General features: G+C 67.6%; 39 protein-coding genes. 12 read left to right on the forward strand and 27 right to left on the reverse strand.

Annotated features, from left to right (window positions below; all coding sequences use genetic code 11):
• From glyA to C9E82_RS19910, 6 genes are all read right to left on the reverse strand, one after another.
• Positions 1-1,096, reverse strand: a 1,096-nt coding sequence (gene glyA, locus C9E82_RS19885) for a serine hydroxymethyltransferase (protein WP_147482378.1), incomplete at its 3' end; no start/stop codon positions are given.
• Positions 1,097-1,116: 20 nt separating this feature from the next.
• Entirely contained in the window at positions 1,117-3,780 is a 2,664-nt protein-coding gene (locus C9E82_RS19890; RefSeq protein ID WP_119897081.1) for a phosphoenolpyruvate carboxylase, read from the reverse strand.
• A complete protein-coding gene (locus tag C9E82_RS19895) occupies positions 3,781-4,752 on the reverse strand; it encodes a 2-hydroxyacid dehydrogenase (RefSeq protein WP_119897082.1) in 972 nt (323 codons plus the stop codon). It lies immediately after the preceding gene.
• A gap of 11 nt (positions 4,753-4,763) precedes the next feature.
• Positions 4,764-5,645 carry a succinate--CoA ligase subunit alpha gene (gene sucD / locus C9E82_RS19900; RefSeq protein ID WP_119897083.1) on the reverse strand — a complete coding sequence of 294 codons (882 nt, stop codon included), beginning with the start codon at positions 5,643-5,645 and terminating at the stop codon, positions 4,764-4,766.
• Positions 5,645-6,841, reverse strand: coding sequence for a malate--CoA ligase subunit beta (locus C9E82_RS19905; RefSeq protein ID WP_119897084.1), 1,197 nt, complete (start codon positions 6,839-6,841; stop codon positions 5,645-5,647). Before C9E82_RS19905 ends, sucD begins: the two co-directional genes overlap by 1 nt.
• Positions 6,842-6,865: 24 nt before the next feature.
• Entirely contained in the window at positions 6,866-8,113 is a 1,248-nt protein-coding gene (locus C9E82_RS19910; protein ID WP_170162011.1) for an aminotransferase class V-fold PLP-dependent enzyme, read from the reverse strand.
• Positions 8,114-8,299: 186 nt separating this feature from the next.
• Here C9E82_RS19910 and C9E82_RS19915 point away from each other — a divergent pair, with 186 nt between their 5' ends.
• The 3 genes from C9E82_RS19915 to C9E82_RS19925 all read left to right on the forward strand — a co-directional run bounded on the left by C9E82_RS19915 (position 8,300) and on the right by C9E82_RS19925 (position 11,288).
• The gene (locus tag C9E82_RS19915) at positions 8,300-8,953 is read left to right on the forward strand and encodes a response regulator transcription factor (protein ID WP_240643446.1); all 654 of its coding nucleotides are present in this window, start codon (positions 8,300-8,302) and stop codon (positions 8,951-8,953) included.
• A 104-nt stretch (positions 8,954-9,057) separates the two neighbouring features.
• A complete protein-coding gene (locus C9E82_RS19920; protein ID WP_119897085.1) occupies positions 9,058-10,032 on the forward strand; it encodes an HpcH/HpaI aldolase/citrate lyase family protein in 975 nt (324 codons plus the stop codon).
• A complete protein-coding gene (locus C9E82_RS19925; protein WP_119897086.1) occupies positions 10,029-11,288 on the forward strand; it encodes a glycerate kinase type-2 family protein in 1,260 nt (419 codons plus the stop codon). The genes C9E82_RS19920 and C9E82_RS19925 overlap by 4 nt, the downstream gene beginning before the upstream one ends.
• 67 nt (positions 11,289-11,355) lie before the next feature.
• Here the strand turns inward: C9E82_RS19925 and C9E82_RS19930 are convergent, their stop codons facing one another.
• The 7 genes from C9E82_RS19930 to folD form a co-directional block, all read right to left on the reverse strand.
• Entirely contained in the window at positions 11,356-13,146 is a 1,791-nt protein-coding gene (locus C9E82_RS19930; RefSeq protein WP_119897087.1) for an APC family permease, read from the reverse strand.
• Between the two features lie 183 nt (positions 13,147-13,329).
• Positions 13,330-14,376, reverse strand: coding sequence for a heme-dependent oxidative N-demethylase family protein (locus tag C9E82_RS19935; protein WP_119897088.1), 1,047 nt, complete (start codon positions 14,374-14,376; stop codon positions 13,330-13,332).
• Between the two features lie 10 nt (positions 14,377-14,386).
• Positions 14,387-15,334 (reverse strand): PDR/VanB family oxidoreductase, encoded by a 948-nt coding sequence (locus C9E82_RS19940; protein WP_119897089.1) that lies wholly within the window; start codon positions 15,332-15,334, stop codon positions 14,387-14,389.
• Positions 15,331-15,939 carry a dimethylamine monooxygenase subunit DmmA family protein gene (locus C9E82_RS19945; protein WP_119897090.1) on the reverse strand — a complete coding sequence of 203 codons (609 nt, stop codon included), beginning with the start codon at positions 15,937-15,939 and terminating at the stop codon, positions 15,331-15,333. Before C9E82_RS19945 ends, C9E82_RS19940 begins: the two co-directional genes overlap by 4 nt.
• Before the next feature lie 67 nt (positions 15,940-16,006).
• Positions 16,007-17,140: an aminomethyltransferase family protein gene (locus C9E82_RS19950; protein WP_119897091.1), complete on the reverse strand. Its 1,134-nt coding sequence runs from the start codon at positions 17,138-17,140 to the stop codon at positions 16,007-16,009.
• Positions 17,141-17,804: 664 nt separating this feature from the next.
• Positions 17,805-18,689 (reverse strand): formyltetrahydrofolate deformylase, encoded by an 885-nt coding sequence (gene purU / locus C9E82_RS19955; RefSeq protein ID WP_119897092.1) that lies wholly within the window; start codon positions 18,687-18,689, stop codon positions 17,805-17,807.
• Positions 18,690-18,773: 84 nt separating this feature from the next.
• A complete protein-coding gene (folD, locus tag C9E82_RS19960; RefSeq protein ID WP_119897093.1) occupies positions 18,774-19,682 on the reverse strand; it encodes a bifunctional methylenetetrahydrofolate dehydrogenase/methenyltetrahydrofolate cyclohydrolase FolD in 909 nt (302 codons plus the stop codon).
• 200 nt (positions 19,683-19,882) lie between these two features.
• Here folD and C9E82_RS19965 point away from each other — a divergent pair, with 200 nt between their 5' ends.
• A complete protein-coding gene (locus C9E82_RS19965; protein WP_119897094.1) occupies positions 19,883-20,866 on the forward strand; it encodes a GlxA family transcriptional regulator in 984 nt (327 codons plus the stop codon).
• A gap of 40 nt (positions 20,867-20,906) precedes the next feature.
• Here C9E82_RS19965 and glnT read toward each other — a convergent pair whose 3' ends face one another.
• The 5 genes from glnT to C9E82_RS19990 all read right to left on the reverse strand — a co-directional run bounded on the left by glnT (position 20,907) and on the right by C9E82_RS19990 (position 26,132).
• Complete coding sequence (glnT, locus tag C9E82_RS19970) at positions 20,907-22,310, reverse strand: type III glutamate--ammonia ligase (protein WP_276312074.1); 1,404 nt, start codon at positions 22,308-22,310, stop codon at positions 20,907-20,909.
• A gap of 72 nt (positions 22,311-22,382) precedes the next feature.
• Positions 22,383-23,708, reverse strand: a complete 1,326-nt coding sequence (locus C9E82_RS19975; RefSeq protein WP_119897095.1) for an FMN-binding glutamate synthase family protein — start codon at positions 23,706-23,708, stop codon at positions 22,383-22,385.
• A 10-nt stretch (positions 23,709-23,718) separates the two neighbouring features.
• Positions 23,719-24,375 (reverse strand): GltB/FmdC/FwdC-like GXGXG domain-containing protein, encoded by a 657-nt coding sequence (locus C9E82_RS19980; protein ID WP_119897119.1) that lies wholly within the window; start codon positions 24,373-24,375, stop codon positions 23,719-23,721.
• Positions 24,376-24,445: 70 nt separating this feature from the next.
• Entirely contained in the window at positions 24,446-25,333 is an 888-nt protein-coding gene (locus C9E82_RS19985) for a class II glutamine amidotransferase (protein ID WP_119897096.1), read from the reverse strand.
• Positions 25,334-25,484: 151 nt separating this feature from the next.
• Positions 25,485-26,132 (reverse strand): helix-turn-helix domain-containing protein, encoded by a 648-nt coding sequence (locus C9E82_RS19990; RefSeq protein WP_119897097.1) that lies wholly within the window; start codon positions 26,130-26,132, stop codon positions 25,485-25,487.
• Between the two features lie 243 nt (positions 26,133-26,375).
• Here C9E82_RS19990 and C9E82_RS19995 point away from each other — a divergent pair, with 243 nt between their 5' ends.
• The gene (locus tag C9E82_RS19995; RefSeq protein ID WP_119897098.1) at positions 26,376-26,780 is read left to right on the forward strand and encodes a group II truncated hemoglobin; all 405 of its coding nucleotides are present in this window, start codon (positions 26,376-26,378) and stop codon (positions 26,778-26,780) included.
• 43 nt (positions 26,781-26,823) lie between these two features.
• Positions 26,824-27,180, forward strand: coding sequence for a cupin domain-containing protein (locus C9E82_RS20000; RefSeq protein WP_119897099.1), 357 nt, complete (start codon positions 26,824-26,826; stop codon positions 27,178-27,180).
• 100 nt (positions 27,181-27,280) lie between these two features.
• Here the strand turns inward: C9E82_RS20000 and C9E82_RS20005 are convergent, their stop codons facing one another.
• From C9E82_RS20005 to C9E82_RS20015, 3 genes are all read right to left on the reverse strand, one after another.
• A complete protein-coding gene (locus C9E82_RS20005) occupies positions 27,281-28,648 on the reverse strand; it encodes an ammonium transporter (protein WP_119897100.1) in 1,368 nt (455 codons plus the stop codon).
• 686 nt (positions 28,649-29,334) lie between these two features.
• Positions 29,335-31,707 carry a DUF1989 domain-containing protein gene (locus tag C9E82_RS20010; RefSeq protein WP_119897101.1) on the reverse strand — a complete coding sequence of 791 codons (2,373 nt, stop codon included), beginning with the start codon at positions 31,705-31,707 and terminating at the stop codon, positions 29,335-29,337.
• 60 nt (positions 31,708-31,767) lie between these two features.
• Positions 31,768-33,111, reverse strand: a complete 1,344-nt coding sequence (locus tag C9E82_RS20015) for an NAD(P)-binding domain-containing protein (RefSeq protein WP_119897102.1) — start codon at positions 33,109-33,111, stop codon at positions 31,768-31,770.
• A 170-nt stretch (positions 33,112-33,281) separates the two neighbouring features.
• Here C9E82_RS20015 and C9E82_RS20020 point away from each other — a divergent pair, with 170 nt between their 5' ends.
• A complete protein-coding gene (locus C9E82_RS20020) occupies positions 33,282-34,601 on the forward strand; it encodes an ABC transporter substrate-binding protein (protein WP_119897120.1) in 1,320 nt (439 codons plus the stop codon).
• Here the strand turns inward: C9E82_RS20020 and C9E82_RS20025 are convergent.
• Genes C9E82_RS20025 through C9E82_RS20030 form a run of 3 tightly spaced genes read right to left on the reverse strand, consistent with a single transcriptional unit; the run spans position 34,549 to position 36,321 of the window.
• Positions 34,549-35,211, reverse strand: a complete 663-nt coding sequence (locus C9E82_RS20025) for a FadR/GntR family transcriptional regulator (protein ID WP_244936047.1) — start codon at positions 35,209-35,211, stop codon at positions 34,549-34,551. The two genes, C9E82_RS20020 and C9E82_RS20025, sit on opposite strands and share 53 nt — an antisense overlap.
• Positions 35,135-35,839, reverse strand: a complete 705-nt coding sequence (locus C9E82_RS25130; RefSeq protein ID WP_244936046.1) for a cytochrome c — start codon at positions 35,837-35,839, stop codon at positions 35,135-35,137. Before C9E82_RS25130 ends, C9E82_RS20025 begins: the two co-directional genes overlap by 77 nt.
• An 8-nt stretch (positions 35,840-35,847) precedes the next feature.
• The gene (locus C9E82_RS20030; protein ID WP_170162012.1) at positions 35,848-36,321 is read right to left on the reverse strand and encodes an SCO family protein; all 474 of its coding nucleotides are present in this window, start codon (positions 36,319-36,321) and stop codon (positions 35,848-35,850) included.
• A gap of 126 nt (positions 36,322-36,447) precedes the next feature.
• On the opposite strand from C9E82_RS20030, the gene C9E82_RS20035 reads away from it, so the two are divergent.
• From C9E82_RS20035 to C9E82_RS20045, 3 genes are all read left to right on the forward strand, one after another.
• Positions 36,448-37,683: an efflux RND transporter periplasmic adaptor subunit gene (locus tag C9E82_RS20035; RefSeq protein WP_119897104.1), complete on the forward strand. Its 1,236-nt coding sequence runs from the start codon at positions 36,448-36,450 to the stop codon at positions 37,681-37,683.
• Positions 37,683-40,952, forward strand: coding sequence for an efflux RND transporter permease subunit (locus tag C9E82_RS20040; RefSeq protein WP_119897105.1), 3,270 nt, complete (start codon positions 37,683-37,685; stop codon positions 40,950-40,952). Before C9E82_RS20035 ends, C9E82_RS20040 begins: the two co-directional genes overlap by 1 nt.
• Before the next feature lie 171 nt (positions 40,953-41,123).
• Complete coding sequence (locus tag C9E82_RS20045; protein ID WP_119897106.1) at positions 41,124-41,810, forward strand: helix-turn-helix transcriptional regulator; 687 nt, start codon at positions 41,124-41,126, stop codon at positions 41,808-41,810.
• Here C9E82_RS20045 and C9E82_RS20050 read toward each other — a convergent pair.
• The 3 genes from C9E82_RS20050 to C9E82_RS20060 form a co-directional block, all read right to left on the reverse strand.
• Positions 41,795-42,334, reverse strand: a complete 540-nt coding sequence (locus tag C9E82_RS20050) for a hypothetical protein (protein WP_119897107.1) — start codon at positions 42,332-42,334, stop codon at positions 41,795-41,797. The genes C9E82_RS20045 and C9E82_RS20050 overlap by 16 nt on opposite strands.
• A gap of 10 nt (positions 42,335-42,344) precedes the next feature.
• Positions 42,345-43,034 (reverse strand): acyl-homoserine-lactone synthase, encoded by a 690-nt coding sequence (locus tag C9E82_RS20055; protein WP_119897108.1) that lies wholly within the window; start codon positions 43,032-43,034, stop codon positions 42,345-42,347.
• Between the two features lie 116 nt (positions 43,035-43,150).
• Positions 43,151-43,828, reverse strand: a complete 678-nt coding sequence (locus tag C9E82_RS20060) for a hypothetical protein (protein WP_119897109.1) — start codon at positions 43,826-43,828, stop codon at positions 43,151-43,153.
• 233 nt (positions 43,829-44,061) lie between these two features.
• Here C9E82_RS20060 and C9E82_RS20065 point away from each other — a divergent pair, with 233 nt between their 5' ends.
• Together C9E82_RS20065 and C9E82_RS20070 are read left to right on the forward strand one after the other, a co-directional pair.
• Positions 44,062-45,837: an ABC transporter ATP-binding protein gene (locus tag C9E82_RS20065; protein ID WP_119897110.1), complete on the forward strand. Its 1,776-nt coding sequence runs from the start codon at positions 44,062-44,064 to the stop codon at positions 45,835-45,837.
• A gap of 27 nt (positions 45,838-45,864) precedes the next feature.
• A partial coding sequence (locus C9E82_RS20070) for a non-ribosomal peptide synthetase (protein ID WP_122449376.1) occupies positions 45,865-48,840 on the forward strand: 2,976 nt, incomplete at its 3' end.

Consider the following 48,840-nt stretch of genomic DNA (forward strand, 5'->3'; position numbering starts at 1 on the left):
AGGTCACGAAGGGCTTTTCCGGGTCGAAGGGCACGCCGTTCTTGTTGCAGGTGATATGGGCGCGGCCAAGCGCCGCCTCGGTCGCCTTGCCGGTCACGCCCTTGGGCCGCAGGTCCGCCAGGCACAGATGGTTGTCGGTCCCGCCCGAGACGATGTCGATGCCGCCGCGCATCAATTCATCGGCCATGGCGCGGGCATTGGCCACGACCTGCGCGGCATAGTCCCTGAACTCGGGGCGCAGCGCCTCGCCGAAGGCCACCGCCTTGGCGGCGATCACATGCATCAGCGGGCCGCCCTGCAACCCGGGGAAGACCGCCGAATTGATCTTCTTCGCGATCTCGGCGTCATTGGTCAGCACCATGCCGCCGCGCGGGCCGCGCAGGGATTTGTGGGTCGTCGTGGTCACCACATGGGCGTGCGGCAGCGGCGAGGGATGCTGGCCGCCCGCGACCAGCCCGGCGATATGGGCCATGTCGACCATCAGCCAGGCGCCCACCTCGTCGGCGATCTTGCGGAAGGCGGCCCAGTCCCAGACGCGGCTGTAGGCGGTGCCGCCGGCGACGATCAGCTTCGGCTTGTTTTCCAGGGCCTTCTGGCGGACCTCCTCCATGTCCAGCAGCTGGTCCTGCTGGCGCACGCCGTAGCTGACCACGTTGAACCACTTGCCCGACATGTTGACCGGCGAGCCATGGGTCAGGTGGCCGCCCGAATTGAGGTCCAGCCCCATGAAGGTGTCGCCGGGCTGCAGCAGCGCCAGGAACACCGCCTGGTTCATCTGGCTGCCGCTGTTCGGCTGGACATTGGCGAATTCGCAGTCGAAGAGCTGCCTGGCGCGTTCGATGGCCAGGTTCTCGGCGATGTCGACGAACTGGCAGCCGCCGTAATAGCGTTTGCCCGGATAGCCCTCGGCATATTTGTTGGTCAGGACCGAGCCCTGCGCCTCCAGCACCGCGCGCGAAACGATGTTCTCGGACGCGATCAGCTCGATCTCCTCGCGCTGACGGCCAAGCTCCCGGCCGATCGCATCGGAAATCGAAGGGTCGCGGGTGGCAAGCCCGTCCGCGAAAAAGCGCGCCTGGGATGGGTGTTCGTTCATGAGGTCTCTCCTTTGGTCAGCTATCCGGTCCAGCCAAGCGCGGTGGAAATGCAGTTCATCGTCTGCATCAGCGCGATGGAAATCCTGGGCCCCGGTTCGTGGCGATTGTGGTCGAGCAGCCGGACCTGCAATCCGTGCACCCGTTCCAGATCGGCGCGGGTGCGGTCGAAGCGGGCGGCCATGTTGGGAAACCGCTCGCCGATGCCGGGCTGGCCGGTCAGGAACACCACCGCCGCGCGGCTGCGCCGGTATTCCTGGCCGATCCGGCCGAAGATGTCCTGCCGCACCGCCGGATCCCGGACCAGCGCCGCATAGGTCTCGGCGATCCGCATATCCGCGTGGAACAGCGATTTCTCGACCTCGTCCACGATCAGCCGGAAGATGCGCGAGTCGCGAAACATCCGCCGCAGCAGCGCGTCGCCATCGTCGCGGTGGAAGCGCCGGAAGGTCTCGATGGCCGAGCCGAAGCCGTACCAGCCGGTGATCAGGTGGCGGTTCTGCGACCAGGCAAAGACCCAGGGGATGGCCCGCAGATCCTCCAGCCCGCCGGCACCGAAGCGCCGGGCGGGGCGCGAGCCCATCTTCAGCAGCGCCAGTTCCTCGACCGGGCTGGCCTGGCAGAAATAGTCGATGAAGCCGGGCCGGTGCAGAAGCGCGCGATAGGCGGTGCAGGACATGTCCGACAGCGCCTCGAGCGTGTCGTTGAACTCGGGGCGGACCGGCTCGGGCGCGGCGGGCAGCGACTGCGCCATGACCGAGGACAGCAGCAGCTCCAGCTCGTATTCGGCGGTGCCGCGATTGGCGAATTTCGACGACACGACCTCGCCCTGTTCGGTGATGCGCAGCTGGCCGTTGATGGTGCCGCGCGGCAGGGCGGCGATGGCGCGGCCGGTCGGCGCCCCGCCCCGGCTGACCGAGCCGCCGCGGCCGTGGAAGAAGACCGGCAGCAGCCCGTGCCGCGCCAGAACGGCCGCGATGCTGCGCTGCGCCTTTTCCAGCTCCCACGTCGAACAGAGGAAGCCGCCGTCCTTGTTGCTGTCGGAATAGCCCAGCATGACCTCGACCCGGTTGTCCCCGGTCGCCAGGCTGCGGCGGGCCAGCGGCACCCGCAGCAGCTCGTCCAGGATCCGCGGCGCGGCGCGCAGGTCGTCGATGGTCTCGAACAGCGGCACGACGCGCAGGTCCAGCCGCTCGGCCCCGAAGCCGGCATGGCGGGCCAGCAGGAACACCGCCAGCAGATCGTCGCAGGAACGCGTCATCGACAGGATGAAGGTGCCGATGGCCAGCGGATCGGCCCCGAAGCGGGCGCGATGCAGCAGTGCCAGCAGCTCCAGCAATTCCCGCGCCTCGCCGCCAAGGGCGTCGCGGTCCAGCCGGGGCAGCGCCTCTTGGCCCAGTTCGCCGCGCAGCCGCCGAGACCATTCCGCGCTGCCATATTCCGGCGCCGGGCCGGACTGCGCCCAGATCCCGGCCAGCACCCGCGTGGTGACCGAGGAATTCTGCCGCACGTCCAGCGTCACGGTGCGAAAGCCGAAGACCTCGGCCTGCCAGCGCAGCGGTCGCACCAGCCGATGCGCCAGCGTCGCGGCGCCAATGTCGTGCAGCGCCGTCTCGACCCGGCGCAGGTCGGCGATGAAGTCGCGCAGATGCGGATAGGCCGGCCCCGGCCCGCCGGCAATGGCCCCCAGACGGCGCTGCATCGCGCTTGCCGCCTGGCGGAACAGCTCGCCCGGATTGCGCTGCCGGTCGGCCTCGGGCAATTCCGCCGCGTCGATCACCGCGGCCAGCCGGGCGCGCGTCTCGGGCCGCAGGCCGGCGATCTCGCTGCTGATGCTCAGGTGCCGGGCGGCAAGGGTCAGCCCCTGCCGGTAGCGGTCGAGGATCGCGTCGCGCCCCAGTTCCAGGGCGGCGCGGGTCGTCTCGACCGTGACATGCGGATTGCCGTCCCGGTCGCCGCCGATCCAGGAATGGAAGCGCAGGGGGGCGCCGGTTTCCTGGCCGGGGCCATAGCGGCCGTCAACCGCGTCGTGGAATTGCCGCACCACGTTCGGCACCGCGTCGAACAGGCTGTCGCGAAAGAACTGCAGCCCCCATTCGATCTCGTTCAGGGGCGAGGGCCGTTGCCGGCGCAGCTCTCCGGTCAGCCAGAGCAGGTCGATCTCGCTCTCGATCTCGGCCATCAGCGCCGCGCGCTCGTGCCGCGTCCAGCGCTGGCTCTCCAGCCGGGCCAGGGCGCGATAGATGCGGCGGTGGATCTCCAGCACGGTGACGCGCTTGGCCTCGGTCGGATGGGCGGTCAGGGTCGGGCCCACGCGCAGCTGGCACAGGCTGCGCGCGACGCTTTCGCGCGGCATGTCGGGGGCGGATTGCAGGGTCCGGGCCAGGCTGCCCTCGATCGCCGCCGGGCCCGAGCGGGTCTCGGCCTCGCGGCGCAGCCGCATGGCGGCATGTTCGTCGATGATCCGCAAGAGCTGGAACCAGATGTCGAGCCCCTGGAGATAGGCGCTCATGTCCGCTTCCCGCAGCCCGGCCGCCTCGCCGGTCAGCAGCGGCACCACCTGCGGCGCGTGGCGGCCGATGACCCGCTGCCAGAGGCCGCGCAACTCGCCGCGCAGCCGGTCGGCGTGACAGCGCCCCTGCCCTGCCGATGGCTCGGCGCCGATATCCGCCGCCCCGGCCTGCATTCAGTTCACCCGGTCGCGGGGCTCTCGGCCCGCAAAGAAATCCTCGAGGTTCTGGATGACGCGGAAGCCCATGGCCTCGCGCGCCTCGCGGGTGGCGCTGCCCAGATGCGGCAGCATCACCAGCCGATCCGAATCCCTTAGCTGCGGGTTGATGTTCGGCTCTCCGTCGAAGACATCCAGCGCCGCGCCGCCGATCGAGTCGAACCACAGCGCATGGGACAGCGCCGTCTCGTCGATCACCTCGCCGCGGGCGGTGTTGATGAGGAAGGCATCCGGCCGCATCAGGTTCAACCTGTGCGCATTGATCAGGTGGCGGTTCGACGCGCCCCCCGGACAATGCAGCGAGATGAAGTCGCATCTCGGCATCAGCTCGTCCAGGCTGTCCACCTGCACGGCATTGCATTGCGCCAGAACCTCGGGCGCGACCGGGCTGCGGTTGTAGACCAGGATGGTCATGCCGAAGCCGTGATGGGCGCGGCGGGCCATTTCCTGGCCGATGCGGCCATAGCCGACGATCCCCAGCGTCTTGCCGGACACCTTGGTGCCGACCAGATGCGTCGGCCGCCAGCCGGTCCATTGCCCGGCGCGCAGCTCGCGCTCGCCCTCGCCGGCGCGGCGGGCGACCATCAGCAGCAGGGTCATCGCCAGATCGGCCGTGCATTCGCTCAGCACGTCGGGGGTGTTGGTCACGACGATGCCATGCCGGCTGACGCGGTTCAGGTCGATATGGCTGTAGCCGACGCCGTAATTGGCCAGGATCCGGGTCTGGGGCCTGTGCAGTTCCAGCGCCGGGGCGCCGATCCTGTCGGTCACCGTCGGCAGGATCGCGTCATATTCCCGCATCGCCGCCAGGAAATCATCGGGCGCCAGGGGTTTGTCCGCAAGGTTCAGCTGCACGTCGAAGATCTGGGACAGCCGCGCCTCGACCGCTGCGGGCCAGCGGCGGGTGACAAGGACTCGGGGTTTCGCCATCGTCCTTCCCCCTACTGCATCACGCGGGCGATGGTTTCGCCGATCACGGCCGGATTCTCGGCCATGGTGACGCCCGCCGCCGCCAGGATCTCGACCTTCTCGCTGGCGCTTTCGCCGAAGGCCGAGATGATCGCCCCGGCATGGCCCATGGTGCGGCCCTTGGGCGCGGTCAGGCCGGCGACATAGGCGACCACCGGCTTGCTGACATGGTCGCGGATGTATTCCGCCGCCTCGGCCTCCTGCGGGCCGCCGATCTCGCCGATCATGCAGATCACATGGGTCTCGTCGTCCTGTTCGAAATGCTCCAGCACGTCGCGGAAGGACGAGCCGTTGATCGGATCGCCGCCGATGCCGACGCTGGTCGAGACGCCCAGCCCGTGCTCTTTCAGCTGGGCCGCCGCCTCGTAACCCAGCGTGCCGGAACGGCCGATGATGCCCACGTTGCCGGGCAGGTAGATATGGCCCGGCATGATGCCCAGCATGGCCTTGCCGGGGCTGATGGTGCCGGCGCAGTTCGGCCCGGTCAGGATCATCCGCCGTTCCTTGGGATAGCGGTACATGTAGCGCTTGACGCGGATCATGTCCTGGGCGGGGATGCCGTCGGTGATGCAGACGCAGTAACGGATGCCGGCATCGGCGGCCTCCATGATGCTGTCGGCCGCGGCGGGCGGCGGCACGAAGACCAGCGTGGCCTCGGCCCCGGTCTCGGCCACCGCCTGCTTGACGGTGTCGAAGACCGGCACGCCCTCGACGGTTTCGCCGCCCTTGCCGGGCACGACGCCGCCGACGACATTGGTGCCGTAGTCGATCATCTCGCGGGCATGGAAGCGGGCCATCTTGCCGGTGATGCCCTGAACGATGACGCGGGTTTCGCGATCCAGAAAAATGCTCATCAGACGGCCCTCAGGTTGGCGTTGCGCTGGGTATCGGCGCGCCATGCGGCGACGGCGCGTTCGGCGGCTTCCATCAGGGTGGTGGCGCGGATCAGCGGCAGGCCGCTTTGCGCCAGGATCTTCTGGCCTTCCTCGACATTGGTGCCGGCCAGCCGCACCACGACGGGCACGTCCACCGGTTCTTCGCGCAGGGCGCGGACCACGCCCTCGGCCACCCAGTCGCAGCGGTTGATGCCGGCGAAGATGTTGACCAGGATCGCCTGCACGTTCTTGTCCGACATGACCAGGCGGAAGGCGCGCGCGACCCGCTCGGGCGTGGCGCCGCCGCCGATGTCGAGGAAGTTCGCGGGCTCGCCCCCGGCCAGCTTGATCGTGTCCATGGTCGCCATGGCAAGGCCGGCGCCGTTGACGATGCAGCCGATATTGCCCTCCAGCCCGACATAGGACAGGCCGTGATCGGCGGCGCGGGATTCGCGCGGATCCTCCTGCGACTTGTCGCGCAGCTCCAGGATCTGCGAATGGCGGAACAGCGCGTTGTTGTCGAAGGTCATCTTGGCGTCCAGCGCCAGGATGCGGTCGTCGCTGGTCACGACAAGCGGGTTGACCTCGACCATCGTCGCGTCGAGTTCGCGGAAGGCGCGATAGCAGCCGCGCAGGGTGCGCATCATCTGCTGGACCATGGCGGGCTTGATGCCAAGCGCGAAGGCGATCTCGCGGCACTGGAATTCCTGCAATCCGACGGCCGGCTCGACCGTGGCGCGCACGATGCTGTCGGGCTTCTGGGCCGAGATCTCCTCGATCTCCATGCCGCCCTCGCCGCTGGCGACGATCATCACCCGCTGGCTGGCGCGGTCCAGCACGAAGCCCAGATAGATCTCGCGCGCGATGGGCACGGCGGCCTCGACATAGACGCGGTAGATGCCCTTGCCCTCGGGTCCCGTCTGGTGCGTGACCAGCTTCTGGCCGAACATGGCCTCGGTCGCCGCCTGGATCTCCAGGTCGCTGTCGCAGAGCTTGACGCCGCCGGCCTTGCCGCGGCCGCCGGCATGGACCTGCGCCTTGACGACCCAGCGGTCGCCGCCCATCTCGCGGGCGCGATAGGCCGCCTGTTCGGGGCTGTAGGCCAGCGCGCCCTGCGGGATGCCGACCCCGAAGCGGTCGAGTATTTCCTTGGCCTGGTATTCGTGAATGTCCATTTTCGCCTCCTCCCTGGGGCGCCGTTATTCGGCCGCGACCGTCGCCTGGTAATGCTCCTCAAGCCGTTCGGTGATCCGGGCCGTGTCGATATCCGCGCCCATCGCGGTCATCGCCGCGGCAAAGCGGGTGACGATGTCGGTGATCGCCTTCCGGTCCAGCAGGTTCAGGATGCCGATGCGGATCTGCACCGGCTCGGACAGCGTCGGCCAGATGCCGAAGCCCTGGGCGCGGCAGGACTGGACCAGCTCCATCTCGCGGCCCTTCAGCGTGTCGGGCAGGTTCAGCACCACCAGCGAGGTCATGTCCGAAGTCACCTTGCAGCCCATCGCGGCCACCGCGTCGCGCAGCGCCGCCTCGTGGAAGGCATAGGCCCTGGCGCGGCCGGCCACCGTCTGTTGCAGCAGGATGCGCAGCGCCTCGTGGAAGGCGGCGACGGCATAGGCGCTGTGGGTGCGGTGATAGCTGCCCTTTTCCACATCCTTGCCGTCGATGATGCCCCAATGCCGCGCCTCGAGGATCGGGTGATGCACGAAGGTCCGGCAGCCGGTCCTGCGCAGTTCCGCGACATAGCGGTCCGAGAAGGACACCGGCGCATAGGTCAGCGGCAGGCAGCAGATGCCCTTCTGCGGGCAGGAGGCCCAGCCATGCACGCCGGGATAGTCGTCGATGCGGAAATCCGCGACACCCAGCGAGGAGACCGCATCGACCAGCCCCATCGCGCCGTGCCGCTGGCAGGCGTCCGAGAAGCCGCGCAGGTCGTTGGTCCGGCCCGAGCCGGTTTCCCAATGCGCCATGGCGGCCCATTTCGGCTTGTGCTCGGCCAGCGCCGCCTCGACGGTCTCGCCGGTGACGGACTGGCCGTGCGGGACGGTCACGATCCTGACCGAGGCCGGCTGCGGGTCCATCGGGTTGGCGGCCAGTTCCTCGGCCGTGGCGGCCTTCATGCGCAGGGTCAGCCCGTCGATGCCCGAGAAGGTGCCGTTGACGAAGACCACCACGCTGTCGCCGGGCAGGACCGCGCTGAACAGGCAATCAAGCCCGCTCCAGCCGGTGCCGGCGACGCCGAAGGTATGGATGTTCGCGGTGCCCATCACCTCGCGCAGCATCAGCTTGCACTCGATCATGCCGCGCAGGACATCGGCCTGCATGTGATCGGCCACCCCGGCGCTGGCAAAGCGTTGCAGCACCCGCAGGTCGGTATTGCCCGGTCCGGGCCCGGCCGCGAGGGTGTCGGGAATTTCAAGCTGCGGGAAGATCGCCACTTCAGCCATGACATTTCCTTCTGATGAACTTTGTTTAATTGTAAGAAAGCTTCTCTCGACAGATGCCGCAACGTAAGATTATGCTGCCTGGTGGTATCCCTTTGGGTGGCTGTTTCCCCACCCGAAGGAGTGGGAGGACAAGATGCCGACAGATTTCCCTGGTTTTCCGGCCTGTTATCGGGCGGGGGCTGGCTGATGCGCACGGTCAGCAGCGTCGAAAGGGCGGTTACGATCATGCTGGGCGACAGCAATCCGCTGGTCCTGTCGGCCATGTCCGAGGTTTTCCAGCGCGACACGCGCTTCTCGCTGCTGGCCACATCGGCCACGGCCGAGGGATTCCTGGCCACCGTCATGCGAATCCCCGCCCAGGTGGGAATCATAGACTGGGGACTGCCGGCGATGGGCGGGGCCAAGCTGCTTGAGCAGCTGCGCGAGCAGGAGGGCGCGCCGCGCGTCGTGGTCTATGGCGACCAGGCCAGCGAGGCGCATCTGGGCGCGCTGGGGGCGGGCGCTGCCGGCTTCGTCGCCCGCAGCGACCCGGCCGAGACGCTGCTGGAGACCTGCATGGCCGTGGCCGCGGGCAAGATGGTCTTTCCCTATCTGGACGTGCGCGCGCTGCAACGAAATCCGCTGCAAAGCCTGTCCCCGCGCGAGATGGACATGCTCGAGGCGCTGTCCAAGGGCCTGACCAATCGCGAGCTGTCGCGCGAGCTGGGCATCTCGGGCAATACGGTCAAGTTCCACCTCTCGAACCTCTATGAAAAGCTCTCGGTGCGCAGCCGCGCGCAGGCCATCGCCTTCTATTATTCCAGCCGCCACGGCCCCCCGCCCGGCAGCGGCAGCGACTGAATCTGTGGCAGATCGGAACCAAAAAGAAATTTTATTTCTTGACTGGAAACAGCAATCCGCCTTCTCTTGTTGCATCCCCCCACATGTTGCAGGAGCATCCCGCCATGAGCTTTCATCCCATCGAACAAGCCCCCGCCCGTCTGAACCGCAGCGAGCTTGCGGTGCCCGGCAGCCAGCCGCAAATGTTTCAAAAGGCGGCAGATTCCGACGTCGACGTGATCTTCCTCGACCTCGAGGACGCGGTCGCCCCGGACGAGAAGCCGCAGGCGCGCAAGAACATCATCAAGGCCCTGAACGAGGTCGACTGGGGCAAGAAGACCATGTCGATCCGAATCAACGGGCTCGACACGCATTACATGTATCGCGACGTGGTGGACATCGTGGAACAGGCCGGCGAGCGGCTGGACCTGATCATGATCCCCAAGGTCGGCACCGCCGCCGACGTCTATGCGGTGGACATGCTGGTCACGCAGATCGAGGACGCCAAGGGCCTGAAGAAGCGCATCGGCTTCGAGCATATCATCGAGACGGCGCTGGGGATGCAGAACATCAACGAGATCGCCGCGGCGTCCAAGCGCAATGAAAGCCTGCATTTCGGCGTCGCCGACTATGCCGCCTCGACCCGCGCCCGCACCACCGTGATCGGCGGCGTGAACGAGCATTATTCGGTGCTGACCGATGCCGATGCCGAAGGCGGCCGCCACGTTCATTGGGGCGACATGTGGCATTATGCGCTGTCGCGCATGGTCGTCGCGGCGCGCGCCAACGGCTTGCGGCCGATCGACGGCCCCTTCGGCGATTTCTCGGACCCCGAGGGCTACAAGGCAGCCGCCTATCGCGCCGCCGTGCTGGGCTGCGAGGGGAAATGGGCGATCCATCCCAGCCAGATCGCGCTGGCCAACGAGGTGATGAGCCCTTCGGCCGCCGAGGTCGAGCGCGCGCAGAAGATCCTCGACGCCATGGCCAAGGCCGAGGCCGAGGGCAAGGGCGCCGTCTCGCTGGACGGCCGGCTGATCGACTATGCCTCGATCCGGCAGGCCGAGGTGCTGGTCCAGAAAGCCCGCCAGATCGCGGCATGACGGCACGGATCGCCGATATGCGGGCCCTGGCGCGGAAGCTCTATGACGCGGCCGTGCGCGCGGCCGATCCTGCCCTGGCCGTGCGCCGGCATTTCCAGGGCCACCCCCCTGCCGCACCCGCGGCGGCGGGGCAGACCATCCTGATCGCCATCGGCAAGGCCGCGCCCGCCATGCTGGCCGAGGCGATGGCCCATGTCCCCGGCCCGGTGACGGCGCTGGCGGTGACGCATGACGGCAATGGCCGCGACATCCCCGGCGCCCGCGTCCTGACCGCCGGCCATCCCGAGCCCGACGAGGCCGGGCTGGCTGCCGGGCAGGAGATCATCGCGCTGCTGGACCGGGCGGGGCCGCAGGACCGGGTGATCGCGCTGATCTCGGGCGGCGGCTCGGCGCTGGTTCCAGCGCCGCGGCCGCCGCTGACCCTGGCCGACAAGCAGCAGGTGAACCGGCTGCTCTTGGCCAGCGGGCTGGAGATCGGCCAGGTCAACCTGGTCCGCCAGCAGCTTTCCGACCTGAAGGGCGGCGGCTTCCTGCGCCATGCCGCCCCTGCCCCGGTGACGGCGCTGATCCTCTCGGACGTCATCGGCAACGACCTGGGCGCCATCGCCAGCGGCCCGACCGTCGCGCCGCTCGGCAGCCCGCGCGAGGCGCTGGAGCTGCTGGCCGGGCGGGGGCTGCTGGAGAAGCTACCCGCGAAGGTGCGCGAGTTGCTGGAAACCGGCGCGCCCCCTGCCCCGCTGCCCGAGGCCGAGAACCACCTGATCGGCAGCAACGAGATCTCGCTTGCCGCGATGCTTGCCGCGGTGCCCGAGGGCTGGGCTGGCCGGATCGTCAGCGACCGGCTGACCGGCGACGTGGCCGAGGCCGCCGCCCGCATCGCCGAGGCGGCCGGCAGCCGGCGCGACCGGCCCGAGGCGCTGATCTTCGGCGGCGAAACCACCGTCGCCCTGCGCGGTACCGGCAAGGGCGGGCGCAACCAGGAACTGGCGCTGCGCATCGCCCTGACGGGCGGGGACTGGCCGGGCCACTGGGTCTTTCTCAGCGGCGGGACGGACGGGCGCGACGGCCCGACCGACGCGGCGGGCGGCATCGTGGACGCCGGCACCGCCGACCGCATCCGCGCCGCCGGCCGCGACGGCCCGGCGCTGCTGGCCAACAACGACAGCCACGCGGCGCTGCAGGCGGCGGGCGATCTGCTGCTGACCGGCGCGACCGGCACGAATGTCGCCGATGTCCAGGTGCTGCTGCTGGCCTGACCCATCCGCGCAGCGCAAACGGAAACGGCCGCCCGTGGGGGCGGCCGTCGCGTTTCAGGATCCGGCCTCAGCCCGGCAGCTGGAAGACCATGTTCGCCACCACGACCACCGCCAGGCCCCCCGCCAGCGCCAGATAGGGCAGGATGCCCGCCCGCCTCGGCCCGAAGCTGGTCGCATCATTGGCCAGGCCCAGATCCTCCAGCGCCTCAGGCGGGAAGCGGCCCTTGTCGGTGACATAGTGGCGCCACAGGAAGATCGGCACGATCAGCGCCGCGAAGATCGCGCCCGAGACCAGCGCATTGGAATAGCCCCAGACCTTGGCCCCGGCACCCAGGAACAGCGCATTGACGAAGGCCAGCAGGGTGTTCAGCCCGATCAGCCAGGTCGGCGCGCGCCAGGGCCGCTCCAGATGCGGCGAGTCGATGCGATGGATCCAGCCGGCATTGAGGTTCAGGAAGTTGAAGGTCAGATAGCCCACGTTCGAGATGGCCAGCACGTAGAAATAGCCGTTCGCATCCGAGGCCAGCGCCAGCAGGAACAGGTTCACCACGAAATTCGTCCACATCGCGTTGACCGGGGCGCCCTGCTCGTTCACATGGCCCAGGTATTTCGGCAGCAACCCGTCCCGCGACCCCTGGTAGAGCGTCCGGGCCGAGCCGGCGCAGGCCGTCATGATCGCCATGAACAGCGCCAGCAGCATCAGGACGGTGAACAGCTGCGCCACCACCGGCCCGGCGCCGATCATGCCGCCCAGGGCCTGGGCGATGCCGGTGCCGTCGACGATCTCGGGCGCCAGCATCCCCTCGATGCCCAGAACCCCCTGGAACGAGAACGGGATCAGGCAGAAGAACGCCATGCAGAGCAGGCCGGTGAAGAAGATCGCGCGGAAGGTGTCGCGCTTGGGGTCCTTCAGCTCGCGCGTGTAGCAGACGGCGGTCTCGAAGGCATAGGTGGACCAGGCCGCGATATAGAGCCCGCCCAGTACCAGCGTCCAGCCGCCCAGGTTCCAGCTGCCCGGCTCGGCCGAATAGGCGCTCGCGGGCGGCAGGATGTTGGTGATGTTGGAATATTCGATCGAGCCGGTGAAGATCGGCACCAGCCCGACCAGCATCAGCGGCACCAGCACGATGATCGCCATCCATTTCTGCGCCGTCGCGGTCGAGGCGACGCCGCGATACTGGATCGCGATCAGGATCAGCATCAGCAGCGCGCCGATCACGAAGGTGGTGTTGAAGTAAAGCGTGAACAGGCCCGGAATTTCCAGGTTGAAGGCCGTCCAGCTGCGGATCGCCGGGGTCAGCGCCGCCACCGCGTCGCTGGTCAGCAGCGCCCGGATCGCCTCGGCGCTGCCAAGGCCGGGATGGGTGGCCAGGTATTCGGCCACGCGCGGGTTGTCGGCGGTGATCGCGCCGGCATGGGCGGCGACCCAGTCCAGCACCGGCTGCGATGTGGCCAGCGGCACCGGGAACAGCGCGTTCAGGATATAGCCCGCCGCGATGGCGCAACCCAGCGACAGGACCGGCGACCAGGCGAACCAGTTGCACCAGATCGACAGCGGCGCAACGGGCTTGGCATAGCGCAGCCAGGCCATGGCGCCGTAGACCGAGGCGCCACCGGACTTGTTGCCGAACATGCCGGCCATCTCGGCATAGGTGAAGGACTGCACGAAGCCCATCATCATCGAGACGATCCAGACGACGAAGGCGACCTTGCCGGTCGTGCCGGCGATGCCGCCCAACGAAAACAGCACCAGCGGCGGCACGCCCGCGGCGATCCAGAACGCGCCCGTCCAGTTCAGCGAACGGACCATGTGGCCGTTCTCTTGCGGCGTCTCCGCCGTCGTGGTCGTGTATGTCATTGAAAGACTCCCCTGCCGGCTTTTCTGTTCCGGCCGCTCCCGCCGGCGGGAACGCGGCTTGTGCTTCTCGAATACCCGCCATTCGGGGAACGGCGGCATGACGATGCCCTTCCGGCGGCCACATGGCCGGCCGGCTCGGCCCCGCAGCGGGGGCGGCTGTTGCCCGGTCGGGTTGTCCCGGCCCTAGTCGTCGGCGAAGATTCCGGGCGAGGTCGGTTTTCCGTCGTCGAACTGCGCGAGATAGTCGATGATGATCTGGCGGTTGACGGCGAAGCCCTTGTAGTCGGCCAGCTCGTCGGGCAGGTCGCGGATCACCCGGTGCAGCCGGCGCGCCCATTTCGGCACCGTCACCAGGTCCTCAAGCGCGATCAGGTAGCAGCGGATCGGAAAGGCCAGCGCGTTCGAGCGCGGCAGCCGCCAGAAGCTTTGCAGCTCCACCCGCAGATATTGCTTGGCGCCGACATTTTCCGGGGTGATGGTGCGCTTCTCGGGGCCCCAGAGGTGATAGTTCTCGGGGCTGGTGTCCAGCCGCGGATTGACCGTCATCGTCCAGTTCAGCCGCCGCGACGGCGCGCCCTGCTGCACCGCCAGCAGGAATTTCAGCGCCCGCTGGAAGATGCCCATCTCGGCCGCCTTCGGCACCGGCGCATGCCATTCGAAGAAGTTCATGCCGATGTCGAAATCCAGCGACCAGTCCGCCTGGCTGGTCACCATGCCGGCATCCATCCACAGGTTGCCCTCGCGCTGGTCCAGCACTGCGAAATCGCCCTGCGCCTGGCGGGTGATGTATTCCAGCGGCCCGCAGGGCAGCGTCGTCGGGTCGAGGAAGGTGAAGCGCTGTTCGATCCCCAGCGGCCGATTGATCCAGTGCCAGCGGTCGCCGTCGCGATGCAGCTGGAACAGTTCCGGGTAATCCTCGGCCTTGCACTGCATGATCAGCTCCAGCAGGTCCCAGCCCGCCAGCTCCATATGCGGCAGCGACTGGCAGCGCAGCGGGTCCCCGGCCAGGGTGATCGCCCGGTCGCGCATCTCGGCCACGTAATGCTCGTCCACGTCGAAGCGCTTCTCGAAGACGCTGCCGGCGCGGCCCCCCGTCCCATGCGGCTCCATGTTGACGGAATACATGTAGTCGTCCTTGTCGAACGGAAACGGAAACCGCCGGATGGCTTCGGCAGAGTTGCGGAAGCTGTAATCGTCACGGAAGGTCTCGTCGTTGAACCGGATGGTCATGGCCGGACTCCTATCGGTCGATGATCAGCGTCTCGCCGCGGAAGCGCGAGACGCAGGGCATGATGCGGCTCTGCGAGGAGCGGTCGTCCTCGGACAGCCAGTGGTCGTGATGCTCGATGCGGCCGTGGCAGGACAGCACCTGCGTCTCGCAGCGCCCGCAGGCGCCGCCGCGGCAGGACCAGTCGATCTCGACCCCGGCCGCCTCCAGCGCCTCGAGCAGGCTCTGATGCGCGCCGACCTCGATGGTCCGCCCCGAGCGCGCCAGCACCACCGCGAAGGGCCGGCCGGGCGGCGGCGCCTGGAAGACCTCGGAATGCAGCACGGTTTTCGGCCAGCCCAGCCGGGCGCCCGCTTCCGCCACCGCGGTGATCAGCCCCTCGGGGCCGCAGGTATAGACATGCGTGCCAAGCGGCTGGCCGGACAGGATCCCCCCCAGATCCAGGTGGTCTCCCTCGTCCGAGATATGGACATGGATCTGCGGCACGTCCGGCAGCAGCTTCAGCCCGGCCGCCTCGGCGCGCGAGCGGGCGGCGTAATGCAGCTCGAAGGGCAGCTGCATGCGCAGAAGCTGGCGGACCTGGGCGACGAAGGGGGTGATGCCGATGCCGCCGGCGATCAGCACATGCTTCCTGGCCCGCAGGTCCAGCGCGAACAGGTTCAGCGGCAGCGAGATGCGCAGCTGGTCGCCGGGCTGCACCCGGCCATGCATGAAGCGCGAGCCGCCGCGCCCGCCATCCTCGCGCCGCACCGCGATCTCGTAGCCCGAGCCGTCCTGCGGGTCCGAGATCAGCGAATAGGCGTTGCGGCGCAGCACCTCGCCGTCCGGCATCTCGACCACGACATGCGCGCCGCCGGAAAACAGCGGCAGGGCCGCGCCCTGCGGATGCTCGAAGCGAAAGCGTTTGACCAGCGGCGTCAGCGATTCGGCCGCCGCCACGCGCAGCATCAGGGACGTCATGGCTTGATCTCCTGCGGCTCGGGCACCTGGCCCGGCGTCTCGGCATCGACGCAAACCCCCTGGAAGGCGCCGATGCGGCGCGAGTAATGGTCGCGCACGAACAGGTTCAGCCCGCAATGCGCGCAGGTGAACGGGTCGGTGGTGACGTTCTCGGTGATGCCCTTGCAATGCACGCATTGCATCCGCCGGGCGATGCCGCCGCGATGCTCGGCATCGATCGCCTCCAGCGGCATTCCGGCGGCCAGCGCATCGGCCATGGCCTGGCCGATCAGCCCCTCGTCGCCGGCAAGGTAAAGCCGGGTGCCCATATGCGCATCGGCCAGCGCCCGCACGAAGCGCGGCCGCAGCGCGGCGTAATCCGGCCCCTCGACATAACCGGCCGGCCCCAGCGCCCGCAGCCGCGCCGCAAGACCCGGACCGGCGCCGGCGGGGATCCAGAACAGATGCGCCCGGCGCATGACCGAGGGGTCGGCCCCGGCCAGCTCGGCCAGCGCCTCGCCGCCCGCCCCCTCGGCCAGCATCAGCGCCGGCAGCGCCCCGTGCGGGCGCAGCCCGGCATAGACCGGGCGGCTGGGGATGGAAGATGAAAATTCGGTGGCTCGCATTCGCTGCGTTCTCCCTGTCGCGGAGGGGACGGGGCGGTCTTGGCGCCGCCCTCGCTTCCCGGTCGGTTCAGCCCTTGGCGGTGCGACGCTTCTTCTCGGGATCGTGGAAGGGCATCGGCTGGGCGGTGGCGGCGATGTCGCCGCCGGGATTGCGGATGGTCAGCGGCGTGCCGGGCACCGCGCAATCCACCGGCATCCGGGCGATGCCGATATTGTGCCGGTTCAGCGGGCTGTAGAAGCCGATGGTCACCACGCCGACCTGCTTGCCGTCCCTGATGATCGGCGCGCCCTCGACCGCCGCCTCGGTGCCCTCCAGCTTGACGCCGTAGATCTTGAAGCGTTCCTTGCCCTGCAGCCGGTAATGTTCCTCGGCGCCGCGGAAGCCGGTCTTGCCGGGCGAGACGGTGAAATCCAGCCCCAGCTCCCACAGCGTGTCGCCGCAGGGCTGGTCCTCGAACGGGTATTTCTCGGAATTGTCATAGGGGAAGAACAGCAGGTAGCTTTCGGCGCGCAGCAGGTCCAGCGTGGTGAAGCGGGTCGGGATGATGCCCATCGCCGCGCCCTCGGCCACGATCGTGTCCCAGATCTCGGGCGCGTCCTGGCGGCGGCAGAAGATCTCGTAGCCGCGCTCGCCCGTATAGCCGGTGCGCGAGATCGTCACCGGCTTGCCGAACAGCGTGGTGTGGATATGGCTGAAATAGACCACGTCCCGGATCCCCGGCACATGCTTTTCCAGATAGTCCACCGCCAGCGGCCCCTGCAGCGAGATGTCGTGCAGGTCGTCGTCGAACAGCACGCTGACATTGCGCCCCTGGGCCGCCATGGTCAGCTGCTCGTGCCCCTGGCCGGCGCCATGCACCACCATGAAGCTGTGCGGGCCCATGCGGTAGATCACGCAGTCGTCGACGAACTTGCCGCCGTCGTTCAGCATGCAGGCATAGGTCGAACGTCCGGGCTTGATCTTCTCGACCGCGCGGGTGGTGGCGCGGTCGATGACATGGCCGGCATGGGGGCCGATCACATGCACCTTCTTCAGCCCCGAGACGTCCATCACCCCGGCCTTGGTGCGGATCGCCGTGTATTCCTCGAGCTGGTCCTTGTCATAGGTCCAGGCCGTCCCCATTCCGCTCCAGTCCTCGAGCGCCGAGCCCAAGGCCCGGTGCCGGTCCGCCAGAGCCGAAAAACGCCAGGTCGCTGTCATGAAAATTCCTCCTCGTTGGCATCCGTTCCACGATCCGCTCCGGGCGGACAATGGCGTCTGTGGCAGCGAAGGGCGGCAAGCGGCTCGACCAGGCAGCCGGCGGCAAGCATCCTGCGGCAGACGAGGCGCCTGTTCGGCGGCCTGCCCGGCAATGCCCGGATGAACAAGATGGCAGCTTGTCCATCCGCGGGGGCCAGGCTCCGGACGGAGGGATGACCCATGAACCACCTGTTGTTGATCGGACCCGTTTTGCATCCGCTCGCTTGTTGATTCCATTCAACACGCATGTCGCCTAAAAAGCAATTATTTTTCTTAACAGGAATGTTTTGAGTATCTTTCTGCCCATCCCCGCTGCAAACCGCGATGTTTTAGGCAAAAACCGCCGACAGCGCGTCGCGCCCCGAGGGTGCCGAAGCTGCCTTGGCCAACGCAAGCCCGTGGCCTGCGCCGGCATGAAGGCCCCGGAAGACGGCGGCGGCGAATCGATCCGGCCGGCCTTCCCTGGCGGCATGACCCCGGCACCGCCCCGCCCGCGACAGGTAAGGTCTTCATTCCGAAGCGAAATCCATGCCGGCGCAGCGACTTCCAGGTCACCGCGCCGGCATGGCTGGCTGGGTCCCAGGCCCCTTGGGGCCATGGGCGATGACGGGCCTGGGCGACGCGGTCAGCCCATCCTCTCGCTGGAATAGCTTCCCGGCGATGCGGGGAAGACCACCGTCTTGTTGCCGTTCAGGAACACGCGGCGGTGGATATGGGCATGGATCGCGCGGGCCAGCACCTGGCTTTCCACGTCGCGACCGAGGCTGACGTAATCCTCGGGCGATTGCGCATGGGTCACGCGGATGATGTCCTGCTCGATGATCGGGCCCTCGTCCAGGTCGGCGGTGACGTAATGCGAGGTCGCGCCGATCAGCTTCACGCCGCGCTCGAAGGCCTGCTTGTAGGGGTTCGCGCCCTTGAAGGACGGCAGGAAGCTGTGGTGGATATTGATGATCCGCCCCGACATCTTCTTGCACAGCGCATCCGACAGCACCTGCATGTAGCGCGCCAGCACCACCAGCTCGGCGCCCGAATCCTCGACCACGGCCATCAGCTGCGCCTCGGCCTGGGGCTTGTTCTCCTTCGTCACCTTGATGCAGTGGAAGGGGATGTCGTGGTTCACCACCACCTTCTGGTAGTCCATGTGGTTCGAGATCACCGCCACGATCTCGATCGGCAGCGCCCCGATCCGCCAGCGATAGAGAAGATCGTTCAGGCAATGGCCGAAGCGGCTGACCATGATGACGACCTTCATCTTCTCGGCCTCGTCATGGATGGCATAGTCCATGCCGAAGGGCTTGGCCGGTTCGGCGAGGCCGGCGCGCAACGCCTCCAGCCCCACGCCCTCTTCCGAGACGAAGCTGACGCGCATGAAGAACTTGCCGGTCTGCGGATCGTCGAACTGGCTGGAATCGGTGATGTTGCAGCCGTTCTCGGCCAGGAAGCCCGAGATGGCGGCCACGATGCCGCGGGTGGATTCGCAGGCAACGGTCAGGCAGAACTTGTTCATCGGTTTCTCCACTTGTCTTGAAAGGGCAGGGCCCGTCGTTCTTCGGTTTCATCGGGTCCGGGCAAGCGCCGGCCCCGGCATGTCTCAGGCGGCCAGGCCGTCCGGCTCGGGCCAGCCATTGGCCCGGCAGCAGGCGGTCAGCGTGTTGGCCAAGAGGCAGGCGATGGTCATCGGCCCGACGCCGCCCGGCACCGGGGTGATGGCGCCGGCGACCGCGGCGGCGCCCTCGAAATCCACGTCGCCGACCAGGCGGGTCTTGCCATCTTCCTCGATGCGGTTGATGCCCACGTCGATCACCGTGGCGCCCGGCCTGATCCAGTCGCCGCGGATCATCCGCGGCCGTCCCACCGCCGCGACCAGGATATCGGCGCCGCGGCACAGGCCCGCCAGGTCCTTCGTGCGCGAGTGCGCGATGGTCACCGTGCAGCTGTCCCCCAGCAGCAGCTGCGCCATCGGCTTGCCGACGATATTGCTGCGCCCGACCACCACCGCGTTCAGCCCGGCCAGATCGCCCAGCCGGTCGCGCAACAGCATCAGGCAGCCCAGAGGCGTGCAGGGCACCATCGCCTTCTGCCCGGTCGCCAGCAGCCCGGCATTCGAGATGTGGAACCCATCCACGTCCTTCGCGGGATCGATGGCGTTGATCACCGCATCGGCATCCATATGCGCGGGCAGCGGCAGCTGCACCAGGATGCCGTGGACGTCCGGGTCGGCATTCAGCCGTTCGATCAATGCCAGCAGATCCGCCTCGGAGGTCTCGGCCGGCAGCTTGTGCTCGAAACTGGCCATGCCGGCCTCGCGGGTCTGGACGCCCTTGTTGCGGACATAGACCTGGCTGGCCGGATCCTCGCCCACCAGCACCACCGCAAGGCCCGGCGTGATGCCGTGCTCGGCCGTCAGCCGCGCGACCCCGGCCGCAACCTTGGCGCGCAGGGCGCTGGCGAAAGCCTTGCCGTCGATGATGTCGGCGCCATTCCGTGCCGCGATGTTCATGTCGCTTCTCCCCTCAGGCGCCCGGCGATTTCCCCGAGCGCCTGCCTGATGACCCGCAAACCCCGGAAATGCATGGCGACAATCGCCTTCGTCGATTCGAATCTGGCACAGATGGGCGCCGCGGATGCGCCCGAATGGGACATCAGCTTGCCTGTTCGGGACATGGATGGCAGGCTGGCGGCGAACGCCCGAGGTCCGCCATGCGCCCCGATTCCCGCCCCCGCCGCTATGGTTTCCTGCTGCTGCCGGATTACGCGCTGATGTCCGCCGCCTCGGCGGTCGAGCCGCTGCGCGCGGCGAACCTGCTCAGCGGCCGGCCGCTCTACGAGCTGCAATTCATCTCGACCGGGGGCGGCTTCATGCCCAGTTCGGTCGCGGGTGGCTTCGAGACCATCCCGCTGGCGGACGGCGACGAGAGCCTGGACATCCTCTTCGTGGTGGCGGGGGGCGATCCGCTGGCGCAGCGCGATCCGCGGGTGCTGGCCTTCATCCGCCGGCTGGCGCGGCGCGGGGTGGCGCTTGGCGGCATCTCGGGCGGGGCGGCGATTCTGGCGGCGGCCGGGGTGATGGCGGCGCGGCGCTTCACCATCCACTGGCAGCATCTGGACGCCATGCGCGAGACCTGGCCGGACGCGCTGATCGAGCGGCGGCTGTTCGTCATCGACCGCGACCGCTTCACCTGCGCCGGGGGCATGGCGCCGCTGGACATGATGCATGCGCTGATCGCCTCGGCGCATGGGGCGGGGCTGGCGCGGGCGGTCAGCGACTGGTTCATCCATACCGGCATCCGCGAGGCCGAGGCGCCCCAGCAGCTGGACCCGGCGCGCAAATACGGCCTGCACCACCCGGCGCTGGTCGCCATGGTCGAGCTGATGGCCAGCCATATCGCCGATCCGCTGGGGCTGGAGGACCTGGGCCAGCTCTGCGGCATCACCCCGCGCCATCTGGAGCGGCTGGCCCAGGCGCAGCTGGGCGAAAGCGTGATGCAGTTCTATCGCCGGCTGCGGCTGGACAAGGCCAGGGAGCTTCTGACGCAATCCGGCCTGCCGCTGGCCGAGATCGCGCTGGCGACCGGCTTTGCCAGCCGCAGCCATTTCAGCCGCAGCTTTCGCGCGCAGTTCGGAACCAGCCCCTCGGCGCGCCGGCCCCCGCGGGCGGAGGCAGCAGAAAACCCCGGTGGCTGACGCCATCGGGGTTTCGCGCTGCCCGGCAAGCGGCCGCCGCTCAGATATCCAGGGTATTGTCCCGCTCCCATTGCGACAGATGCGCGCAATAGTTGTTCCATTCCCTGGTCTTGAGCTTCACATAGGCGGTCGCGAATTCCTCGCCCAGGGCGGTCTTCAGCCCCTCGTCCTCGTCGAAGGCGCGGATCGCGTCCAGCAGGTTCAGCGGCAGCTTCGGCGCATCGGTGATCGTGTGGCCCTCGGCATACATGTCGATATCCGAGCGCGGGCCGGGATCGGCCTTCGAGCGCAGCCCCGACAGCCCGGCCGCCATGATCGCCGCCTGCACCAGATAGGGGTTGGCGGCGCCGTCGGGCAGGCGGAACTCGAACCGGCCGGGGCCGGGCACGCGCACCATGTGGGTGCGGTTGTTGCCGGTCCAGGTGACGCTGTTCGGCGCCCAGGTCGCGCCCGAGGTGGTGCGCGGCGCATTGATCCGCTTGTAGCTGTTCACCGTCGGGCAGCTGAGCAGCGCCAGCGCCGAGGCATGTTTCATGATGCCGCCGACGAAGTGATAGCCCTGCCGGGACAGGCCCAGCTCGTCATGGTCGTCGGCGAAGGCGTTGGTGCCGTCGGCATTCCAGACCGAGATATGCAGGTGGCAGCCGTTCCCGGTCAGCCCCATGATCGGCTTGGGCATGAAGGTGGCGCGCAGCCCGTGCTTTTCGGCGATGGCCTTGGTCATGAACTTGAAGAACGAATGCTTGTCGGCGGTCGCCAGCGCATTGTCGTATTTCCAGTTCATCTCCCACTGGCCGTTGGCGTCCTCGTGGTCGCTCTGATAGGGCTCCCAGCCAAGCTCCAGCATGTAGTCCGAGATCTCGGCGATCACGTCCAGGCGGCGGAACATCGCCTGCTGGTCGTAGCAGGGCTTCGTCGCCGTGTCCGCCGGGTCGCCGATGGCAAGCCCGTCGGGCGTCATCAGGAAGAATTCCGGCTCGACCCCGGTCTTGACGGTCAGGCCCATGTCCGCCGCCTCGCGGCACAGCCGGGTCAGCACGTTGCGCGGCGCCTGCTCCAGCTCGATGCCGCCGCTCATCACGCAGTTCGAGGCGACCCAGGCCACCTCCTTCTTCCACGGCAGCTGGATCACGGACGAGGCATCGGGGATGCCCAGCATGTCGGGATGGGCGGGCGTCAGGTCCAGCCAGGTCGCGAAGCCCGCGAAACCCGCGCCGCCGGCCTGCATCTCGGCGATGCCCTCGGCCGGGACCAGCTTGGCGCGCTGGCTGCCGAACAGGTCGGTGAAGGAAACCATGAAATGCTTGATGCCCCGGTCGCGGGCATAGGCGGCCAGGTCCAGCGGCTCGGTGGTCTGCCGATGCGGCGTGGAGATGCCCTGGCGGGGCTTGTCCCGGTTCTGGACCATGCCGGCCTCGCGGGCGAAGGTGGCAATGTCGGTCATGCGATAGTCTCCCTGTTGAAGGATGTCCGGCCCAGGGCGGGATACTTTGTCCCGCCCCGTGGCTGTCTGGTTTCAGTAGCCGCCCTGCCCCGGAATCCAGCTGGTGCCGGCCAGCGGGACGCCGGCCATGGCGGCGGCCTCGACGGTCAGGGCGCAGAGATCCTCGGGCTCGAGGTTGTGGACGTGGCTCTTGCCGCAGGCGCGGGCAATCGTCTGGCATTCCAGCGTCATCACCGCCAGATAGTTTCGCAGGCGGCGGCCCGCGTCAACCGGGTTCAGCCGGGTCATCAGCTCGGGATCCTGGGTGGTGATGCCGGCCGGGTCGCGGCCCTCGTGCCAGTCGTCATAGGCGCCGGCGGTGGTGCCCAGCTTCTGGTATTCGTCCTCCCAGCGCGGATCGTTGTCGCCCAGGGCGACCAGCGCGGCGGTGCCGATGGCGACGGCATCGGCCCCCAGCGCCAGCGCCTTGGCCACGTCGGCGCCGGTGCGGATGCCGCCCGAGACGACCAGCTGCACCTTGCGATGCATGCCCAGGTCCTGCAGCGCCTTCACGGCCGGGCGGATGCAGGCCAGCGTCGGCTGGCCGACATGCTCGATGAACACGTCCTGCGTGGCGGCGGTGCCGCCCTGCATCCCGTCCAGCACCACCACGTCGGCGCCCGCCTTCACCGCCAGCGCGGTGTCGTAATAGGGCCGCGCACCGCCGATCTTGATATAGATCGGCTTTTCCCAGCCGGTGATCTCGCGCAGCTCCAGGATCTTGATCTCCAGGTCGTCCGGGCCGGTCCAGTCGGGATGGCGGCAGGCGGAACGCTGGTCGATGCCCATCGGCAGGTTGCGCATCTTCGCGACCCGCTCGGTGATCTTCTGGCCCAGCAGCATGCCGCCGCCGCCCGGCTTGGCGCCCTGGCCGACCACGATCTCGATCGCGTCGGCGCGGCGCAGGTCGTCGGGGTTCATGCCGTATCGGCTGGGCAGATACTGATAGACCAGCTTTTCGGAATGGCCGCGTTCCTCGTTGGTCATGCCGCCGTCGCCGGTGGTGGTCGAGGTGCCCGCCATGGTCGCGCCGCGCCCCAGCGCCTCTTTCGCATGGGCCGAAAGCGCGCCGAAGGACATGCCGGCGATGGTGATCGGGATCTTCAGCTCGATCGGCTTCTTCGCGAAGCGCGTGCCCAGCACCACCGAGGTGTCGCATTTCTCGCGATAGCCCTCCAGCGGATAGCGGCTGATCGAGGCGCCCAGAAACAGCAGGTCGTCGAAATGCGGCACGCGGCGCTTGGCCCCGCCGCCGCGGATGTCATAGATGCCCGTGGCGGCGGCGCGGCGGATTTCCGAATTGATCTCGTTCGAGAAGGTCCAGCTCTGGCGCGGCAGGGTGTGAGGGGTCTGGTCCATCCTGTAATCCTCAGTAATCGCCGGCGTGATCGACGTTGAAGTTGTAAAGCTTGCGGGCCGAGCCGTAGCGGCGGAATTCCTCGGGCCTGGCATCGGCGCCCGCGCGGGCCAGCAGATCCCGCAGGATTTCTATATGCTCGGGGCGCATCTCCTTCTCGATGCAGTCGGCCCCCAGCGACTTGACCTTGCCGCGCACGAACAGCCGCGCTTCATACAGGCTGTCGCCAAGCGCGTCGCCGGCATCGCCCAGCACCACCAGATTGCCCGATTGCGCCATGAAGGCCGACATGTGGCCGATATTGCCGTGCACCACTATGTCGATGCCCTTCATCGAGATGCCGCAGCGCGAGCTGGCATTGCCCTTGATGACCAGCAGCCCGCCATGGCCGGTGGCGCCGGCATATTGGCTGGCATCGCCCTCGACCACGACGCTGCCCGAGATCATGTTCTCGGCGACGCCCGGGCCGACCGAGCCGGTCACATGCACCCGCGCCTCCTTGTTCATGCCGGCGCAGTAATAGCCGGTGGAGCCCTTGATCGTGACCTCCAGCGGCGCCTGCAAGCCGACGGCCAGCGCATGGGCGCCGCGCGTGTTCTCGATCACCCATTCGCCGCCGGTCTGGGCCTGGAGCGTGCTGTTCAACTCGCGCAGTTCGGTCCAGGCCATGTCGATGGTCCGGGGCTGCAAGCCGATGTCGAGGTCTTCGCGGACTTGCGTGTTGGCCATGGTGGTCATCTCAGCGCTCCCAGAAATACACGGTGGCGGGTTCCGGCTCCCAGATGCGGGCATCCTCGATGCCCGGCAGGTTCGCGAAGGCCCGGTATTCCGAACCGAAGGCGACATAGCTGTCGGTCTCGGCCATCACCGCGGGCTTGCAGGCGATGGGATCGCGCACCACCCCGAAGCCGTTCCTGGTGCCGACCACGAAGGTGAAGAAGCCGTCCAGATCGTCCAGCGTGCCCTCCAGCGCCTCGCCCAGATTGGCGCCCTCGGCCAGCCGGGACGAGATGTAGCAGGCGGCGACCTCGGTATCGTTCTGGGTCTGCGGCACGAAGCCCTTGCGGGCCAGTTCGCGCCGCACCCGGTTGTGGTTCGAGAGCGAGCCGTTATGGACCAGGCACTGGTCGCCGTCGGTCGAGAAAGGATGCGCGCCCAGCGTCGTGACGGCGCTTTCCGTGGCCATGCGGGTATGGCCGATGCCGTGGCTGCCGGCCATCTGCCGGATGCCGAAGCGCGCGGCCACGTCCTTGGGCAGCCCGACCTCCTTGAAGATCTCCATCGATTGCCCGACGCCCATGATGCGGATGCCCTTCTCGGCCAGATAGGCCCGGACTTCGGCCTCGGAGCCTTCGGGCAGGGTCAGCACGGCATGGGTGTCCACCACCCGCATCTGCACCGGCGCGCCCAGCAGCGCGTTCAGATTGTCCTCAAGGCCCGTGAAAGCCTCGTCGGGCGTCTCGGACTGGATCGTCATCTTGAGCCCCTGCGAGGCGTCCCCGTAGATCGCGATCCCCGCGCTGTCAGGCCCGCGATCCGTCATGGAAATCAGCATCTCGGTCAGCAGATCCCCCAGCCGGGGCCGCAGATCATCCTTCTTCAGGAACAGGCCAACGATGCCACACATAGCAACCTCCGTTCAGCTTGGCGTTGAAGCCGTCACGGATCAGCTAAGAGCAAAATTGATTGCCTATCAAGATATTTTTTTTATCTGCCAGAAAATCTGTTCGCGGGACCAACGGGCCGCAGAAAGAAGAAACAGCATCATTTACAACGGCTTACCTCGCCTGAGGATAGCAGATCACGGACAGGTATCGGGCGGGCAGTTCATGCAGAAGTTCCGGCCCATGGGGCGCGTCGGCGTCGAACAGCAGGCTGTCGCCCGGTTCCAGGTCGTAGATCTGCTCGCCATGGCGATAGCCGATTCTGCCCTCGAACATGAACAACAGCTCGATCCCTTCATGCTGGAAGGTGGGAAAGCGGTCGCTTTCGGTGCTGAGCACGATCATGTAGGGCTCGACCACCACGCCGCTGTTGTTCGAGCCGATATGCCCCAGCAGGTGATACTGATGCCCGGCGCGGGTGCCGGCGCGCTCGACCTCGACGGCGGTGCCGGCCTTGACATGCATGGCCCCGCGCGGCTCCTCATAGCCCGAGAAGAGCTGGACCAGCGGCACATGCAGGGCATTGGCCAGAGTCTGCAAGGTGGTCAGCGACGGCGAGATGACGCCGTTCTCGATCTTCGACAGCATGCCGACCGACAGGCCCGCCTCGCTGGCCAGTTTCGAGCCGGTCATCCGCTGCCGCTTGCGCAACTCCCGCACCTGGCGGCCAATGGCAACCTCGAGATTCTTCTCGCGGCTGTCGCGAATCGCATGGGGATTCTGCGTCAGCGAGCCATCTATCTTTGCCGTCTGGCTTGCCATCTGGGATCTTCCTTCATCTTCTCTGCCAAAGCCGGTTGCAGAATTTTCATGCTAAAGCCTACACGATAGCCCGCAGCCGGCAGAAGCTCCATGCGGTTTCGCGCCACGCATGGCCTGCCTGTTCCGCCGGGGCTGCGGCTGGTGGCCCGCGATGCAGGACGGCCTGCATCCCCGGCAGATATTTTTCTTGAGAGAATAATTTGTTTCCCGTTACTATAGGGAAGTTTTCCGGGGAGGCACGCCATGTATTATGCCGCGCAGCGAAAGCAGTCGATCCACGAGCAACTGGGCGGGGACGAAGGCATCCGCGCCCTGGTCAAGGAATTCTACGACATCGTGGAACAGGACGAAGACGCCAGGGAGCTGCATCTTCTGCACCTGCAGGGCGCGGGCGTCGCCCATTCGCGCGAGGAGCAGTTCAACTATCTCTGCGGCTTCTTCGGGGGGCCGCAATATTACGTCATGAAGCACCGCCATGCGCGGCTGAAAGAGATCCATGCCCATGTGCCCATCGGCCCGCAGATGCGCGACCTGTGGCTGCGCTGCATGGCCAGGGCCATCGACCGGCGGGGAATCGACGCCGATCTGGCGGCCGTGCTGATGCGCCATTTCACCACCGCCGCCGAAAGCAGCCGCAACATGGACTGACGCGCCTGCGCGTCCGCGGCATTTTACCAGCAGAGGAGACCCCATGACGATCAGGAAATTCGGCACCTACGATGCCCCCTCGGTCCAGCCGATCACCGAGGACCTGGACTGGTGGCACCCGGTCGAGGGCGCGCCCAGAATGAAGACCTGGATCGAGCACCAGTCCGAGGACGGCAAGTACCTGACCGGCTATTGGGAGGCCACGCCGGGCAGCTATCGCGTGCGCTACGACGTGGACGAGTTCATCCACCTGTTCGAGGGAAAGGTCACGCTGACCGATGACGGGCAGGCGCCGCGCAGCTTCTCGGCCGGCGACACCTTCGTGATCGAGGCCGGGTTCGACGGCATCTGGAAGACCGAGGAAACGGTGCGCAAGGCCTTTGCCATCCGCGTGCGGTAAGGACGGCGGCGGCTTCCGCCCTGCCCGCCATCCGGCGAAACCTTGATCGGCCCCGGCGCAAGGCCGGGGCCGGATCTTTGTCCAAGGGGCGAAACCCGGCTCAGAGCGGCCGGTCCGGCAGCGAGGTCCCGTTCGGCTTCATGTCCCAATAGACCAGGTCCAGGCCGGTTGCCTGATCGTCCTCGTCCACCCGCAGGCCCACCGTCTGCTTCAGGACGAAGGTCAGGATCGCGGCGGTCAGCACCCCCGCGCCCACGCAGGCCAGGATGCCCAGGATCTGCATGGTCACGCCGATCTGGCCGTGCTGGAACGCATAGGGGCCCTCCTCGATGCCGAAATAGCCGCCATGCGGAGTGCCCGCCTTGATCAGCCCGACCGCGATCAGCCCATAGACGCCGGCGCCCAGAAACAACGGGAACAGCTTGTGCTCGTCGATGCCGCGCTTCTGGGTGAACTCGTAGACGGCCCAGGCCACCACCGGCGCGAACAGCGCCACCAGGAAGGTCTGCCAGGGGGCATAGACGTCGAAGGCCGGCGCGCCCGCGACATAGCCGGCCAGCGGGCCCAGCAGCAGATAGGCGTAGGAACGCTTGCGGTACCCGATGATCGCGCCGGTCACCGCGCCCCCGGCCCAGGCAAGGCCGTAATTGTTGAAGACGATGCCCACGCTGGTATCGGCCATGGTGACGCTGACCGCCAGCGCCTCGGGCTCGAAGAAGAACAGGCAGGACAGGATGACCATGGGCAGGCCCGCAAAGATCGTCAGCAGCCCGGTCGCGGCCAGTCCGATGCTGGGGGCGTCGTAGGAGTTGACCTTGGGATGCGGCTCGAACATGCCCGGACGCCGGCCCAGCATCGGCACCAGCACCAGCGCCATGCCGGCCGGGAACAGATAGACGAAGCCGACGCCGAAGAAGTCGTGGAAGCCGGCATTGGTCAGCGGCCCGACCGAGCCCCAGACCGCGAAGCTGAGCGCCGAGGACACCACCGCCGCCACCACCGAGGTGATGTAATAGGCCAGGGGCTTCATCCGCTCGGACACGGCGAAATGCAGCAGCACGTTGATGATGCCGGCAAAGCAGGCCAGGAAGAACACGAAGATCTGGAACGTGTTCAGGCCGGGAAAGACCGCCGGATCGACATTCTGGGCCATGCCGTTGGCCATGGCGCCGCCCAGCCACCAGTCCTTCAGCGAATCCGCCAGGCTTGCGCCCTCCATGACGTAATATTGCCCGGCCCAGAAGCCGAAACCGATCACGAAATAGGCGGCGAAGCCCAGGAAGAACCCGATGGTCTTCTCGATCGTCGAATTGAACAGGCTGCCGCTGCGGGTCGTGCCCGCGTCGATCATCAGCAGTCCCACCACCACGAGGATCGCCCCCACGGTGCCCGAGCCATAGATCAGGTTCTGCACCAGCGAGTTGAGCGTCACCTGATCCGAATAGAGGATGGTCGTCGTTGGTTCCATTGTCGTTCTCCCTGTTTTTGTTGGTGTTCCGGGACGTGCCGTGCCCGGAAGGCGCCTGGCGGCGCCGGTCGCGCGTCATGACAGGCGGAAATTTCCTGTCGGTCGGAGGGCTGAAATCGCTGATCTGAAAGGCACTTCCCCAGGGCTTGCGATGGCTCCGGTTCCCGGACCGGGATCGCGCTTCCGAAACGGCCGGGGGAAACTCGTCAAGGGATTGCGTCGGACAGGTCCGTGCCACGGCCGGCCTTCACCCGCGACAGCCGGGGACAAGGCGGGTTCTGCAAGCCGGGCCGCCCCGTCCGGGCGGCTGCCGGCGATGCCCGCGCATCCGGGACAGGCGGCGGCATCCGCGTCCGGTCTGCGGCCGCAGACAGCAAAAAGGCGCGCAATCGCGCGCCCGATGTCCGATCGCCCGGCTGCGGGCGAATGCGGCAGGCATTCTTCCGATGCGCGCCCCCCGTCCCGCAGGCAAGGGGCAGGGCCAGCAGATCGCGCAGGATCGGCGCAGGGGCGATGCCGGCGGGATCTTCCCTCCGCCATGGCACGATCGTGGTCGCAAGATCCTTTTCCACCTGTCAGATCCCTGTCGGTTGTGGAATGGGCGGTGAGCTTTCCGTCTTTGCTGCCGTCTGCCCGAGAGACGATCCCCGGCGCCCTGCCTGCGGGCCTGTCCTGCGGCCCGCGCCTCAGGCGCGGGGGCGTTCCTTCTTCGGGTCGTAATGCGGGAAGGCCGCGACCTTTGCCGCGATGCGCTTGATATGCCCGTCCAGCCGCCCGACCTCGACCGCGGTGCCGGGTTCGGCATGGGCGATGTCGAGGCGGGCCAGCGCGATCATCTGCCCGGTGCGCGGCGAGCGCATGGCCGAGCAGACCTCGCCCACCTGCGCGCGGCCGATGCGGATGCAATCGCCATGGCCGACGGGGTCCTGCCCGTCGATCTCCAGCCCGACGAACTTGCGGCTGGGATGGTCCTTGCGCCGGACCAGCGCCTCGCGGCCGACGAAATCGGCGCTCTTGGACTTCAGCGGCACGGTGAAACCCACGCCCGCCTCGAACGGGTCGGTCTGGTCGCTGAAATCGTAGCCGGCAAAGACCAGCCCGGCCTCGATGCGCACCAGGTCCAGCCCGGCCAGGCCCATCGGCTTGATCCCCAGCGGCTGGCCGGCGTTCCAGACCGCCTCGAAGACCACGTCGCCATGCCTGGGATGGCAGAAGATCTCATAGCCCAGCTCGCCCGTATAGCCGGTGCGCGACACCACGACGGGCACGCCCCGCTCGCCGCCGATGCGGCCGACGGTGAAGCGGAACCAGCCCAGATCGGCCACGGCGGGCTGATGCGGCGGCGTCCAGACGATCCCGGCCACCAATTCGCGCGATTTCGGCCCCTGCACCGCCAGGTTGTGCATCTGGTCGGTCGAGGAGCGGATCATCACGTTCAGGCCCAGCTTCTCGGCCTGCTCGCGCATCCAGACCCCGCCCTCGTCGCTGCCGCCGATCCAGCGGAAGTTCTGCTCGCCCAGGCGGAACAGCGTGCCGTCGTCGATCATGCCGCCATGCGGATGGCACATGGCGGAATAGACCACCTGCCCATGGCCCAGCTTGGCCACGTCGCGGGTCAGCACCCAGTTCATCAGCGCCTCGGCATCGGGGCCGGTCACCTCGAACTTGCGAAGCGCCGACAGGTCCATGACCACCACGCCCTCGCGGCAGGCCCAATAGCTTTCGACCGGGTCGCATTCGGGGAAGGAATTGGGCAGCCAGAAGCCCCGATACTCGACGAAATCGCGGGTCAGGACGGCGAAATTCTGGTGGAAGGCGGTCTCACGGGTCATGATCGGCTCCGCGTCGGGGGTGGCGCGCCAGGCGGTGGCGCGGCTGAAGCTTTCGCGCGCGCCATAGCTGCGGATATGGATGTCGGTCAGGTGCCAGCCATTGGCGGCGGTGGTGTCGTCGGGACAGGCCGAGGAGACGCAGACCAGATCGGTCAGCGCCCGCAGCAGCACATAGTCGCCGGGCCGCGACCAGGGCTCGTCGGCATACATCACGCCATGCGCGTCGATGCCGGTGTTGAAGAAGAAATTCGCCGCCATCCAGCCGGCGCGGGCCTCGACCCCATAGGGCGCCAGCGCGGCGTTGAAATTGTCCGTGCAGTTGGCATGGCCCGGATAGCCGATATCGTCGTAATATTTCGCCGAACAGGCCAGCGCGAAGGCATCGTGGCGCCCGCAGGTGTCCTGCACGACCTCGACCAGCGGCGTCAGGTCGTGGTCGAAATATTTCGCGTGCAGGCCCGGCATCGGATAGGCGTGGCCCTGGAAGGTCCGCGTCGTGGTCACGTCCAGCGGATGCACGATGCCGCGGTCCAGCTTGCGCGCATCGAAGCACTGGAAGTCGGTGCATTGCCGGCCGTCCACGTCGATGATCTGGATGAAATCCCCGGCCTTGACGGTATAGGCCTGGGCGGTGGCGGATTTCACCCGCAGGTCCAGGACCGGATCGGCCAGCGGCGTGGGCAGGGCGAAATGCCCCTGGCGGCGCGGATTGGCGCGGGTGATGCGCAGGGTCAGCGGGGTCGAGGTGTCCTGCGCCTCGAAATCCATGACCCCGCCCGGCGCGGCGGCGATCAGCCAGCCGGGGGCGGCGGCGGTCAGCGCCACGGTCTCGCCCGGCCGCGATTGCGCCCCGAACAGGCCGATGGCGCGGGCATCGTTCAGCGAGACGCCCAGTTCGGCCAGCCGGCGGCGCAGCGCTTTCAGCCCCGGCCTGTCCGAGGACAGCAGCGCGCGCAACCCGTCGGCGGGCGCATCGGCCCTGGCGCCCAGGATCGCGGCGTCCAGCCGGCCGTCGGCATGGGCGGCAAGCAGCTCGCAGCGCTGGCCGCCCTCGTCATTGATGATCTCGACCCGGTCGCCGGCGGCGATCTGGACCGCGACGGCGCCCGCACCGGGAACGGAATAGCGTTCGACGCCGGGCGGCAGGGTAAAGCCGGCGGCGCGGCGCGCATGGGTTCCGCGCGGCGGGCCGGGCCGGAAAAGGCGTTCTGGCGGCAGCTGAAGCATCTGGACCTCCCAGGGGAAAAAACGGCGCCGGATGCCCGGCCCCAGTCGGGGGAACCCGGATCAGTTCATCAGATAGGCTTCCATCGAATCGTCCAGCGCATCCTTCCAGGGGGTGTGATGCCTGGGCGCCATGGTGCCGGTGATGACCGAGCGATAGGAATGGTTGCGGAAGGCCATGATGTCCTCGGCCTTGTGCTTCTTCCATTCGTAGAAGGCCGCGCAGGCGCCATCCACGTCGAAGCTGGGATAGTCGGTTTCCCCGATCAGTTCCTTGACGTAATCGGCCTGGTAGCGGATCGCGTATTTCACGTCGTCCGAGGCCTCTTCGCGTTCCTCGCGCTCGCGCACGTCGGCCATCAGCACCTGCTTGTCCTGCGGCACCTCGATCCGGCCCAGGACGATGTCGCGCACATACCAGGCCTGGGCGTCGAACATGTTGAAGGTGAACCACTGGTCCTGCATGCCCAGATAGAACAGGCGCGGATTGTGGACCCAGACCACCCCCTTGTAGAGATCCGCCGCCGCCAGCCGGTTCGCGGTCTTCAGCCGCAGGTCGTCGGGCAGGAAGGGGAAATAATGCTTGTAGCCGGTGCACAGGATGATGGCGTCCACCTCCTGGCGCGAGCCGTCCTTGAAGACGGCCTCCTTGCCCTCGACCCGGACCAGCGCCGGCTTTTCCTGCCAGTTGTCGGGCCATTTGAAGCCCATGGGCGCGCTGCGATAGCAGGAAGTGACGGTCTTCGCCCCGTATTTCCAGCATTGCGAGCCGATATCCTCGGCCGAATAGGACGATCCCATGACCAGCACGTCCTTGCCGGCGAATTCGCGCGCGTCGCGGAAGTCATGGGCATGGACGATGCGGCCGTTGAAGGTCGAGAAGCCCTCGTATTCCGGCACGTTCGGGGTCGAGAAATGGCCCGAGGCCACGATCACATGGTCGAATTCCTCGGCATACATGTGATCCTCGACCAGGTCATGGGCGGTGACGGTGAAGGTCTCGGCGGCCTCGTCATATTCGACATGCCGCACCACGGTCGAGAAGCGGATCCAGTCGCGGACCCCGGCCTTCACCACCCGCCCCTCGATATAGTCGAACATCACCGCGCGCGGCGGATAGGAGGCGATCTGCTTGCCGAAATGCTCCTCGAAGGAATAATCGGCGAATTCCAGCCCCTCCTTGGGGCCGTTGGTCCACAGATAGCGATACATCGAGCAATGCACCGGCTCGCCGTATTCGTCCAGCCCGGTGCGCCAGGTATAGTTCCACAACCCGCCCCAGTTCGTCTGCTTCTCGAAACAGACGATCTCGGGAATCTCGGCGCCCTTCTGGGCCGCTGACTGGAAGGCTCTCAGCTGCGCAAGCCCCGAAGGTCCCGCGCCGATGATGGCAACGCGCTTCTTCATGCTATTGGCTCCCTGTTTGCCGGTATGGACCAATTTTGGCAACTGGTTCCATCGGCCTGAACCAAGTAAGGGCCGATTGCGCCCACAGGTCAACATTTTTTCTTCACCGGAATACGGAATCCGTGGTTTTCTGGCGCCGAAAGCGGCAGATTTCCGCTATGAAGGGGATCATGCGCACGCCATCTCTTGCCCAGCAGCTTGTCGTCACCGGCTCGATTCCCCGGCTGAATGCCGAGAATCGGTCGGCGCTGCGGGTCGGATTCCTGGCGCCGCTGTCGGGACCCGAGGAACGCTGGGGCGCGCCCGGCCTCAGCGGATGCCGGATCTGGGCCGACTGGATCAACGACCATGGCGGCCTGATGGTGGCCGGCAAGCGCCACCGGCTGGAAATCGTCGCCCATGACAGCGCCGCCGATCCCGCCGCCACCCTCGAGGCCGCGCGCGACATGGTCGAGCGAAAGCGCGTGCGCCTGGTCCTGACGCTTGGCGGCGACAGTTTCGCGCCGGCCCTGCCCTATCTGATGGCGCGTCGCGTGCTGGTGGCGACGCTGCTGCCCTCGGACCTGTCGCCCGACACGCCGTCCCTGATCGCCCCGGCCGAGCTGCATCCGCTGTTCAACGTCACCGGCGTCGCATGGCTGACCCGCACCCGCCCTCGGATGCGGCGGGTGGCGCTGTGCAGCCAGTCCGACCGGCTGGGCCTGCCCTCGCTGGCCGTCTATCGCGCCGCCTTCGAGGCGGCGGGCCGGCCGATCGTCCGGGAAATCCGCTACGATCCGGGCGAGACCGACGCGCGCTCGATCGTGCGGGCGATGCTGGAGCAGGCGCCGGACCTGCTGTGCTGGTGCACCTCGCCCGCGCCGATGACCACCGCCCTGACCGAAGCCGCGCATGACCTGGGCTGGCGCGGCCCGATCCTGGCCTGCACCGGCGACGACTATCCCCGGCTGATCGCCCGCACCTCGGCCGAATTCATGTCGCGCTATGTTTTCCAGTTCCCCGATTTCGACGACCCGCTGCTGGCCGACAAGGCCTTCTTCTTTCGCCGCCCCAAGGCGTTCTTCGACGCCTACAACGCCCGCTTTCCCGGCGAATGGAGCGCGGTGAGCTGGGAATACGCCTCGATCCTCGACCTGTGGCAGAATGCCGTCGAAAGCGCCGACACGATGGCGCCGATCACGGTCCTGGCGGCGATGAAGCGCCACCAGCAGATGCCGCATGTCTTCGGCACCGCGCGCTGGTGGGGCAGCGAGCTGTTCGGCATCGACAACGCGCTGGTCGGCGACTGGCCCGTCGTCGGCATCCGCGACGGCAGGGCCCGGATCATCGAGTTCGGCTCGGTCCTGGACTGGCTGGGCCGCCACGCCCCGCTGCTGCGCCACCACCTGGAGCAGCTTGGGCAGATGTGGTATCAGCGCCTCGACGCCGCGGCGGCGCTCAGTCCTCCTGCAGCAGCAGCTTCTGGTCCTCGACCAGGGCAAGCTTCATGAATTCGGTCGCCTCCTCGATGTCGCGGGCGGCGATGGCATTGAACAGGGCGTTGTAGCTGCGCTGGTAGATGGCGATGCGGCTGGGCGTCAGGTGCCGGCGATACATGGCGGCGCGAAAGGCCTGCCGGCGGGCGTCGATCACCAGGTTGTAGCAGGCGATCAGCAGGGGATTGTCGGTGCCGCTGGCGATCTGGCGGTGAAACTCCTCCTCCAGCCGGACGAAGGCATTCGCGTCGGTCTGCACGGCCTCCATCTGCGACAGGGTTTCCCCCAGCGCCTCGATCCGGCGCGGCGACATGTTGATGATCGCCAGCCGGACCATCTCGGGTTCCAGGATGCTGCGCACGACCTGCAGATGCAGCGGCCCGGTTTCCGCCGCCACCGGGCTGAGCGCCTCGCTGCTGGCGCCGGCATGGTAGGTGACGAAGGACCCCGACCCCGCGCGGCGCCGGATCATGCCCCGCGCCTCCAGCTGGTCCAGCGCCTCGCGCACCGTGTTCCGCGCCACGCCCAGATCCTGCGCCAGCTGCCGCTCAGAGGGCAGCCGCTCGTCGGTGCCATATTCCTGCGAGACGATGCGCATGGCCAGGGTGTCGATGACATATTGCACCGTCGAGCCGAAGACGGGCTCGGCGGCAGCGCCGGTCGGGCGGCGGGCAGGGATGGTCACGTCTTGCATTTCCTCGTTGGGCCAGGGCCGGGCCGGCGCAGGATAGCCTGTCCGGCAGGCAAGGTCGATCATCGGCATCGGCAGCGTCGCATGAGCGGCGATGGCGAGGGGCAAGCCGCGATCTTCCCCTGCCGCCCTCTGGCGCGGCCACCCGCACGGCGCGCGGGCCGAAGGCGGCGCGGTCCTCGGCCTCGATCCGGCCAAGCGTGGCGACAAGCGCCTCCATCACTGCATCGGTCATCTCGTAGCGGGTCATTGCCGCCGAAAGCGGCGTGCCGCCGGGGCGCAGGCCAGTGCGCAGCGCAAGCGCGAAACCCTCGGCATCATAGGCCGGACGGCGGTCGGTCGCACGGCTCAAGGCCTGCCTGGTTACCGGCGGGATCTCCGTCGCACCCTCCGCAGTGCCGCGCCCGTCCGCGCCGTGGCAGCTGACGCAGGGAAACAGCCGCCCCTCGGTCCAGACCGTGCCCCCGGCGATCAGTGCCGCCGTTCCCTCGCCGGTGAAATAGACCTCGGCCGTCGCCGCATGTCCCGCGACGATTGCGGCAAGAAGCAGCGCGGCCGTCATCCGGCGCATCAGAACCCCAGGGCGAGTTCGATCAGCCGCTCCGGTTCCGGCAGGCCGATGATCCGCTGGAACGCGCCGGTCCGCACGGCGCCGATCAGCAGCATTGGATCGTGGCTTTCGATGGGTCCGGGCGGCAGCCCAAGACTGTCGAGCAGGAGGAAGGTCTCCATCGGCGCGGCGGTCAGCCAGACCCAGTCCTCGCTGGCACCATAGTCCGCGGCCGTGGCCGCAAGCTTCTCCGGCGTGTCGCTAACCGGATCGATCGAAACCGTCACCAATGTGATCGGCAGATCCTCGGTCAGGATCCGGTCATCCACCTGTGTCAGGATCGCGTTGGTCAGCGGGCAGAGCGTCGTCCATTCGGTAAAGGCGAAGCTCACGATCACCGTGCCCTTGCGCTGGAACCGCGAGACGAAGCCCTCGGTATGATAGCGCGCATCGGTTACGCCCCACCTCAATTTGCGCGACAACGCCGGGTTCATGCAGCAGCACATTCCGACACCATCCCCCCACATCTGTGCGGGGCAGATCTGGCGTTTTCCGCATTTGGCTCATGATGGGCATTCTGGCGGGGCACCGCTCCTTGCGCAGAAACGGAATCACGCCGCATGTCGCCCGAGCCTTCGACCGAAGCACACACCTTTCCGGCGCGCCGGAATGACAAGCCCGACTGGGCCAAGACCACCCGCGAATTGCGGCACGAGGCTGCCGGCACCCGTCCGCAACGACGGATCTGGCCGTGGGGGATCGTGGCCGTGCTGGCGCTGGCCCTTGTCGGCGTCGTTTCTGTCCCGGCCTCTGCCCCGCCCGCCGCGACCGCCAATGCCCCCGTCGAGGTCGACACCGCAATCCTGCTGCATCCGCTGGATGTGACGACGGTGCAGCCGCAAACGCTCGGCCAGGCCTTGCCGGTCAGCGGCACCCTGCGCCCGCATCTGCAGGTCGAGATCGCCAGCCGCACCGCAGGCACGGTCGAAGAGGTGGGCGTGCGGCTGGGCGACAGGGTATCGCACGGCGATCTGTTACTGCAGATCGAGAGCGACAGCCTGGAGGCACAATTGCGCCAGCAGCAGGCATCGCTGGCGGCCAGCCGCGCGCAATCGCTTCTGGCCGAGACACAGGCGCAAAGGTCCGAACAACTGGCCGATCGTGGCATCTCTGCCGCCGCCAACCTGGAAACCTCACGTAGCAACCTCGAGGTTCAGGCGGCCAATCTGGAGATGCAGCGGGCCGCCGTCGCCGCGGCCGAGATCGCCCTGCGCGATACCCGCGTCCTTGCCCCCTTCGACGGCATCATCGCCGCACGCAAGGCCGAGCCGGGCCAGACCGTCGCCAGCGGCGCCGTCCTGTTCGAACTGGCCGACCTGTCCAGCATGTTGGCGACGATGAATGTCCCGGTCGCCAGAAGCGTGCCGCTGAAACCCGGCCAGAATGTCCGCCTGACCGTGCAGGGCCTGCCGGGTCGGGACTTCGCCGGCCGGATCGAGGGCATCGCCCCCGTCGCCAGCGAAGGCAGCCGCAACAGCGCGGTGACGGTGCGGGTGGACAATCCCGATCACATCCTGCGCGGCGGCATGTTCGTCAGCGGCGAAATCGAGATGGACAGCATCCCCGACGCCATTGCCATCCCGCGCGACAGCCTGCGTGAAGACGCCGGCGGCCCCCATGTGCTGAAAATCGCCGATGGCCGCCTGGTCCGCCAACAGGTTGCCACCGGCGCGGCCATGTCGGGCGGCGATCTGATCGCCATTGTCTCGGGCCTGGAGGCGTCGGACCGCATCGTGTCCGGGCGCTTGGCGGAACTGCGCGAGGGCATGGATGTCCGCATCGAGGAGCCGGGCTGATGTTTCTGACCCGCGTCAGCGTCAACAATCCCGTATTCACCGTGATGGTCATGCTGGCGATCACGGTTTTCGGCCTGTTCTCGTGGCAGCGCCTGCCGGTCGAACAGATGCCCGATGTCGATGTGCCCGCCGTCGCCATCGTGGTGGCCTATGACGGTGCCTCGCCCGAGGCGGTCGAGAACGACATCATCAAGCCCATCGAGGATACGATGGCCACGATCGGCGGCATCGACGTGATCCGGTCCACCGCACAGGTCGGACAGGCGATGGTGCTGATGCAGTTCGATCTTGGCATGTCCTCGGCCGAGGCGATGAACGACGTGCGCGACAGGATGGCGGGGATCCAGTCCAGCCTGCCCGACGCCGCCGACATGCCCACGATTCTGAAGTTCGATCCGTCGGACACGCCCGTCATTTCGCTGGCGATCAGCTCGGACCAGCGGTCGCTGTCGCAACTGACGCAACTGGCCGAGGATCACGTCCTGGACCGGCTGCGCAATGTCGGCGGCGTGGGCAGCGTCTCGCTGGTGGGCGGGGTTCCGGCACAGGTCGATGTGACCATCGACCCCGACCGGCTGTCCGCCCAGGGCATCCCGCTGTCCGAGGTCCGCACGGCGATCGCGGCCAACGCGGCGGATCTGCCCTCGGGCACGATCACCGAAGGCGCCACGTCGCAATCACTCCAGATCCGCAGCGCGCTGACGCAGGTCGGGGATTTTCGCGACCTGGTCATCGGTCGTCGGGGCGACCAGCCGGTGCATCTGTCCGAGGTCGCCGATATCCGCATCGGCCCCGCCGAAGCCGAAAGCCTTGCCTTCCGCGATGGCGAGCCCGCGCTGGCGATCGATGTGATGAAGGTTCAGGGCGCCAATACCATCGCCGTCGCCAGCGGCATCGCGCACGCGGCGCAGGCGCTTGGCGCGGACAGCCTGCCCGGCGACGTGCGTATCGAGGTCATCGCCAGCGAGGCCGGCGCGGTCGAGGATTCGGTCTCTGCCGTGCAGAACATGCTGGTCGAGGGCGCGATCCTGTCGGTGGTGATCGTGTTCCTGTTCCTGAATTCGTGGCGCTCGACCGTGATCACCGGGCTGGCCTTGCCGATCTCGATGATCGGCACCATGGTCGCACTGTATTTCTTGGGATTCACGCTGAACATCATGACGCTGATGGCATTGTCGCTGTCGGTCGGCATCCTGATCGACGACGCCATCGTGGTGCGCGAGAATATCACCCGCCATCTGCAAGCCGGCAAAAGCCATCGCCGCGCCGCGCTGGAGGGCACGGCAGAGATCGGGCTGGCCGTCACCGCCACCACCCTGGCGATCGTCGCGGTCTTCCTGCCGGTGGCCTTCATGGAGGGCATCCTGGGCCGCTTCTTTCTGCAATTCGGGGCGACGGTCTCGGTCGCGGTGCTGATTTCGCTGTTCGTGGCCTTCACCCTGGACCCGATGCTGTCCAGCGTCTGGAACGATCCGGCCTCGCATCCCGATGCCCGGCGCGGGCCGGTGGGCAGGACGATCGCCCGGCTCAACGACGGGTTCGACCGGCTGACCGGGCGCTATCTGTCGGTGCTGCGCTGGTCGCTGCGCCACCGGCTGACAACGTTGGGAATCGCCTTCGGCCTGTTCATGGCCAGCTTTGCCCTGATCCCGACGGTCGGGGCGGAATTCCTGCCGGCCGAGGATAACGGCCGCGTCTCGATCAGCATCGAGACCCCGCCCGGATCGTCGCTGGACTATACCGCCGCACGGGTGAGCCAGATCGAGACGCGCCTGCGCGATCTGCCCGAGGTCGCCGCGACCTATGCCAGCATCGGCGCAGCCGCGGTCGGAACCGGCCAGAAAAACACCGCCACCATCGGCGTGACGCTGGTGCCACAGGCACAGCGCAATGCCTCGGCGATGGAATTCGCCGCCAGCCTGCGCCCCATACTTCGGCGCTTTCCGGGTTTGCAGACCGAGGTCAGCGCCGAGGGCGATCTGGGCGGCGGTGCGGGCAAGCCGGTGCAGATCGTCGTTCTGGGCCAGGACAGCGACGTCCTGCGGCGGATCGGCGACCAGGTCGCCGGGCGGCTGGCGGCTATCGCGGGGGTCGAGGACATCACCTCGTCGATGCGGCAGGCCCAGCCGGAAATCGGGATCGAGCTGGACCGCGAACGCGCCAGCGAACTGGGGATCTCGGCACGCGATCTGGGTGCGGTCCTGGCCCCGATGATGACTGGCGAGACCATCGCCACCTGGACCGCCCCCGGCAGCCAGAGCCATGATGTCGTGATCCGGCTGGATCAGACCGCGCGCAGCCGCGTCGCCGCATTGGGCAATCTGCCGGTGGGCGTCGATGCCGACAGTGGCCAGATCATCCGGCTGGACCAGATCGCCCGGATCGAGCAGCGCAGCGGCCCGGTCGAGATCCTGCGCGAACAGCTGTCGCGCCGCGTCACCATCGAGGCCAACCTGGCGCCCGACGCCCCCGGCGACGTCCATGCGCAGATAGCGCAACTGACGGCACGGATGCCGCTGCCCGAGGGCTATCGCTTCTCGCTTGGCGGTGAGGCCGAGCAGATGGCGGAATCCGGCGCCTCGGCGGCGTCGGCGCTGCTCTTGGCGGTGATCTTCATCTATCTGGTGCTGGCTTCGCAATTCGGCAGCATCCTGCAACCTCTGGCAATCATGATGTCGCTGCCGATGTCGTTGATCGGGGTGATGGTCGGGCTGTGGCTGGGAGGCTCCAGCCTGAACGTGATGTCGGCGATCGGCTTCATCATGCTGATGGGGCTGGTGGTCAAGAACGCCATCCTGCTGGTGGACAACGCCAATCAGCAGGTGCGCGAGGGCACGAACCTCTACGACGCGCTGGTGGGCGCGGCCCGCATCCGGTTCCGCCCCATCGTGATGACCACGCTGGCCATGATATTGGGGATGCTGCCGATGGCGCTGAGCCTGCATCAGGGCACCAGCCAGAACGCACCCATGGCCCATGCGGTGATCGGCGGGCTGGTTTCCTCGACGCTGCTGACGCTGGTGGTGGTGCCGGTGATGCTGACCTATCTGGACGCGCTTGGGCGGCACGCGGCACGCTTCCTGCCCGACCCGCCGCCCGACCACACGGCCACCGCTCCGCCGCCGGCCCCGGCCGATCCGCCCGCCGCCGGCCTGGCAACCGCGCGGCTGGCCCTGCTTCCGGCCCGCGATCAGCCCGCCGCCCATCTGCCGCAATCCCCGGCCGCGGATCGGATCGACAGGACGGTTCAGAAAACCTCTGCCGGATAGGGGTTCCCCGACCTCCGGCGGTTTGATGCCGAGGCCGGGGGACGGTTGCCAGACAAAACAGGCGAATTTCGGCTCAACCGAATTTGGCACAGGAAAGCGTCACAGAGCTTGCCTAAGGTAAACTTCGCCGCGAGTCGTTCCCACGGCCCAAGACGCAACCACCGGACGCAAATGACCCTTACCCGTTCCCTGCTGCCCGCCGATTCCACCGCAGAAGCGATCGAGACCATGCGCGAGATCCTGAAGGTGGATCACATCACGCTGCATATCCTGAACAACCCCACCGTCGGGCTGGACAATCCATTCGTCAGAACCACCTATCCCGAAGGCTGGGTCAGCCGCTATCTGTTGAACAACATGGCGGTTTCCGACCCCGTCCTGCAGCGCGCGCAGAAAGGCGACGATGCCTTCTTCTGGTCCGATCTGGTGCTGGACGACGACCAGGTCAAGACGATGGAAGAATTCGTGCAGGCGGGGCTGGGCACGGTCGGCTACAGCCTCGTCCATGTCGATTCGCATGGCCGCAAGAGCGTGCTGTCGATCAGCCGTATCCGGTCCGAGGGCTGGGCCGGGCATGTGGCCGAGCACCTGGACGGGCTGGCGCAGGCGCATATGGACCTGCATGTGAAGGCGCTGGCCGAGGCGGCGGCGGATGCGATGGGCATCCCGCAACTGGCGCCGCGCGAATATGAATGCCTGCGCTTTACCGCCCAGGGCAAGACCTACAGCGAGATCGCGATCATCCTGAACCTGTCGGAACATACCGTGCGCAGCTATCTGAAGCTTGCGCGGGTCAAGCTGAACTGCGTCTCGCTGGCGCAGGCGGTGGCCAAGGCGGTGCGCTACAGGATGATCTGAGGCGGCGCGTCGGGAAAGCCGCTGATCCGGTTCTCGATCCGGGTGGCTGCGCGCCAGATCCGCGCCGCCGTCCGGTCCTGCCCCTGCTGCTTCAGCAGATGCGCCCGCATCCCCAGCACGACTGCACGCCGCGGCCCATGCAACCGGCCGAAACCAGGATGATCCAGGATCCGTGCGATGCCCTGATCCACCTCGGGCAGCGTCATCGGCGGCACCGGCAGCAACACCTGCGTCGTGCCTCGGGCATAGAGCATCCGCAGATGCGCCACGGGCCGCGACGGATCGGCAGGCGGCATCGCGCGCATGATCCCGATCCCGGCACCCAGAAAGCGCCGCGCCTGGCCCGGATCGCCCATCTCCAGGCCCAGGCGCGCCAGCAGCGCGCCCTTGTACAGCCGGGCCTCGGGATCGGCGGGGTTGCCGGCCAGCCTGCGCTCGATCAGCCCCAGAACCCGCAGGGTCTCGGCCGGACGGATTTCCGCGGCAAGGCAATAGAGGGCAAAGCTGTCCAATTCCGGTTCCAATATCAGCTGGTCAATGCATCATGGCGGGGATCCGCGTCACCGGCGCCGGGTTCGGCACCGGACAGGGCGGCACGATCGGGGCCGTCGGACGCAACAGCGGCGCCGCGATGCCAAGCGCCTGCCGCATGTCCCGCCGCACCTGATCCGACACCACGAAAGAGGCGCAGCAGACCGGACGGCGGCCATAGCCATCGGCCGATCCGTGCATCTGCATCCTGACGCCCGCACGACGATAGACGCGGCTCATCATCGGCTCGAAATTCGACACCAGCCGACGGATGCCGAAGACCAGCGCGGCCTCGCACAAGGCCAGCAGCAGCAGGCTGAAGCCCTTGCCCGCATCCATGTCGGGAAAATCACGGGCCAACATCTCGTCGTCCAGGCACATCCGCGTGCCTTCCCAGATGTCATCCGCGATCAGATCGGCATTGCGGCCATGCGTGGCCCAGAAGACATCATGCAGCAGGGTCGGCCCGTCTGTCGGCATCAGCCGCACGACACCGTAGAGCCTGCTGCGATCCTCCGAGCACCAGACCAGATAGCTGGCCTCCAGGTCGTCATATGCGTCACGCTCCTCATCCCCGCAGAGCGCGACCTGCCAGTTCAACCGGTCGTGAAAGACCCGCTTGCGCAGCCGGAACATGGCCCGCATCAGTTGCGGATTGGCGGCGGTTTCATGCGGCCGGATCATCGTGAACATGGGCAGGCGCTCCTTGCTTCCTGATTGCCCGAAGCCTCGGACAATGCATCGCAAGCCGACAGCGCCCCGCCTGCACGCGCCCATTCCGTCCCCCGCATCTGCGGGGGCCGCGTGCATCAGCACAGCCGCAACCGCGCCAGCTGTCCGACTGCGACACGGGTCAGCACCAGCCCCGGCATGACCCGCAGTTCCACCCGGAAACCATCTTCCGCGCTCAGCCCGTGCTGGCGCGCATCCGCAAGGCCCAGGCAGATGCCCGACCGTGCCGAGGGTCGGACCAGCAGAGCCGCAGGACTGGCGGCGACACCAAGCTGCAGCGCCAGCGCACGGGCCAGCGCGTGCTTGGCCGAGATCGCGCCCGCCACTCGTTCCTCGGGCCGCATCCGCGCCAGTCCGGGTTGCCGAGACAGAAGATGCCATTCGTGCTGCGACAGCATCTTTGCCTGCGCCTCGCCCCCGATCTTCCGCAGATCCAGTCCCAGCGATTCGGTGCCGTCCCGCCGCAGCCAGACGCCGACCTGCCCGCCGCCATGGCCGATCGCTCCGGCCAGACCCTCGGGCCAGGCCGCCCCGATCCGTTCGGCCACCACCTTCGGCCGCAGTCCCAGCACGCGCATCCCGCGCGTCGCCATCGCCCGCCCCGTCAAGAACGCATCCCGTCCCGATTCGGGTATCGCGGCCAGTCGGTCGCGATAAAGCGCCAGCAGCCGCGGGCGGGCCTGCGACGCAGGTGCCAGCGGCGCGATCAGCAGCAGGCCGTCGGCTTCCCTGTCAAGAATTCGGGCGTGGTCCATAGCAAGCGTATCCGGCGACTGAAATGGTGGGTGGCGGCGCATCTGCCCGCGCGGTGCAGGTTCGGGCGCATCGCAAACAGGTTGACCTGAATGCCAGACGCGGGCGCCGAAACTAACCCCCTCATCTGTATGGGACAGAACATGCAGGGCCGGATGGGCGTTTAGCCGCAGCGCCGAATCGCCGCCATGCTTCTTTCGGAACGGCACCCTGCCGCCCGAATGGAGGACATGACATGGCATCCGGTTTCTCGCCGCTGTTGAGGCTGATCCGCGCAGGCCGGCCCTCGGTCCCCGCCCTGATCGCAGCCACCCTGGCCGCGGCAGCGGGCGTCGCCTGCTCGCTGGTCTTTCCGCTGCTGACGCGCAATGTGGTCGATACCGCAGGCAGCGGCGGGCTGATCAGCGAAACCATGTCCTTCCTGATCGCCGCGCTTCTGGGGGCCACCCTGTTCAATGCGCTCTCGTCGCTGCTGCTGGCCCGGATCGGCCACAACATCGTCGCCAACCTGCGCCAGCGCCTGTCCGACAAGATGCTGCGCCTGACCATCCCCGCCTTCGACCGCGAGGGCAGCGGCGAAAGGGTCAGCCGGATCATGCGCGACTGCGAAAGCATCTCGAGCCTGACCACGACGCAGGCGGTCAACCTGATCACCGGCACGATGATGCTGATCGGGGTGGCGGCGGTGCTGTATTCGCTGGACAGCGCGCTGACGATGACGCTGCTGGGGGCGCTGCTGGCGGCATTCGCCGTGCTGGTGCCGCTGTCGATGCTGCTGGACGGCCTCAGCCGCCGCACCCAGGACGAGGCCGCGCGGCTCAGCGGCCTGCTGACCCAGGTGTTCAGCGAGATCCGGCTGGTCAAGGCCTTCACCGCCGAGCAGCGCGAAAGCCGCCGCATCGGCAAGGCGCTGGAAAATCTGCGCCGTCTGGGGATGCGCAGCTCGACCATCAACACCACGCTGGAGCCGGTGATCCAGCTGGCGATGACGGCGGCGATCGTCACCATCCTGATCTACGGTGCCAGTCGCGTATCCGTCGGCACCATGAGCGTGGGCACCCTGACCGCCTTCATCCTGTCGATCCTGAACGTCATTTCCCCCCTGATGCAGCTGACCATGTTCATGGCCGAACTGCAGCGCGCCAAGGGGGCATCCGCCCGCATCGCCGTGCTGCTGGACGAGACCGAGGAGGAATACGACGCCGCCGATCCCGCCCCCGCGCGCGCCGGCGAGTTGCGCTTCGAGAATGTCTCCTTTGCCTATCAGGCGCATGACGCCCGGCAGCAGCCGGTCCTGAAGGATCTGTCGCTGAACTTCGCGCCCGGCGCCACCACGGCGCTGGTCGGCCCCAGCGGCAGCGGCAAAAGCACCATCCTGTCGCTGATCGAACGCTTCTACCTGCCGGTTTCTGGACGGATTACCCTGAACGGCACCGACATCGCGCGCATCCCCCTGCAGGACTGGCGGCGCATGATCGGCTATGTGCCGCAGAATGCGCCGGTCATGCCGGGCTCGGTGCGCGACAACATCACCTATGGGCTGGCCGGCAGGTTCACCGACGACCAGATCCGCGACGCCGCCGACCGCGCCGATGCGCTGAGCTTCATCGAAGCCCTGCCGCGCGGGCTGGATACGAACCTGATCGAACAGGGCAACAACCTGTCGGGCGGCCAGCGCCAGCGCATCGCCATCGCCCGCATGTTCCTGCGCGACCCGCGGATCCTGATCCTGGACGAGGCCACCTCGGCGCTGGACGGCGAAACCGAGCGTCAGGTGAAGGCTTCGCTGGACCGGCTGCGGGCCGGCCGCACCAACATCGTCGTCGCGCACCGCCTGTCCACCGTCTTCGATGCCGATCTGATCTATTTCCTCGAAAGCGGGCGGGTTTCCGGCTCTGGCACGCATAGCGACCTTGTGGCGACGCATGAATTCTATGCCCGGCTGGTCGAACGCCAGAGCCATGCCGCCTCGCTTCCCGCCGCCGCCCTGCCGACACCGCTGTCCGCCTGACGCCGACCGATTACCGGAGCCTTTCCGATGACCATGAATCCCCGCCATCTGCATCCGCTTTCGGCCCCCCAGGCAGAGATCTGGTTCGCCCAGCAACTCGACCCGGCCAATGACCTTCTGGACCTGCGCGGCCATCTGCACCTGCAAGGCGGCATCGACGCGGACGCGCTGCGCCGGGCGCTGGATGCCAGCGTTGCCGAATTCGACACGCTGCGCCTGCGGATCGTCGACACGGCCGACGGTCCGCGCCAGTTCTTCACCGAAGACCAGGGCAGCGCGCTGCAGGTCATCGACTGCGCGGACATGGCCGAGGCCGAGGCCGACATGCAGCGGCGCTGCCGCCATGTCTATGATCTGGCCTCCCAGCCGCCCTATACCTTCGTGCTGTATCGGCTGGCGGATGGCGGCGCGGTGCTGTTCCAGCGTTACCACCACGCGATCATGGACGGCTTCAGCGGCTCGCTGATGAACAGCCGGCTGGCCGCGCATTACGCCGCGCTGACCGGCGGACCAGCCCCCACCGATGATCGTCCCGACAGTGTCGAGGCGATCCTGTCCGAGGACGAACGCTATCGCGCATCGGATCGCCACGCGCGGGATATCGAGGCATGGCGCGCCTTCCTGGCCGATGCGCCGGAACCTGCCGGGCTGGACGGCTCGCCCCATCGCAGCTCGTCCGCCTATCACCGCGCAAGCGGGGCGGTGCCCGCCGATCTGGCCCGCGCATTGCTGGATGCCGAAACGACGGTCGGCGCCCGCTGGCCGCAGATCCTGACGGCGCTGGCCGCCGCCTATCTGCAGCGCATCGCCGGACGTCCGTCGATGCTGTTCGACTTTCCGGTGGCGGCCCGAGCCCGTGCCACGCGCAATGCGCCGGGAATGCTGGCCAATGTCGTGCCGTTGCGCCTGGACATGGACCCACAGACCGCGCTGACCGACCTGACCCGCGCCACCGGCACAGGAATCCGTCATGCCATCAAGCATCAAAGCTGCCGCAGCGCCGAGATCCTGAAGCTGGCCAGAAGCGATGCGCGCGGCTTCGGGCCGCGGATCAATATCGTCCCCTTCGACTATCATTTCGATTTCGCGGGTATTCCGGCCCGGCTGACGGCGCTGTCGAACGGTGCGGTGCAGGATGTCTCGATCACCATCGTCGGCATTCCCGGCAGCCCGGTCTTTACCGTCAATTTCGACGGCAATACCGAAATCGCGACGCAATCGCAGATGCAGGCCCATCTCGACCGCTTCCTCGGCTTCGCGGCTGCCGCGCTGGCCGCACCCGAAAGCCCGCTGGCCGGCACCGATCTGCTCACCCCCGCCGAGGCGCAGCGGATCGCGGATTTCAACGACACCTTCACCGACCTGCCGCCCGCGACCATCACCGGGCTCTTCGCCGACATCGTCCAGCGGACACCCGATGCCGTCGCGGTCATCGACGGCGATGCCTGCCACAGCTTTGCCGATATCGACGCGCGTTCGGACGCCTTGGCGGCGGCCTTGCAGAGGCAGGGTCTGACCGCAGGACAGCCGGTCGCGATGCTGCTGCACCGCTCGGCCGATGTGATCGCGGCCTCGCTGGCGGTGCTGAAATGCGGCGGGCATTACGTGCCGCTGCATGAATTGCATCCCGACCAGCGCCTGACCGAGGTGATCGAAGCCGCCGGGGCGGCGCATCTGATCGCCGATGCCGCCATCGACGGACGCGACATCGCGGCGCGCCACCTCTTGCGGCTGGACCGCGAAGCCCTGCCCGCCGCGACACCCGGACCATACCGGCCCGACCCCGATGCGCTGGCCTATGTCATGTTCACCTCTGGATCCACCGGCAAGCCGAAGGGGGTCGCGATCCGCCATCGCGACATCGCCGATTTCACGCGCGACCGCCGCTTTGCCAGCGGCCACAAGCGGGTGCTGCTGCATTCGCCGCATGCCTTCGACGCATCGAATTTCGAACTGTGGATGCCGCTGCTGAACGGGCGCACCATCGTCATCGGCCCGCCCGAGGCCACCGACCCGGCGCAGATGACCCGCGTGGTCCGACGGCATCGGGTGGATTGCGCCTGGCTGACGGCCGGTCTCTTCAACGAATTCACCCGCACCGCGCCGGATTTCTTTGCCGGGCTGCAGCAGGTCTGGGCGGGCGGGGACGTGCTGTCGCCGGCGGCGATCGGCCGTCTGCAACGATCCTTTCCCGACCTGCGGATCGTCAATGGCTATGGCCCGACCGAAACCACCACCTTCGCGCTGACCTGCGAGATCGCCCCCTCGGCCGAGGGCGCCGTTCCCATCGGGCGGCCGCTGGACAACATGCAGGCGCACATCCTCGACGCCTCACTCCACCCTGTCCCGATCGGCGTCGTGGGCGAGCTCTACATCGCCGGCTCGGGTCTGGCGCAGGGCTATCTGAACCGGCCCGACCTGACGGCCGAGCGCTTCCTCGCCAATCCCTTCGCGCCCGGCCGGCGCATGTATCGCTCGGGCGATCTGGCGCGGTGGCGCGAGGACGGGCAGGTCGAGTTCGTCGGCCGCGCCGACCAGCAGCTCAAGATCCGCGGCTTCCGCATCGAACCCGCCGAGATCGAGGCCGCCATCGCCCGCGCGGGACATCCGCAAGCCGCCGTCATCGCACGAGAGGACCGCCCCGGCCAGAAGCGGCTGGTCGCCTATGTCGTCGGCCAGCCGGACCGCGACGCGCTGCGCGGCGCGCTGGCCGAGGCGCTGCCCGACTACATGGTCCCCGCCGCCTTCGTGGCGATGGAGGCCCTGCCGCTGACCCCCAACGGCAAGCTGGACCGCCGCGCCCTGCCCGAACCCGAAGCCGAGGCCGGACCCCGCCGCGCACCCCGCAACCCGACCGAGGCCGCCCTGGCCGAGCTCTTCGCCGAGGTGCTGGGCACCCCCGAGATCGGCATCGACGACAGCTTCTTCGCCCTTGGCGGCGATTCCCTGCTGGCCACGCGGCTGATCGGCCGCATCCGTCCCGCCTTCGGCATCGACCTGCCG

The organism is Paracoccus sigandri (assembly GCF_003709565.1).
GTDB lineage: Bacteria > Pseudomonadota > Alphaproteobacteria > Rhodobacterales > Rhodobacteraceae > Paracoccus > Paracoccus siganidrum.

What these genes read in the sequence shown, in the direction of transcription:
- C9E82_RS19910 (WP_170162011.1), bottom strand. Translation starts at nt 8,113, where the DNA reads ATGGCTGAAGTGGCGATCTTCCCGCAGCTTGAAATTCCCGACACCCTC.
- C9E82_RS19945 (WP_119897090.1), bottom strand. Translation starts at nt 15,939, where the DNA reads ATGCGAGCCACCGAATTTTCATCTTCCATCCCCAGCCGCCCGGTCTAT.
- C9E82_RS20055 (WP_119897108.1), bottom strand. Translation starts at nt 43,034, where the DNA reads ATGTTCACGATGATCCGGCCGCATGAAACCGCCGCCAATCCGCAACTG.
- C9E82_RS19965 (WP_119897094.1), top strand. Translation starts at nt 19,883, where the DNA reads ATGCGCCCCGATTCCCGCCCCCGCCGCTATGGTTTCCTGCTGCTGCCG.
- C9E82_RS20045 (WP_119897106.1), top strand. Translation starts at nt 41,124, where the DNA reads ATGACCCTTACCCGTTCCCTGCTGCCCGCCGATTCCACCGCAGAAGCG.
- C9E82_RS19930 (WP_119897087.1), bottom strand. Translation starts at nt 13,146, where the DNA reads ATGACATACACGACCACGACGGCGGAGACGCCGCAAGAGAACGGCCAC.
- C9E82_RS19925 (WP_119897086.1), top strand. Translation starts at nt 10,029, where the DNA reads ATGACGGCACGGATCGCCGATATGCGGGCCCTGGCGCGGAAGCTCTAT.
- C9E82_RS19920 (WP_119897085.1), top strand. Translation starts at nt 9,058, where the DNA reads ATGAGCTTTCATCCCATCGAACAAGCCCCCGCCCGTCTGAACCGCAGC.
- C9E82_RS20015 (WP_119897102.1), bottom strand. Translation starts at nt 33,111, where the DNA reads ATGAAGAAGCGCGTTGCCATCATCGGCGCGGGACCTTCGGGGCTTGCG.
- folD (WP_119897093.1), bottom strand. Translation starts at nt 19,682, where the DNA reads ATGAACATCGCGGCACGGAATGGCGCCGACATCATCGACGGCAAGGCT.
- C9E82_RS20030 (WP_170162012.1), bottom strand. Translation starts at nt 36,321, where the DNA reads ATGAACCCGGCGTTGTCGCGCAAATTGAGGTGGGGCGTAACCGATGCG.
- glnT (WP_276312074.1), bottom strand. Translation starts at nt 22,310, where the DNA reads ATGACCGACATTGCCACCTTCGCCCGCGAGGCCGGCATGGTCCAGAAC.
- C9E82_RS19915 (WP_240643446.1), top strand. Translation starts at nt 8,300, where the DNA reads ATGCGCACGGTCAGCAGCGTCGAAAGGGCGGTTACGATCATGCTGGGC.
- purU (WP_119897092.1), bottom strand. Translation starts at nt 18,689, where the DNA reads ATGAACAAGTTCTGCCTGACCGTTGCCTGCGAATCCACCCGCGGCATC.
- C9E82_RS20010 (WP_119897101.1), bottom strand. Translation starts at nt 31,707, where the DNA reads ATGCTTCAGCTGCCGCCAGAACGCCTTTTCCGGCCCGGCCCGCCGCGC.
- C9E82_RS20005 (WP_119897100.1), bottom strand. Translation starts at nt 28,648, where the DNA reads ATGGAACCAACGACGACCATCCTCTATTCGGATCAGGTGACGCTCAAC.
- C9E82_RS19980 (WP_119897119.1), bottom strand. Translation starts at nt 24,375, where the DNA reads ATGGCCTGGACCGAACTGCGCGAGTTGAACAGCACGCTCCAGGCCCAG.
- C9E82_RS20065 (WP_119897110.1), top strand. Translation starts at nt 44,062, where the DNA reads ATGGCATCCGGTTTCTCGCCGCTGTTGAGGCTGATCCGCGCAGGCCGG.
- C9E82_RS19990 (WP_119897097.1), bottom strand. Translation starts at nt 26,132, where the DNA reads ATGGCAAGCCAGACGGCAAAGATAGATGGCTCGCTGACGCAGAATCCC.
- C9E82_RS19995 (WP_119897098.1), top strand. Translation starts at nt 26,376, where the DNA reads ATGTATTATGCCGCGCAGCGAAAGCAGTCGATCCACGAGCAACTGGGC.
- C9E82_RS19985 (WP_119897096.1), bottom strand. Translation starts at nt 25,333, where the DNA reads ATGTGTGGCATCGTTGGCCTGTTCCTGAAGAAGGATGATCTGCGGCCC.
- C9E82_RS20020 (WP_119897120.1), top strand. Translation starts at nt 33,282, where the DNA reads ATGCGCACGCCATCTCTTGCCCAGCAGCTTGTCGTCACCGGCTCGATT.
- C9E82_RS20035 (WP_119897104.1), top strand. Translation starts at nt 36,448, where the DNA reads ATGTCGCCCGAGCCTTCGACCGAAGCACACACCTTTCCGGCGCGCCGG.
- C9E82_RS19975 (WP_119897095.1), bottom strand. Translation starts at nt 23,708, where the DNA reads ATGGACCAGACCCCTCACACCCTGCCGCGCCAGAGCTGGACCTTCTCG.
- C9E82_RS19905 (WP_119897084.1), bottom strand. Translation starts at nt 6,841, where the DNA reads ATGGACATTCACGAATACCAGGCCAAGGAAATACTCGACCGCTTCGGG.
- C9E82_RS20060 (WP_119897109.1), bottom strand. Translation starts at nt 43,828, where the DNA reads ATGGACCACGCCCGAATTCTTGACAGGGAAGCCGACGGCCTGCTGCTG.
- C9E82_RS19895 (WP_119897082.1), bottom strand. Translation starts at nt 4,752, where the DNA reads ATGGCGAAACCCCGAGTCCTTGTCACCCGCCGCTGGCCCGCAGCGGTC.
- sucD (WP_119897083.1), bottom strand. Translation starts at nt 5,645, where the DNA reads ATGAGCATTTTTCTGGATCGCGAAACCCGCGTCATCGTTCAGGGCATC.
- C9E82_RS19950 (WP_119897091.1), bottom strand. Translation starts at nt 17,140, where the DNA reads ATGACAGCGACCTGGCGTTTTTCGGCTCTGGCGGACCGGCACCGGGCC.
- C9E82_RS19940 (WP_119897089.1), bottom strand. Translation starts at nt 15,334, where the DNA reads ATGACGTCCCTGATGCTGCGCGTGGCGGCGGCCGAATCGCTGACGCCG.
- C9E82_RS25130 (WP_244936046.1), bottom strand. Translation starts at nt 35,839, where the DNA reads ATGACGGCCGCGCTGCTTCTTGCCGCAATCGTCGCGGGACATGCGGCG.
- C9E82_RS19890 (WP_119897081.1), bottom strand. Translation starts at nt 3,780, where the DNA reads ATGCAGGCCGGGGCGGCGGATATCGGCGCCGAGCCATCGGCAGGGCAG.
- C9E82_RS20040 (WP_119897105.1), top strand. Translation starts at nt 37,683, where the DNA reads ATGTTTCTGACCCGCGTCAGCGTCAACAATCCCGTATTCACCGTGATG.
- C9E82_RS20000 (WP_119897099.1), top strand. Translation starts at nt 26,824, where the DNA reads ATGACGATCAGGAAATTCGGCACCTACGATGCCCCCTCGGTCCAGCCG.
- C9E82_RS19935 (WP_119897088.1), bottom strand. Translation starts at nt 14,376, where the DNA reads ATGACCATCCGGTTCAACGACGAGACCTTCCGTGACGATTACAGCTTC.